Raw genomic sequence first — 57,671 nt, forward strand, 5'->3', positions numbered from 1 at the left:
AAAGTAGTGTTGTTTCTGTTCTTTTTAATGACAGGAACGAAAATTATATCGGGGAAAATGGCAGATGAATTCAAACGATTTGGTTTACCTTCGTTTTTTAATTTCTTAACTGGAGCTTTTGAGATTGTAGGAGCGATTGGAATGTTGATAGAAATTTGGATTCCAACAATAGCTTTATGGGCAGGATTGTTATTAGGCGGTACGATGCTTGCAGCCGCATTAACTCTAATTGTATTAGCGAGAGATCCCTTTAAGAAAGCAATACCTGCACTTGTTTTGTTTATCCTTAGTTTAGGGATAAGTTTGTATCACATTTTTTAAACATAACTGAAAACTATTAAACTTTCACTTTATGCGTTCAAGTTACTATCGTTTTGTGATTATGTTACAAATAGGGGGATTCTCCAATTAGTGCTTGAATAATAATAGCAATATGGATTTAGACATTACTATCATTCGAATCATGATCAGTAAAAGAATGGGAAGAATTTTATATTAAAAATAGGAGTGAGTGAAAATGGCATATTTATTACAAGTTGATTTTCCGTTTGAAGGTCCTTTTGGTGAAGAAATGGAAAAAGGATTTTGGGATTTAGCAAATAGTATTAACGAAGAAGAAGGATTCCACTGGAAAATATGGACTGAGAATGAAGAAACAAAAGAAGCTGGAGGCATTTATGTATTTGAAGAAAAACAAGATGCTGAAAAATACGCGGAAATGCACAAGAGCAGACTTGAAGCAGCTGGTGTTAAAGATATTAGAGTAAGAATTTTTAACATCAATGAAAATTTAACTAAATTGAATCGTGGTTATATTAAATAATTCCGACAGTCGGAGCAAGTGTAAAAAGGAGGGGGATAATCCCCTTCTTTTTTTAATTCTTAAATTGATGGTGAGGGGACTCGCATAAAAAATAATCAATTATAAAAGTAATTTTGAACGTAAGGAATTTGTAAGGAAGAGGTAAGAAAAAAGAGATTTTCCTTGTGTAAGATGAAAATGTAAAGAAGAGTGAGAGGAGAAAAATACTATATATTTCTATAAAAAACAAATCAATTAATAAGACTTGTTTGGAGGAAAAGAGACATTACAGATTCAATGTCGTCCTTTTGCAGTGGGGTAAGAAGAAAGCTGTGTGATTAGTTCCAAACAGCAAATAACCATTTATACAATATGAATAGGGGAGAGGAATATTTTGATGAAAAAGCATCGCCAAATTACATGTACAGGTTTAGCCCTTTTAATAACTGGAGGTTCCCTGTTTTATACAACTCCAACCTCAAGTGTAAAAGCGGAGTCCATTCAAAATGTATCTAGTTCGTTACAAACAAGCACCCAAAGAGATCATAATTCCGTCAAAGAGGCAATGCGGGATACATTGAAACTAGGATATCCAGGGATACTTGCTAAAACTTCTGAGAGTGGAAAAACATGGAGTTATGCGGCTGGTGTAGCTGATCTGAGTACTAAGAAACCAATGAAAACAGATTTTCGTTTTCGAATTGGCAGCGTGACAAAGACGTTCACTGCAACAGTTATACTTCAATTAGCAGGAGAAAACCGCTTAAATCTAGACGATTCTATTGAAAAATGGATACCTGGTGTCATTCAAGGAAATGGATATGATGATAAACAGATTACTATCCGGCAATTATTGAATCACACAAGTGGTATCGCTAATTACACAAGGTCAAAGGATTTTAATATGATGGATACAAAAAAATCTTATACTGCTGAAGGATTAGTAAAGATGGGAATATCCATGCCTCCAGATTTTGCTCCAGGAAAGAGCTGGTCGTATTCAAATACAGGATATGTATTACTAGGAATTCTTATTGAAAAAGTAACTGGGAACAGCTATGCGGAAGAGATTGAAAATCGAATTATTGAACCACTTGAATTAGCGAATACATTCTTACCTGGAAATTCAAGCGTCATTCCAGGAACCAAGCATGCCCGTGGATATATCCAATTAGACGGAGCAAGTGAGCCAAAAGATGTTACTTATTATAACCCAAGTATGGGGAGCTCGGCCGGAGATATGATTTCTACAGCTGATGATTTAAACAAATTCTTTTCTTATTTACTTGGGGGCAAGTTATTGAAAGAACAGCAACTAAAGCAAATGCTTACAACAGTCCCTACAGGAGTAGATGAGCTTGGTGATTCCGGGCTTGGAATTTTCAAAATGAAGCTTTCAAACAGTGAATCGATATGGGGGCATGGAGGAACCATTCCTGGCTTTTTAACTTTTGCTGGAGGCACACTTGGAGGCAAGCATACATTGGCAGTCAATTTGAACAGCCTTAAAGCTGATACTCCTGATCCTTTTAAAAATATTTTACTTGCTGAATTTAGCAAGTAGTCTAAAAGTAAAAACGGGTAAAATTTATCATAGTTTCATAGTTACACAAAGGAATGATGAAAACGATCAATTATTTAAGGAGGTAATTCCGTGATGAAAAATAAGCTAACTGGTGTGTTAGCCACTGCATTAGCGGTAACTATGATTCTACCAACAGGAGCGAAAGCATTTTCTGAAAGTAAGACTACTGTTGTAACTGGTGAAGAAGTAGCTAGTCAGGAACTGAAGAAGATTGCAGCAGAGAAAGCGGAGCTACTTACGAAGTCCCATGGGGCAGCTAGCGTGCAGTATGCACTAATTGATAATGGAAAACTTATTTTGTCTGGTCAGGCTGGCAAGAACGATATGGAAGGGGAAAAGCCGCTAACCAAAGATACTTTATACGGGATTGGTTCAGTTAGTAAAATGTATGCAACAGCGGCTGTAATGAAATTGGTCGATGAAGGAAAAGTCGATTTGGATGCTCCTGTTGTCCGCTATGTTCCTGATTTTAAGATGAAGGACGGTCGATACAAACGTATTACACCGCGTATGTTATTGAATCACTCCTCTGGATTGCAAGGTTCTACGTTAGGTAATGCATTTTTATTTAACGATAATGATACCTATGCCCATGATACCTTGTTACAGCAATTGTCAAATCAAAACTTGAAGGCGGACCCTGGTGCTTTCTCGGTATACTGTAACGATGGTTTTACGCTGGCCGAAATTTTGGTGGAAAGAGTTAGTGGTATGAGCTTTACTGAATTTCTACATCAAAACTTTACAGGGCCTTTAAAAATGAATCATACGAAAACGCCGCAGGACAAATGGAGGGATGAAAATCGGGCTGGACTATATTACCCGGCGTACCAAGGGCAACTTCCAATTGAATCGGTGAATGTTATTGGTACGGGAGGTATATCTTCCACGGCAGAAGATATGGTGCGATTCTCACAACTATTTATGGGACAGGGAAAAGGAATCCTCTCTGATAAGGTAGTTAAGGCAATGGAGCAAGAGGAATATAAAAAAGGAATGTGGCCGGGGGCTGGCGAGAATATTTTTAACTATGGTCTTGGCTGGGATAGTGTGAAACTATACCCATTCAGTGAATATGGGATCAAAGCTTTGGCTAAGGGCGGCGATACGGCATTGCAACATGCTATATTAGTCGTGCTTCCGGAACAGAAAATAGCAGCGGCTGTATTGACATCTGGTGGACGGAGCTCTACAAATCAGCTAATGGCAACTGAATTGCTGCTCGCTACGCTTAAAGAAAAAGGTACTATTAAGGAAATCAAGCCGAACAAATCCTTTGGTAAGCCGGTCAAAGTCAAAATGCCTCAAGGCGTAGCAAAGAAAGCAGGATTTTATGGCAATAGCGAAACTCATTTCAAAATTGAAATTACGAAGAACGGTGAACTATTCTTACCATCTAATCCAGAAGTAAAATATGTATATACTACTGATGGAAGCTTTATTAATGAGGGGGGTACTTCCAAGCTCAACTTCGTAACCGAGAAGAATGGAAGAACTTATTTGAAGGAGAGCGCATATAAATCGCATCCAGGTTTAGGGCAAAGTGTGATGACCCACTATTTAGCTGAGAAACTAGAAGACAACGTGCTATCGAAGAAAACCGCTGCTGCATGGGCAAAGAGGGAAGGTGTCAAGTTCTATCTTGTAAACGAGAAATTTAGTTCTATTCAATATCTCGTTCAACCGAAACTTCTTAGTACACAAATTACTCGCAAGGAAGGCCCAGCAGGTTATTGGGGGGGCAGAAAAATTACAGGTCCGAATACCGCAACGCATCAGCTCCAAATTCCCGTAATGAATGGCCGTGATACAACGGAAACACACTTCTATACAGAAGGTGGAAATGAATATATGAAGATGGCTGGGTTGTTATACGTAAGTGAATCAAATGTAAAACCAATTGATATAGGCCAATCATCCCAAGTTACGCTGGGAGCAAATGGACATGCGAAATGGTTTACAATTCCGCAAGCGGCAGCAGAGAAAAGAATGACCGTGACGTTGCCACCAAAGGGTTCGTTTGCGGTGTATGATGAGAAGGGAGTTTGTGTCAACTTTAGCATCGTGAGTGGCAATAACAAGGCGAAACTGCCGAAGAACGGAACAATCGTATTCGCTGGGGCACCGAAATCGGAATTTGCAATCTCGGTGAACTAGCTACAATTTAAGATGATCTCAAACAAAACCAGTACGGCACAGAAAAGATGTATTACTGGTTTTGTTTGTATTTATGCATTCTCAATGAAAAAACTTGAATAATATCACGCTCAAGCACTATAAAAACATCAAAACTAGAAAATTAGTATCTCTAGAAGATGTACAGTTTTTTGGGAGTTGAATAATTTTAACAGGGTAGAGAGATTAAATTTCTACTCTTTTTCTTCAATTAATAGAAATGTATGTACATACACATTGTATTTTTATTCCATAACTTTCAAAATTTCGTTCACGATAGTTTGATATTGTAAAAAAAGAAAATATGTGGCACGAAATCACTTTGTTTTTTATAAAGCTTTGTAATTAAACTATAATATTGTATTTTTTCTTCATTATTGAAATTAGTAATAATAAAATGTATTATTGAAAAGCACAATTTATAATTCAAGTAATCAAGCATATGTACCCATAATAATTCGAACATTCAGAAATTATAATATTGTCTAAAAACGAGGTGAGGTTCATAGAAACAGTACATATTAAGTGGTATGGCATGTATAGTATAAATGACTTTTATAATAGGGAAGAAGCTTCTAAGAAGGGGATATTTGCAATCTCTAGAGTATTTGCTAAGAATATAACATTGCTCTATATAGGACAAACCAAAAGAAGCTTTATACAAAAGATAAGAGAACTTAATAAAGAGTGGACTTTTGATGAGAGCGAATTAAAGATTACATTAGGAATAATAGAATTTCCTAGTGGTGAACTTTACTCTGAAAAGAAGGTAAAAGAGATAAAATCTCTTTTGATTTTACGACATACCCCATTAGAAAACGAAACATCTTTATTATACTATAGAGGGAAATTTAATTTTAAAATTATTAATAAGGGAAGAAGAGGTTTAATTGTTAAAAAGCTTTCTACAGGAGATCTAATGTGGACGTAATTGGAATCACCTTTGAATAAAATTGAAGGTTTCTTAAGTGCAGAAGCTTATCAATTTTTAATGTATTAAACTATTTTGAATAACATATGTCAGATACTTGAAAAAACACAAATTTTATTATGATATGAAATCCTGTATGGAAAGTGTAGTTTATTTCTATTGTTTAATAAAAATATTAAGAATTTTAGGGATAACACATAAAGAGTAGAGGAGAAAGTAAACACGGAGGTTTGAAGAATGGGACAAGTAAGCAGATTTCAAGAAAAACAACAGAATCGTCGTCAAAAGGCAATTTTTAATATTGCATTTACTTTGGTATTAGTGACAGTTGGTATAGTGACATACCAATTGTTTACCCCTTCTAATACATCAACGAAAGCAATTGCTCAAGAAAAGAAAGTAACAAAGATAGAAGAGAAGAAAACTGAAGATAAAGAAACAGCAAAGATAGAAGAGAAGAAAACTGAAGATAAAGAAACAGCAAAGATAGAAGAGAAGAAAACTGAAGATAAAGAAGCAACAAAGTTAGAAGAGAAGAAAACTAAAGATAAAGAAATAGCAAAGATAGAAGAAAAGAAAAGCGAAGATAAAGAAGCAGCACAGTTAGAAGGGAAACAAAAAGTAGAAAAATCGGTAAAAACGAACGGAACTGAAAATAAAGAGGAAGAAAAAACGGTATCTCAAGAAAAGGATCCTCAAACTAATCCTTCATGGAAGCCAATTGGTACAGAGCAAGGAGCAAAACCTGATATGAAATTTAAAGAAGGAACAGTAGATTGGAGTGAGATGAAAAAAGCAATCTCTTATGCTGTTGATGTTCCAGAGAGCCAATTGATTTTCGATTTTATTGGAAATAATGGTAATAATAAAGCCTACGGTAATGTACGAGATAAACAAAGTAATAAAAAATATAAGGTTAATATTGATTGGGTAGAGAATCAAGGGTGGAAACCAGCATCTGTACAAGTGGTAAAATAAATAATAGAAATGTAATTATATGTTTAAAAGGAAAGTAGTATTAGGCACTCATGGAGCTGTAATGACTTTGATGTTGTATGAGCTTAGCTTGATAGCGATGGGGTACCGCCAACAAGACTCGAATTTTGCACGCTAAGCAAAAAAAACAATAAGCTGTCCACATGGACAGCTTATTTACATAATTCTTGTTATTGGAAGTCGTTTTGAAATTCTATATGTTTACTCTTTTCTTGTTCTTACGAATAAACCACAACACCACAGTTAAAAATAATAAAAAACTCAGTAAAAAGAGCGGTATTTTTTGAATAAAGAAAAATCCTTTCCAAAAATCTAACCTAGTACTATCAGGAGAATCTGTTGCCATCCCACCTATAAAAAAAGACAACGGAATAGTAAGTATATTTATCCCTAAACCGATCATTACGAATGATAGATTTTTACTCCAGATTTTTGGTAATGCAGCCATAATAAATAAAACTAATGCAGTACCAATTATAAGAAACAGTACTCCAAAATAAAATGCAAAATATAAAATAATTCCCATAATCCCCCTCCAAGACTTTAATTGTACCATCAATAAGGGCAATTTTGGATGAATATGATATTCGTATATAGTTAACACAACGCCCCATTATCGGTAGCAAATAATTTCATAGAATCCTTGTATGTACAGGGGTTCTTGTTTTTGTCTATGTATCTCTTATATAGGATTTTATACATCATTGATATAGCGGGGATATGAGGGATCCTCGCTTTTCTTTTTTTTATAAAATTTTGTATGAGAACAGTTTAGTTATAATGCTTTATGCTGAAAAATAAAAACTTTTCTTTGAATTTGAAAAGAAGGTGTTACATTGTCAAGTGTTGAAGAAAATGAGATAGCAACTGTTGCTACAGATAGTGTAGCGGATACAGAACACGAACTTCATCACATGAGGGTCATCCGAAATCGGTACTTGAGTTAATCTTCAGCTGAGATCTTTGGAATTGAACCGACGGGTAACTTTAACAAAATAAGGAGTACAATTAAACAGCCTAAAATATGCAAGTTTTTATGCGAAACTGCTTGCGTATTTTGGCTATTTTTGCATTCGTAAAAGTGCTATAAGTAAACAGCATTTTTAAATTGCCAAATACCCCCATGAGATCAATGGGACTTATATTCCACTTCTTTATCAGAATTATATTAAGAAGTGGAAATAGTATAAGTACCCAAAAAACGATAATAAAAACTGTATTCATCAGTTTCTACTCCTTATGTGAATCATAAAGTTATTATCCCGTTTATTGTGGGCTGACTAAAGTTTCACTTTATCTCTCTGTCTCAAAAAACTCAATCCACTCTCCATCAGGGCCAGCGAAGAATATGTAACGTGTTCCATCTGGTAATGTTTCGATTTCTTCTCCTAGTAAAAAGGTTACGCCGTGTTTTTGTATTCTTTCAATTTCATCCTCTAATGAATCTACCTTAAAGCAAATGTGATGTACTTTTCCTTCTGCCGGAAGAGAAGAGTTATAACCTTCAATGAGTTCGAGTATCGTTTCCTTCGATTCTTCCACACCTAAAAAAGCGAGTTTTAAGTCTGGGTTCGGGTGCCCCATACGTTTAAGGAGCTGTAAGCCGACTACTTCTTCATAAAATGAGATAGATGCTTCTAAGTTTGCAACCATAAGTCCAACGTGTTCTATTCTTCTAACTGGCATGTAGATTCCTTCTTTCTGAAAATTATATACAATATATTATTGAAAATTAAGAAAATAAGCAAGATAAAAACCTTACAAATTTTAGCGTGTTATATGGTATAGTGAGAAAGTATGTTTGGGGAGAAGGAAGGAGATTATACGATGAATACAAATACTCAAACTCCTTCATTATCGGAAACGATGAAAGAGTGGCATTATGCATTAGCATATGAAATTAAACATTGGAAAACGATAGGTGGTAGTAAAATTTCTATCATGAATGGTCGTTTTTTATATACAGATTATGAAAGTACAGTATACGTATTTCAGCTTATTTCGGAAGTAAGCTTACCTGAAGGTTCACCGATTCGAATTGAGTTCGATGGTGAGGAAGCGACAGGAGAAGTATTATCTGTACATGGATTAGAAATAGAACTGAAATTAAATGATTATATACAAGGTGAAATAAGAGAAGCGGTTTTATACAGTGAACCGTGGCAACTTTTAGAGCAACTGCAAGAGCGATTGAAAGAAGCACGTAAAGATAAGCTGAAACGTAATCGTATAAAGCGTCTTGTTGATGGGACGAGCAGCCCGAAACATATTGAGAAGATGAAAAATCCAAAAAATGAACTGGCATATCGCGCGTTTTATAATCCGACAACGTACGTATGGGGACCGCCGGGAACAGGGAAGTCTTACAATTTATCACGTATTATTTCGGCCCATTATCAAAAAGGAAAATCGGTACTTGTGTTAGCTCATAGTAATGCGGCAGTAGACGTATTAATGAGTGAAGTAACGAAGCAAATTGAAAAGAAAAAGAAATGGACGCCTGGCGAAATTGTTCGTTACGGTTATAGTCAACACGAACATATACGAAATCATGAAACGTTACTTGCGTCGAAGTTAGTTGAAACGACGAACGGATCATGGGGAGAAGAAAGGCTCTATTTAGAAGAAACACGCCAAGAGCTTCGAGAAAAAATCTTATCGTATCAAGCAACGGCCTCTGATAAGAAGCGTATTCAAGAGATTGAAAGTGATCTTCGAAAGCAAAAAGCGAAAATTAAAGAAGTAGAAAAAGAATACATTGAAAATGCGAAAGTAATCGGCGCAACTTTATCGAAATGTGCCATTGATTCACTTATTTATGAGCGTACATTTGATTTAGTTGTCGTAGATGAAGTAAGTATGGCATATGTTCCGCAAATTGCATTAGCTGCTTCACTTGGAAAACGTATCGTCGTTTGTGGTGACTTTTTACAGTTACCTCCAATTGCGATGGCAAATCATGAACTCGTTCGCAAATGGCTTGGGGAAGATATGTTTTACCATGCTGGGATTGTTGAGTCTGTTAATAAATCAGAAGCACACCCAAACCTATTTATGTTGCAGGAACAAAGACGTATGCATGCGGATATATCGAAGTTTACGAATTCGTTTATTTATAAAAATAGAGTATACGATCATCCGTCTGTTTCAGAGCGTAAAGAACTTGCGCAATTGCAACCGTTCGCAAATGAAGCGAGTGTTTTATTTGATACGAGCCAAATGGGAGCTTTTTCGTTAAAAGATGCTGCTTCTGGTTCACGTTTTAACATTATGTCTGGTTTAGTAGCGATGCAAATGATGTTAATCGGATTGTTAGACGGTGTTCAGTCGATTGGTGTTGTGACACCTTACAGGGCGCAGTCACGCTTTTTATCGACGTGTATTAGAGAAATGTTGCAGAGAACGAAATATCAACACATACCAGTTTTAGCGGCGACAGTTCATAAGTTCCAAGGTTCTGAAAGAGATATGATGATCTTTGATACGGTTGACAGTTATCCGCAAGAACGACCTGGCGTATTATTCTTTGACCATAAAAACCATCGCCTCGTCAATGTAGCAGTGACAAGAGCGAGAGGGAAGTTCATTCAATTATCAGATTGCCATTATATGCGTAAAAATCTTTCAAGAAAACAAGCGTTGTCACAATTAACAGCTCATATAGAACGTCACGGAGATGTGTATGATCGCACGACATCAAGACAATTGTGGGAACGAAAAATATCGAAACGATTACGCTGGTTTATGGAAATGAATCTTGAAGAGCCGAAAGGGTTATTGAAAGATATTTTAGCCGCAAAACGAAAAATTATTATTTCACTTCCAAGTACAAAACAAGTGGATAAGCGAGTATGGCAAGCGTTAATGCGCACAAATGCACAGATAACAGTTTATAGTGACGGACCAGTTCCACTGAAAAATGTAAAGTTACAAAGACAAAATAAAGCTTTCCCGTTTATCGTAATTGATGATGAAATCTTCTGGGCAGGCGCACCGCTTACATCTCAAATGATGTTTGAAGGTAGTACGGAATTTCCGTACGTATGTGCAAGACTGCAAGCACCTGAGACAATTGGTGTATTAAAAGGATTTTTAGATATTCGGTAAATTCGGATAGGAATTCCTTGACTTTTACTTGGAATGAACTTAGAATAAAAAATAATTTAATATAATTTTATGAAAATTCTTATCACGAGAGGTGGAGGGACTGGCCCTATGATACCTCGGCAGCGGATTCGTTATGAATACTGTGCCAATTCCAGCAAGGTAACTTGAAAGATAAGAAAGAAGCTCATTTTGATTGTATATAAAAAAGCCTCTTTCTATCTTTTAGAAAGAGGCTTTTTTATGTGAAAATAAAAGGAGGAAGAACAATGGGAGCGACAGGAGTAACGTCACAAAGAAAAACAATTGAAGAGAGTATCGAAAGAAATAAGGAAAAGTACATAGAAACAAGTCATGATATTCATGCGAATCCAGAGATTGGTAACCAAGAGTTTTATGCATCTAGAACGTTAAGTTTATTGCTAGGCAGTGCAGGATTTCAGTTGCAGCACAATATAGCTGGACATGAAACGGGATTTATCGCGCGAAAAAGTTCTGGAAAACAAGGACCGGCAATTGCATTTTTAGCGGAGTACGACGCTTTACCAGGATTAGGCCATGCGTGTGGCCACAATTTAATTGGCACAATTAGCGTTGCAGCAGCAATCGCATTATCAGAAACGCTTGAAGAAATTGGCGGGGAAGTTGTTGTGTTTGGTACACCAGCAGAAGAAGGCGGGCCAAATGGTAGCGCGAAATCAAGTTATGTAAAGGCAGGTTTATTTAAAGACATTGATGCGGCGCTTATGATTCATCCGAGCGGAAAGACAGCGACAACGAGTCCTTCACTAGCAGTCGATCCACTTGATTTTCATTTTTACGGAAAAACAGCTCATGCTGCAGCTTCGCCGGAAGAAGGGATTAATGCATTAGATGCGGTTATTCAGCTCTATAACGGTATAAACGCACTTCGCCAACAACTTCCGTCAGACGTGAGAATTCATGGCGTCATTACAGAAGGCGGAAAAGCACCTAACATTATTCCTGACTATGCCGCAGCTAGGTTCTTCATCCGTGCAGCAACGCGAAAAAGATGCGCGGAAGTAACAGAAAAAGTAAGAAACATTGCTGAGGGAGCAGCGTTAGCAACAGGTGCAAAAGTAAAAATCCATCAATTCCAAAATGAAATCGATGAATTACTCGTAACAAAAACATATAACGATATTGTAGCGGAAGAACTAGAACTATTAGGTGAAGATGTAAATCGTAAAGAAAGAGTAGGGATCGGTTCAACCGACGCAGGAAACGTAAGTCAAGTTGTACCGACAATTCATCCGTACATTAAAATCGGACCAGATGATTTAATTGCACATACGAATGAATTTAGAGAAGCAGCACGTTCAGAACTTGGAGATAAAGCATTAATTACATCGGCAAAAGCATTAGCAAATACGGCGTATCGATTAATTACGGAAGAAGGGTTGTTAGAGAAGGTCAAGGAGGAGTTTAGAGAGGCGCAGAGGAATCAAGGGTAAGGGGATTAAGGTGCTTTTTTCGAATAGCAATCTAATTAATAAGTAGAGATATAAAAAAGAACATTGAAAATCAATGTTCTTTTTTTGGTTACTAATCATTGATTTTGTTGGTTTTTCTCAAGAAAGAGAAACTTTTACTGTTAGTGAGGATAATACGTATCCCTTTATCAAAACGACAATTTCTCCTCAAACTCACTCTTTAATACTATTAAAGGAGATGATAAGCCAAACTGCATTAAGGAGTCTAAAAATGCAGCGAGGGAATCCATCGAATCGCTCATGACCTTCATCATATAATTAAATTCCCCACTAATTCGAAATAAATCTGTTACTTCAGGAGCTGCATTACAATATTGGATAAAATCAGAGCATTGGCTCGTTTTAAACATGATGAATGCTTGAATGTTTTTATTAATTTTTGCAGGCTCAAATTTCGTTCGATAAGCCGCTATAACTCCTTGATCTTCAAGCTTGTTAATACGTTCTTTTACAGCAGGTTGCGTCATGGATATAATTCTTCCTATTTCTGAAACAGAAATTCTCGCATTTTCATACAACAAGTTCATAATTTTATGATCGATTTCATCCAGTTTTACGGCGTTTTGCATTGTGTAGCCTCCTTATTTTTGTTTTCTAAAGTAAATTACGAATTGTAACTATAATATCATAAGCGAACGAACTAAATTACCTATAAATCTATATTTAAAATGATTGGTGTTTACATGAAAATATAAGTATAGGTTTTTATCAAACGGAAATTTAGGAAGGATGGAAAAAATGAAGAATCTTGATGGAAAAGTAGCGTTAGTAACAGGAGCGAGTCGCGGAATTGGCCGTGCGATTGCGATGAGATTGGCGAAAGATGGAGCATTAGTTGCGATTCACTACGGCCGAAATAAAACAGCTGCAGATGAAACGATTAGTGAGATTGAATCTAATGGAGGAAAAGCGTTCTTAATTGAAGCTGAACTCAATTCAATTGATGGTGTCAAAAAGCTAGTAAAACAGTTAAAGAATGAATTACAAATAAAAGTTGGTACATCAGAGATTGATATTTTAGTAAACAATGCAGGGATAGGTACACAAGGAACGATTGAAAATACGACAGAAGAAGTTTTTGATGAAATTATGTCTGTGAATATTAAAGCACCATTCTTTTTAATTCAGCAAACATTACCATTAATACGAGCAGAGGGCCGTGTGATTAACATTTCATCAGCTGAAGTGCGACTTGGTTTTACAGGGTCCATTGCATACGGCTTAAGTAAAGGTGCATTAAATACGATGACACTGCCTCTAGCTAAACATCTTGGAGAAAGAGGTATAACAGTGAATACAATTATGCCTGGATATACGAAGACAGATATCAATGCAAAATTGCTAGATGATCCGGAAATACGAAATTTTGCTATGAATTCATCTGTGTTCGGACGAATAGGGCAAGTTGAAGATATTGCAGATGCAGTAGCATTCCTTGCTTCTTCTGATAGCCGCTGGGTAACTGGGCAGATTTTAGATGTTTCTGGAGGGTTTTGCTTATAAAGGCACTACTCCATACTCATCACGCTAATTTATAGAAAGATAGACATACTAAAGAAGTCTATTAAAACGTGATTTTTTCGCTAGGCAACTGGAATAAGGGGGCTATTTTTAATTATTCGTAATCTAAAATAATCAAATTTTATTTTACAGTAGCAATAAAACAAAATTATTGACTGAGTGGTACAAAAAGGGGTATTCTATTCATGTTATCTTTAAAATGAGAGGAGGATACGATTGAATAAACGCGGCAGACCCCGAGAGTTTGATTATTCCTCAATTGTAGATGTTGCAATGAAAACATTTTGGTTAAGAGGATATGAAGGATGTTCTACACAAGATTTATGCAGTGATACAGGACTTGGAAAAGGAAGTTTATACAATACTTTCGGTAGTAAACATGAACTGTATAAACAAGTATTAGAACGCTACCATGAAATTGGGATTAGGGAACAAAAGAAATTGTTACATACTCCAATTCCAGTTAAAGAACGATTAAGTAATTTTTTTGAATGGGCATTGAAAGAAGACTTTGAGAATATGGATCAAAAAGGATGTTTATTGATTAATGCCAGTATAGAACGTGCTAACAACGATTTAATGGTACAAGAAATTTTCTCGAAGCATGTTGAACTTCTTAAACAAGCTATTGAAACAGTGATGGAGGAAGGATTGCAAACAGGTGAAATTTCAAAGAAGCAATCAGCTGAGGAATTAGCTAGTCTGCTTTTAAGCAGTTATTACGGATTCCGTGTTCTTAATGTATCGATGCAAAATCGGATGTTGTCTGAACAAGTTATCAAAGGAACAATAGAGTCTATTTGTGGCGCTTAGTGCGCTCTTTTTTTGCACTATTTCTGTACCGATCATTACAATAATGAATAAGGAGTGTTTTTATGCCATCGATTATTTATTTATTAGCTTTAGCAATCTTTTGTATGACTACATCAGAATTTATGGTTGCAGGTATGATGAATGAACTTGCTCTTTCATTCCAGGTTTCTGTAGCATCTATTGGGTATTTAATTTCAGCTTATGCAGGAGCAATGGTAATAGGAGGCCCCATTTTAACTGCAATCCTCTTACGAATGCGCAGCAAACAAGCATTATTGTTTTTAATGTTCGTATTTTTAATTGGTCAATCGCTCGGAGCTATTGCTTGGAACTATGATATTATGATGATTTCACGTATTATAACTGGTATTGCTTCAGCTTCAGCTTTTGGAGTTGCGATTTCCTTTTCTGCAACATTGGTTCACTCTGATTCAAGGGGAAAAGCTGCATCAATTGTACTTGCAGGTTTAATGTTCGCAACTGTATTAGGCTTACCTATAACAACCGTTATTTCGCAATATTTTGGCTGGCGTATTAGTTTTGGGGCTGTTTCTATTCTTGTGTTAGTATCAGGGATTATGATTCAACGGTTGTTACCATCATCTTCAAATAAAGAGCAATTAAATTGGAAAGACGAACTTCTGCGATTTAAGAATATTCATCTTTGGGCAGCGTACGTAACAAGTATGTTCATTATTGGTGGTACGTTTGCAGCATTTAGTTATTTCACTCCTATCTTTACAAATGTTACAGGGTTTTCAAGTGCAAGTATTCCATATTTACTTGCTCTCTATGGTAGTGCGACGGTAATTGGGAATATAATAATTGGCAAGTTCGCTGATAAATTTACAATGAAAATACTTATGGGTGGACTAATTATATTAATCATAGGGTTGTCTTTATTTGCTTTAAGTGCAGAGAATAAATACATTGCAGTGATTTCTACGATTTTTATTGGTTTAACTGGTGTAGCATTGAATCCAGCTATGGTTGCGAGGGTGATGAAGACAGCTAGTAATGGCATAATGATAAATACCGTTCATAGTTCTTTTATTACGCTAGGTATTGTTATTGGTTCGTCACTAGGTGGTCTTGGGATCAGTAAAGGATATGGTTTTGTATCTCCGCTATGGATTGGAGCTTGTTTAGCTATCCTTGGGGTAATTTCGTTATTCCCATATTTACATAAAAGAAAGGCAGATTAAGATGTTTAAAATTTCTTTATATGGGGTACCGCCGCATCACCATCAAACTAATATTTTCATATCTCCCTAAATTAAAATTTTCTTTCTCTACAGATAGTTATTCTGAGAAGCTGCTCATTTTTTCATTTTGGGAGCATTTCTTTTTCTTAAGTTGATGGGCATGTATGGTGACCCCCTATTAGACGGTAGTAAATTAACGATTTCGGGGTTCAGTTCAACTTTATTTAAAATAAGATTTTTTTGCAGTAAAATCAATGTTAGTGGAACTTTTTTAATCAAACTTTTTTGAAAATTAACATAAATACTTGCAATATTTAAATTAGTACTATATAGTTCTAGTTATGACAAAGGTAAAATTAATGAATCAAAAACGTGTGATTGAAGTAGCTGCAACATTATTTTTAGAAAAAGGGTTTGCTTATACAAGTATGGATGAATTAGTACGTGTAAGCAAAGTTTCAAAGTCTAATGTGTATTATCACTTTTCTAATAAGGAAGTATTATTAGAAGGGGTCGTTGATTATTGGATTGAAATGTATCAATCTGCAATTGATGACATACTTTCTCAGAACCAATTTTTAGTTGAAGATCGTATCCAACTGTTTTTAAAGCAATTATCACAAGGAGTTCAGTCGAGGGAGTATAAGGGGAGCTGTCCATTTATTACTCTTTATATTCAAAGTCCTAAACAGGCCACGCAAATAAAAGAAAAAATAGGTCTTTTTTTTACAGGATTACAAAAGAAAGTTTCTCTATTACTTAAACAAGGGGTAGAGAATGGAGAATTCAGAAATACGATTAATATTGATGAGGTTGCATCACTTTTTATTACAAATCTTGAAGGAGCGTTATTTATTTCAGAAACATTGAAGGATGCAACTGTAATCACGAAAACAGCAGATCATTTTTTAAAATTGCTTCGATAAAAGAAGCATTTTTTTTACATCAAATTAGTACTAAATAGTACTAAAAGGGGGATTTTATATGAGAACAGTATTTTTAACTGGTGGAACAGGCTTTATTGGAAAGCAATTAGTAAAAGAATTAGCCAAAGAGGATGTTAAAATTCTTCTTTTAGTGAGGTCGAAAAATAAAGCAACACGCCTTTTTCAAGAAAGAGGCATCTTAAAAAAGGAAGTTATGCACTTTATTGAAGGTGATTTGACGAAAATAGATTTAGGTCTAAGTGCTGAAGATAAGGAGAGGGTATTGAAAACGGATGTGATTATTCACGCAGGAGGCCCCATGGATATTCAAGCGACAAGTAAAGAAGCAGCTTCCGTATTTTTAAATGGCGCCAAACATATTAGTGAATTAGCTAAAAGTATTCATCAATTGAAGGGTTTGCAACAATTTATTCATGTTGTAGGTTATATGAGTCCTTTTGATGATAAAAATAGCAAGATTGCAATTGATGTGTTTAAAGAAGGAAACAATTATTTGAAAATAAAAAATCCATATGAGAGAACAAAATTTTTAGCAGATCTTTATATCCGTCAGCAGGCATCAGCAGTAGGTTATCCGCTTTCTGTAATTAATCCGCCAACTGTAGTCGGTAGTAGTAAAACAGGGAGTACAGAGCAGATAGCAGGATTAGGTTTGCTTGTGATGAGTATGCGAAGAGGGCTCATGCCAGTGATTCCTGGAGGTAAGGGATATAGGTTACCACTTATTTCAAACGATGAGCTTGCGAAGTTTATTGTGCAGGTTTTCAGATTGGAGCAACCGACTATTCAAACATATACACTTGTTGAAGACAAACAGCACGATCAAAACATTGCTGAATTATTAAGTATTATGTCGGAAAGTATGAATATGAGGGCACCAAAAATCTCTGTTCCAATGCCATTTATGAAAGCAATTATGAATAGTGGAGGAAGTAAAATAACAAAAATTCCTTCTGATGGACTGAATTTTATTACAAAACAAAAATTTTCAAATGTTTCAGCGAAAAAAATTATGGGAGGAGATTGGTTTAAGAAGACGAGTGTAATGAAATTTTTCCCTGCTGTAGTAGCTGATCTGGATTATCGAATGATGTATCAAAATGGCCGGCATAATCATTTATTTAAACGAACATTATGCGATAACACTACCCTTTACCAATTACAAGGAAAGGGTAAACCGTTTATTTTATTACATGGTTTATTGAGTGATGGAGAGGATTTATTTCCTTTAGCGCAAGAGCTTCATGAAAAAACTGGTCAACCTGTATGGATCTTGGATCTTCCAGGTTTGGGACGTTCTCCTTTTAAACGAGAGAAAAATCTTCTAGCTATCTATTTGAATGTAGTGAAAAAGTTATTGGAGAAAGCTACGAATGGTGCACATCTAATTGGCCATTCATTCGGTGCGTTTATTCTTCTGGAAGCATTGGTACAAGAGTACATAGATGAGAAGTATGCAATCACTTTACTTCAGCCACCTGTTGCTAAAAAAAATGCTAAATCGCTAAATGTTCCTCAATTTATGAACAAATGGACATTAAAATTAGCAACTACTAATTTGATAGGGCGTTATTTATTAAGTAATGGTTTGTTTGAAAGTACGGAGAGCATCCCTGAACATTATATTGAAAAGATAAGTAAAAGTTTTACTTCTCCTAGAATTTTAAATACTACGGTTCAGCTTAACAGTGTACTACTGAAAAACGATCAAGGTGATTTCAATGAAGTAACAAAGTATAATCTTCACATTATTTGGGGGGAGTATGACAGAGCCTATTCTGCTCCATCGCATCTTGGTAAGGTTGATTTTGTTCCATATGGCCATCATTTTCCTCTTAGCCATCCGAGTGAAACGGCAACATTAGTAATAAAAAATAGTAATAGTAGCAGATGAGAGTGTGGGATAAATAAAAAGTGTGTAGTAAGATCGTTGTGTCTTTGAAATAAAATCGTACTGTTTTGGGTCCCCCTATCATCATCAGACTAAGAAACGCCAATACCTCAAAACGAAAAAATGAGCATTTTGTTACAAGATAGTACAAAATTTCGTTCTGGGGGTACTATAAAATGTTAGCTTGATGGGCATGGGATCCCGCTCACATTTTAACGAAAATATACGCTAAGCAAATTCCAACATAAAGCGAGCCGAATTTTCTACTCTTAAGAAAAATTTCGGTTCGTTTTATGGTTTCATGACAAGTTGTTTACTGAACAATAAAGTTCTTTATTGGAACAGGCTACTTTCTTCAACAATTGGGCTAGATTGTTGAAGAAGAAATATAATAAAAATGCTTTTGATTGTTTTATTAAACGAATTAAACCGCAAAAAACAAGAAGAATTCCCCCCCTTTACTAGTACACTAAATGCTATAAAAAGGAGGGAGATTATGAACAATAAAGCCATTGGATTATTTCAAGGAATTGCGTTATACATTTCAGCTATTCTAGGATCAGGTGTCCTTTTTTTATCGGGGGTAACGGCCTCAATAGCGGGCCCTGCATCTATTGTATCCTGGTTTATCGTTATTATAATTAGTTTTCCGCTTGCTTATTCCTTTGCTAGTTTGGCACGGATATATCCTGATTCCGGTGGAGCAGCAACCTTTGTTAGAAATTCTTTTGGATATCATCTTGGCAATATCGTTGGGTGGTTTTACTTTGTAACAGCAGCAGTTGGTCAAACGATTGTATCTTTAACTGGTGCTTTTTACGTCAGTCAGGCATTTGGATTTTCGCATTTTGAAACAATTATAATTGCCGTCTTTATTTTGGTAATTGCAGGTGTTTCCAATTATTACGGCGTAAATGTTAGTGGTAAAGTTGCAGTGTTTTTAAGTTCCTTATTACTGTTCCTTTTAGCGTCAGCTGTATTTGTGGCGTTTCCAAGAATACAATGGGGGAATTTTACTCCCTTTGTTCCAAATGGATGGTTTTCTGTCGGGAACGCTATAACGGTTATCTTTTGGGCATTTTTCGGTTGGGAGGCGATTTGTAATCTGGCTGAGCACTTTAAAAGGCCAGAAAAAGATATTGTCAAAGGAGCAGTTATTAGTGCAGTTGTCATTGGATTATTATTTTTAGCGCTAAGCCTTGTCACTATTGGAACGGCCACGTATGGCAGTCAAGAAAGCAACCTGTCTCCTATTGGTGTTATAATGGGAGATACAGTAGGTGGAGGTGCCAAAGTCGTTACAGCTGTTTTAGCTTTAATTATTTGTACAGGGACAGCGAATGCTTTTGTAGCCAGCCTAACGCAATTCGGTAGCAGGTGTGTTAGTGACAAAAGCTTTGTCACTAACGTTTGATGATATTTTGTTTATACCGACTTCTCTTGGGATTATAGTTTATGTTCTTTCAATGGCAGCAGGCGTTAAATTATTTAGGAAGAACACACTGGCATGGTGGGCATCAAGATTTTCGCCTACAAGGGAGGATTAAAATCTAATGAAGGATCAAAATAATCTTTCTAGAGATACCATGTGGAAAGCAACAGTATCATGTGATTTAGCGTATGACGGGATATTCTTTTACGCAGTAAAGACAACTGGAATTTTCTGCCGGCCTTCTTGCAAGTCTAAGGTTCCTAATTATGAAAATGTATCCTTTTTTTCAAATGTGCACGAAGCTCAAAGGGCAGGCTATCGCCCATGCAAAAGATGCCGATCAGATCTAAATATAAAAATATACGACCCGTTCGAATGCGTTTTGGAAGATACTATGCGATTGATAAAAAATAATTATGTTCAAACATGTCTTTAAATGAAATTGCATCAAGGGTAGGAGTTAGTCGTTTTCATTTAAATCGGATTTTCAAAGAAAGAACAGGGTATACTCCTCGAATATATCTAGAAAGGATCAGAGTTAAGAAAGCAAAGGAACTGCTCTTGACAACGGTCTTTAATAGTACAGAGATTGGTTATCAAACAGGCTATCAAAGTGTATCTAGCTTTTATAATGCATTTAAAAGAAATACAGGATTTTCACCGAGTCAATTCCGTGCTTTCCATAGTGGAAATACCGTAAACCAAGAACTTGACTGAATTCACGTTCTTTAACAAAAGATAGCATGAATTAACAAGAGTGCTTTGTACTCATCGTATTTTTCGATAAATCATTACTGATTGATTAAAAGTAAACAACTTTGTATTGAACAATAATAAGCCATTTTTTCTCTGTTATAGAATTGTAAGCTTTTTAATTCACTCCTCAACAAACGGGCAGGATTATTGAACAAGTTTTATGAACTTTAGTGGTAGCATCATTAGTGAAATGCTTTATAACAACTAATTAAGGAGGGATAGAATATGAGAAATAACTTTCAAATCATTGCGTTACAAGAGAAGGAGTTTAATAACCTATTTCTAATGAATGAAGAAGTATTAAAAAGTATCGGGGCAGTCAAAATAATAGCAAATAAAAATCCTGGATATCCTTGCAGGATAAGTTTGAAGGATGCAGAGGTAGGAGAAGAGGTAATTTTACTGAATTACCAATATCATAGTGTTAATTCGCCTTATAAAGCAAGTGGTCCTATATTTATACGAAAGGGAGCAACTACTGCTAAGCTAGATGTAAATGAAATTCCGCATATGTTACATCATAGGTATCTATCTGTACGCGGCTACAATGCTGACTCAATGATTGTAGAAGCAAGGGTTACAGAAGGTGTAAATTTAAGAGAAAATATAGATGAAATTTTTGATAATAAAGAAGTAGAATATATTCACATTCTTAACGCTAAACCAGGATGCTATAACTGCCTTGTTAATAGAGTATAAAAAAAGTAGTTAGACTAGTGTATTTTACTCCGGTTCATTTCAAAATATAATTGAAAATTCATCTTTAAATTAAAAAAAGAAGGTGTTACCTTTATATATTAATACCTTCGAAATATTGTATAACAGATAATTTTTATGCATTATTGATTAGCATTGATTATTGTGCTAACGAATCAGGATAGTGTGGCGACCGACCAACTAAATAGTTGCTTCTCCTCAATTATTAGAAGGGAAGTTCTATCATTTCGCGAATTTATTAGACATAGACGAGTGCTATAATTTTCTATATCTACATAAAGAGGTGACTACGCATGAATCAAAGACCGTCAGAAGAAGAATACGCCGGGAACTCCGGCGAATATATCCGTTTGGTACCGGACGGTGAAATCATCGATATTCTGCTCGCCCAGGAAAAGCAAATGACCGAGCTCCTGGCATCGTTGACCGAAAGCCAGTACGCGTATCGGTATGCGGAAGGAAAATGGACGCTGAAAGAAGTCGTGGGCCACATTGCAGACTCAGAACGCGTCATGACCTACCGCCTGCTCCGGTTCGCAAGAGGGGATCAGACGCCTCTGACTGGTTTCGATCAGGACTTGTTCATACCTCCTTTCGGAAGTTGGACAACCGCGCAATTGGCCGAAGACTACCGGGCCGTACGGCAATCAACGATCACATTGCTGCGCGGGCTATCGGCGGAGGCGTGGACCCGCAAGGGCACAGCCAACAACCTAAGCATTACGGCGCGCGCCCTCGCGTACGGCATAGCAGGACACGAACTTCATCACATGGGGGTCATCCGAAATCGGTACTTGAGTTAATCGTTGGCTGAGGCCTTTGGAATGGAACTAACACCTCTCATACAATCTTAGATACCGTTCTTATTGGGGTCCCGCCCCATCACTATCAAGCTAACAAAATAAAATACCCCTTAAAATGAAAAAATACGCTTTCTTTCTGTAGACTTATAGGAAAGGATGGCGTTTTTTTTACACTTGGGGGTAAAGCAAATTCTTAAGTTGATGGGCATGGGGTCCCGCCCCACAACCATCAACTTAAGGATTTAGACTATTTTTGAAATTAAAAGCACATTACTATTCTCTTATGTTAATGAGAAAGGGTGACGTGCTTTTTATGAATATGCACCAAAAACAAGAGTTATCTTTATTTGCCGAAGAGTTATATCAATTTTTTTCATTTGGGGGTATTTGTTTTTCTTAGCTTGATGGTGATGGGGCACTACTCTATAATGGTCAAATTAAAATTGAAAACAGTTATAGAGACTCCATTCCTCGGAAATATTGTAACTATTAAGTTGTAAAAAGAACCATAGTTTTTTATTTTTGAAAAGGCTATGGCCCTTTTTAGTTGTAGCAAAGATATGATGTGAGGAAGTTTTTATAAATCAAAAAAATTGATTAATTAGTTGCATAATAAATTAATCAGCGTATATACTATAAATATCAAAAAAAGTTGATGAAGGGAGAGGGAACTAAAATGGCACAAGATTTTCAGCTCTATGAGAAAAAATTCAAAGCATTAGCGGATCAAAAGCGTTTAGAGATTATGTATGAACTTTGCCAGCGAGGCCAGACTTGTGTATGTGATTTAACAGAGATTTTTGAAATGACGCAATCTAAGTTGTCCTATCATTTAAAGATTTTATTAGATGCAGGTTTAATTGTAAAAGAAACAAAAGGTACGTGGAGTTATTATGATTTAAATGATGCGGAAGTAAATAATTTATTATCAGAAGAATTATGTTGTATCTTTAGAAAAACAGGAAAAGGTAGCTGCTGTTAAAATTTTAATTTATTAATCAAAAAAAATTGATTAATGATATATAAAGAGGAGGAATAAGGTATGAGATATGTTCACGTTGGTATAAACGTTACGAATTTAGAGAAGTCTATTGAATTTTATGAAAAGGTATTTGGTGTTTCACCAGTTAAAGTGAAATCAGATTATGCAAAATTTTTATTAGAGACGCCAGGGCTTAATTTTACGCTGAACGTACGAGATGAGGTGAAGGGAAATCAAGTAAATCATTTTGGTTTCCAAGTGGATACAGCTGAAGAGATTACATTGCATAAAGAAAGATTAGAAAAAGAAGGATTCTTTGCACGTGATGAGATGGATACGACTTGTTGCTATGCAGTTCAAGATAAGTTTTGGGTAACGGATCCTGATGGGAACGAGTGGGAGTTCTTTTATACGAAAGCACATAGTGATGTTCACAAAATAGAAGAGTCATCTTGTTGCACGACTTCAAATGAGGTAGCTAAAAATTCTTGTTGTTAATAGGAGATGGAAAATAAAATGAAACGTTTATCTTTTCTAGACCGATATTTAACACTATGGATCTTTCTAGCGATGGCTGTTGGGATTGGTTTAGGGTTTGTGTTTCCTAGTGTAGTAGACGGACTGAATACATTACAGGTTGGAACGACGTCTATTCCGCTTGCTGTTGGTTTAATTATAATGATGTATCCACCGTTAGCGAAAGTTCGCTATGAGGAAATGGGCCGAGTATTTAAAGATGTAAAAGTGTTAGTTCTATCTTTAGTACAAAATTGGATTATTGGTCCGGTACTTATGTTTGTTTTAGCAATTATTTTTCTTCCTGATAAACCAGAATACATGGTTGGTCTCATTATGATTGGGTTAGCACGTTGTATTGCAATGGTCATTGTTTGGAACGATCTTGCTGATGGGGATAAAGAGTATGCGGCAGGTTTAGTTGCTTTTAATTCGGTATTTCAAATGCTCTTTTTTTCAGTTTATGCATACGTATTTGTAACTGTAATTCCAGAATGGTTAGGGATTGAAGGTGCTATTGTCGATATTACAATGATAGAAGTAGCAAAATCAGTATTTATCTATTTGGGAATTCCTTTTATAGCAGGTATGTTAACACGTTTTGTACTAGTTAAGCTAAAAGGAAGACAGTGGTATGAAAAGGTATTTATACCTAAGATTAGTCCACTTACATTACTTGCATTACTATTTACAATCATCGTTATGTTCTCTTTAAAAGGGGAAATGATTGTTAGCGTACCACTAGATGTAGTAAGAATAGCAATTCCGTTATTAATCTATTTTATTGTAATGTTTTTTGTTTCTTTCTTTATGGGAAGAAAAATTGGTGCAAACTATCCGGTAACGACAACATTAGCATTTACAGCAGGTAGTAATAACTTTGAGTTAGCAATTGCTGTAGCAGTTGGTGTGTTTGGTATTCATTCAGGCGCAGCATTTGCAGCTGTTATCGGTCCTTTAGTTGAAGTACCTGTCATGATTGCACTTGTAAACGTTGCTTTTTGGTTTAAACGTAAATATTTTAATGATCAATCAGTCTAAATTTAAAAATAAAGGTGGAAAACAACATGGAAAACAAAAAAACAATCTATTTTTTATGTACAGGAAATTCATGCCGAAGCCAAATGGCAGAAGCGTGGGGCAAACAATATTTAGGAGATAAGTGGAATGTATATTCTGCAGGCATTGAAGCACATGGAGTGAATCCCAATGCTATTAAAGCAATGAATGAAGTGAATATCGATATAACAAATCAAACATCAGATATAATTAATGCAAACATTTTAAATAGTGCTGATTTAGTCGTTACGCTTTGTAGTCATGCAGATGCTGTATGCCCATCTACTCCGCCGCATGTGAATCGTGTTCACTGGGGATTTGATGATCCAGCAGGAAAAGAATGGTCTGAATTTCAACGTGTTCGCGATGAAATTGGTAAACGTATAAAGCGATTTTCTGAAATTGGGGAATAAATAAAGAAAAGAGTCAATCTTCTATTGGATAGGGGATTGGCTCTTTTTTCTATATATAGTCACTATTGCATTGGCTTATAACAACTATCTCAACGAATACAGAATATTATGTGAGAATGATATAGTTAGAATAGTAGTATGCCTCTATTAAATATGTATAGAACAATATTGGTCATTAACAATGAATAAAATTTTGGTCTTTAGAGTAATCGAGATAGTAATCATAAAAGTAGTGTGTAATAAAAATTTTTCAGATGAAAGGAAAAAGGATGAAACAAATAATAAGAGACGTATTAATAAGTTATTTTAAAGAAATCCATACACTAATGGTAGAAGAAGAATTACATAAAAATAGCTGGCATACAGATTTACACTATAAAATTATGGTAAATGGAAAGCGATATTCCGCACGGTTTATGAATAGCAAGCGAATAATCAATCCAGCTTTTGGAGCGTTATCAAATGAAGAATTGAAAGAGCAAGTACGCTTTACGTATTATTTACGTGAGCATGGAATGCCTTTTATGCAAATTAACAAGAATAAGTCAGGGGAGTCATTTACATTAGTCACTTGGAATGATGAACAGTACCGATTTATATTGTCTAATTGGATTGAAGGAGAGCATCTTACACACTGCACAGAATCTATCGCAGAATTGTTTGGAAAGAAGGCAAGAAAGATACATGATATTTCTAGTACATTTCAAAGTTCAATTTTTCAAAAGAAATCTCATTTAGATGGGTATGTTGAGTTTATTAATATGTTAGAAAGTAAGGCTAGCGCATGTAAAGATGTACGGGAGTATATAAATCTAGCTAAATATCATATAGAGTGCGCATATACGAGTGAATTAGAGTTTATCGTACAAACAGACTTAAATCCTTTGAATGTTTTATGGGACTCAAATCAACAGGTAAAAGGAATTGTAGATTTTGAATCAATTGGATATGTAGACCGCATTGAAGGACTAGCCTTTTTAATAAAATGGTATTCTCAAACAGAAGGAATACAGTCTCATGAAGTATGTTCAAGTGTTGCTAGTGCATTTTTAGTAGGGTATAAGGCCCATAATATTTTAACACCAAATGATTATAAGAGACTTTCTTCCTTGTTATGGTTATCCGGTAGTTTGAATTGGAATTTTGTGAAGAAAACGCTAAGTGTAATAAGTGATGAGAGGGAATTAGAAGAACATTTAGAAGTTTATAGATTGAGGGGAGAAAGACTATCTTCATTATTAATTTGTACATAACATGTATTCTCCTAGTTTGGGATTCAAATAAGAAACCATAGGATGTGTTCTAAAAATGAAAATACAAATTGTATTGTTTGATGGCTTTGGAGAGCTTGTCTCCTTTGCACCTTTTGAAGTATTAAACAGAGCGATAGAAGGAGGGGCTCCATTTACGATTGAATTCGTTTCAAGTGAACAAAAACAAGAAGTCACTACTTCGTTTGGAGTTACGGTTAAATTACATGATTTTTTACGAATGGATAACCGTCCAGATTTGTTAATTGTACCTGGTGGTGGCTGGAATCATAAAGCAGAGCATGGGGCACGAAAGCAAGCAGAGCTTGGAACTTTGACTAAAATGATTAGCGAGATGCACAATGCAGGAACAATCGTTGCTGGTGTGTGTACAGGAGGTATGCTATTAGCTGCCTCTGGTATATTGAACGGTCGAAAGGCAACGATGCACTATTTGGCACAGGATGAAATGAGTGAATACGGGGCAGAGCTTCTTCATTACCGAATTGTAGATCAAGGCGATGTTATCACTGCAAGAGGGGTCACTTCAGGAGTTGATTTGGGACTTTGGATCACGGAAAGATTCGCAAGTCCTAAAATTGCAGCTGCTGTTGAATACAGAATGGAATATGAGAGGCGAGGTGTTGTTTGGAAGTAATTTAATTTCTTTTTTAGCCTATTTTAAATGGGAGGGTTGCCCATAAAAGCCCAATCCATATGTACTAATAATCAGTGGGGATGACAAAACTCCTACTGATTAAAGTTTCATTTTATAAATTTTACTTTATTAAAAGTTGATTTGTTAGAAAGGACAATCATTTATTGATATAATGAATGGATGCGTGGCAGGAAATAGATAGAAAGATACTGCTAGTAATTTATACTTAAATGTAGGGAGATTGAACTGAGTTATGGGGACAGAAAAAGAAATTAGTTCCGCTAAATTAATATGGAAGATGACGCGCCCGCATACGTTAACGGCGACGTTTTCTCCTGTAATTTTAGGAACAGTGGCATCACTTTATGTTGCCAAAATTGATTGGCTGTTATTTATTGCGATGATGCTTGCATGTTTAGCATTGCAAATAGCAACGAACTTATTTAATGAGTACTATGATTTTAAACGTGGATTAGACACTGCTGAATCCGTTGGCATCGGTGGCGGAATTGTCCGTCATGGATTGAAGCCAAAAAATGTGTTAACAGTTGCGCTTTTATTATATGTCGTAGCAGCAATTATTGGAGTTTATATTTGTATGAATAGCAGCTGGTGGTTAGTCGTCATCGGTTTAATTGGAATGGCGGTTGGCTATTTATATACAGGCGGTCCATTACCAATTGCGTACACCCCGTTTGGAGAATTAGTTTCTGGATTGTTAATGGGAACATGTTTTGTACTCATTGCTTTCTTTATTCAAACGAATACTGTAACGATTGAAAGTGTATTGATTTCCATTCCAATTGGAATTTTAGTAGGTGCAATCAATATGTCGAATAACATCCGAGATATCGAAGAAGATATTAAAGGTGGAAGAAAGACATTAGTAATCCTCCTTGGAAGAGAGAAAGCTGTGGTAACACTAGCGGTAGCCTTTTTCATTGCGTATTTCTGGATTGCCGTAATTGTATTAATGGGTTATATAAGCCCTTGGGCACTAGTTATGTTCCTAGGTTTGAGAAAGCCAATTTCTGCGATTCAAAGTTTCCAAAAAGGGGCAAAGGATCCTGGGTATATGCGCATCGCAATGAAATCAACAGCGATGACAAATACGATTTTCGGCTTCTTGTTGTCAGCAGGATTATTAATTAGTTACTTGTTTTAAATGAAAATATTGTTAAGTGAATTAACCCCAATTTCTCAATTTTACTATTGAGAGATTGGGGTTTTTATTTTGACTAAGTTTAACGTTAAGAGTCGAAATGCAAATACCAATAAATTGCAACTTCATCATTTTCAATATCCAAACCTTTATAAACAAGAAAATCAAATCCACCAATTACAAATCCGCATTTTTCATAGAACTTACATGCTGCGACATTATTATTTTGCGTTTCAAGCATGATACCTGGCATATTGCCTTTTTTTGCCCACTGCTTTGCTTGATCAACTAATCTTTTACCAACTCCGAGTTTACGATATTTTTTATCTACCGTTATATCTTCTATGTAAGCATAGTGGTTCCAATTCTTTTTTAATACCATTAATCCAATGATTTGGTTATGTAACAGTGCTATGTAAATGACTTGATTAGGTTTATTTATATATTCATTGTAAGGCAGTTGTTCATTATCATCTTGATTTTGTAAATAACTTTTTTCATAACTTGGAACGTCTTCTACTGTATATTTTATACGTCTATTTCCTTTGGAAAGAGAAAGAATTAACCGAGCATTCACTATAAAACTGTCATCAATCTCCGGGAGATTATCTAAATCATTTGTTTCTAACTCTCTAATTACAAGGTTCATCGGGGCACCTCCACATAATAATATTTCTTCTAGTTCTTCATTTGGTTTAAATAAATTCCAATTACAAAATTATAATAGAATTTCAATAGTACGGCTATCTTTGTATTTTATCTTTATATCAGTATGCTGTTATCTTGATATGAAAATATTGTTTAGAAAGAGTAGTATTTTTTATTTTGGATGTATATCCAGTTTTCAAATTTAACTGTAGTAGAGAAACAAATATTTTTTTAAAGAGTGGATGCAATACGCTATTCTTTAACTAATTTCGACATTATCTGCATTTTATCTTCACCTTCTTCTATTAATCTATTTATTGTAAATATCAGCTGAAGTTAATGTTTAGCTGCATAAATAATGAAGATGAAAATGAGTAGGGAAAGGATCGAAACATAATGAAAGAATCACAAAATAAGAAAAAAACAAGTGTAGTAACGAAGGCAATACTATCTCTAGTAGTTGTTTTAGCAACGACCTTTTTTACGTTTTTTTTAATAGGGAAATGGAACTCTATCCCAGCGAAAGGGGTAGCTAATGAAAGTATTCAGCTAGCTAATACGCAACAACAAGAAAAGAAAGAGGACATATCACTGGAAAAACAGAAAAGACCTGATGGAAAACCAGTAGGAAAGGTTGTTTATTTAACATTTGATGACGGCCCTAGCGAATTAACTGGAAAATTTTTAGATGTACTAAAAGAGCAACATGTTGCTTCGACATTTTTTATGCAAGGTAGCAATTTACAGAATACTGGTTTTCAGGAAAATGTAAAACGAGCAGTAAAAGAAGGACATTATATTGGTGCACATAGTATGACACATAATAGTGATAAGCTATACAAAAAAGGACAATTTGTAACGGAGATGAAAGAAACGTTAGCTCTTATTCATAATATTACAGGTACAACTCCTAAACTAGTCCGTCCCCCATATGGATCTGCACCAGGATTAAAGGGGCAGGACATTCGTAACAAAATTGTAGAAGCAGGAATAAAAGTTTGGGATTGGACGATAGATTCAAATGATTGGAAATTAAAAGGTAACCCACAGCAAATTATAGAAAATGTAAAGCGTACAACAACAGAAGATGTGGAAGTAGTTCTAATGCATGAAAAACTACAGACATTACAAGCGCTTCCGGAAATTATTAAATTTTATAAGGAAAAAGGATATGAATTCGGGGTATACAATGAAGCGGATCATTTTCAACTAAACTTCCAGAAAGATCAACGTCTATAGTATAAACATAATTATTTTAAAAAGGTGTTTTCCATTACTAAATCAATAACTAAGCCAAAAGTCGATTTCTTATTTTATAAAGAAATCGGCTCTTTCGTTTATGTATTACGTTACAAGAGTTTTCTTATGTTCTCCGGAATGTCCTTTTTTGAAATCTATGCAACAGAGTCTTTATAGTAAGAGTATTTTGTCGGGGATAATCAAAAAAACGTATATTACAATATAAAAATTCACCTTAATACTAAAGGATACATGACAACGATTCCTATAAATTCTTCTCAATAATTGAAAATAAAATCAATCCAGATTATTATATTGTTATTGTAATTATAAATGTAATTACATTTTATTGAAGGAGGATACATAGATGAAAAACTCAAAAGGCTCGATTGAATCAGAGATAAGCAAAGCAATTACTCACTGGGAAAAGGACTACCTAGGACGCGGATCTATATCCGTTAAGACAGATATATTGCGGGATATGATTATCGTAAATTTACAAGGTATTTTAACACCGGCTGAATATACGGTTTGCGAAACGAAAGACGGTATGCTAACGATAAAGAAAAATCGTTCGGAGCTAGTTGAATCTGGAATTGACGATTTGAAAGAGATTATACTAGAATTAACTGGAGAAAAAGTGAAAAGTTTTCATACGGATATAAGCTCCCGTACTGGTGAACGAGTAATGATTTTTAAATTGTTTCATAATCTTGAGGAAAAATTTTAAAAATTAAAACCATCGTAGGGTTAGTGGGAGATAATTAAGAAACCTAAAAGTTTTGCGCTTTATTTAAATTTATTAACATGATAATAATTAATAACTTGAAATTATTTACGTATACTGAATTTTAATTGGAATAACGCTCAAAAAAACTGATAAATAAATTGACAAACTGCTTAATATAGTTTATCTTATAATTGTTTTAAAAAATTAATAGATGCTTATTTTAACTGTTTGCTATAATTAAGGCTTTAGCATTTTTTTAATATGTAATATTGACTAAATGAAAAAGTTTCTTAATTGAAAGATAGCGCATAACATAAATTGATATATTGATTGCATAATCTAGGAGATCAGAGATATACTGTTATTTTTAATAGGAGTAATACATACATTACTATCCTCTATAAAATGGGAGCTCTTCAAAAAACTTTATTGAAGTTAGTTGAAGTGAAACCGACAATCTCCATAATTCAATGATGATATAAAATCATTGAATTATGGAAGTTGTCGGTTTTTTTTATGGGAAAAAACGATGTACTAAAAAGAGTGAATGAAAATTGAAATTAAAAAAACTATCGTAATGAAAAGGAATTTTTATAGGCTATTTTCGCTTAGAAGGGAGTATTTAACATGTTAATTTCGCTGAGTTCATCAACACTGTTAACTTTATTTTTTATGGCGCTTAGTGCTTCTTGGCTAAGTGGATTATTATTTTTACATGCAAGGGTACCTTTACGTTTTGTTCATATCCATATTGGTATCGCTGCTTTACCTTCATTGGTTTCTTTACTCGCACTTGTTAATAACAATGGAGATAGAGTTGTGGGGCCTTGGCATCTAGATACTTTAGCTTGGTTAATGGCTTTCTTTGTTCTTACAATTGGTTTAATCATTCAGCGTTTCTCTGTACGTTACTTAATGGGGGATCACTCATATCGAAAATACTTTGCACTTTTTACATTTACTACAGGTGTATCTTCGGTTGCATGGTTAAGTGATGATCTTCGCTTAATGCTCATTTGTTGGGGAGCAACGCTTATAGGATTGGTTCTACTTATAGGGCTAAATAAAGGGTGGAAAGTAGTTAGTGAAGCAACTAAAATCTCTGGCTACCTATTTACAATAAGTTGGATTGCCTTGCTATCAGCTATCATTTGGCTTTTTCAAGTAACAGGACAGTGGCAGTTAACATCAGTTTTAACGAATGAAAATGTAGCGCTACATGGAACATTGGAGAGAACAGGAATTAACTTATTAATTATATTAGCTGTGATGATTCCAGCAGCACAATGGCCTTTTCAAAGATGGTTAATTGAGTCTGCTGTTGCTCCAACTCCTGTTTCTGCTATTATGCATGCGGGTTTAGTAAATGCTGGCGGTATCATGTTAACTAGATTTTCACCTCTTTTTCATGATGATATTGCACAAATCATTTTACTAATTTTCTCTAGTATTTCTATCTTAATAGGTACAGGAATTAGTTTAGTCCAAGTTGATTATAAACGTCAGCTAGTAGGTTCAACTATTGCACAAATGGGATTTATGCTTATTCAATGTGCATTAGGCGCCTATTTAGCGGCTATTATTCATTTAATTTTACATGGTTTGTTTAAAGCTACACTATTTTTACAAGCTGGTTCTTCCGTGCAACGTTTTGGGGTAGCGAATCAGTCTAATGAAAAGATGTCCAATTTATGGATTATAGTTGGGCGTGTTTTAGGATTATTTATAGCAATTACTTTCTGGTTTATGACTTCTGGAGAGGGGTATCAACTAGTTAGTGCGTTAATCTTAGGCTGGTCACTATACTTTTCATGGAAACAGCTTGTTGTTTTTGGAGAGGGAAGAATGGGACGAATTGCTGGCGTAATTGTTTTGATTGGATTTTCTCTCATTTACTTTACCGTTCATAATTCTCTTTATAAATGGTTGCATACTGATATTTATCAAAGTGTTCAACCTTCAGCTCCAGCCGTTATCTTTGTTATATGTATTTTACTATTTAGTAGTGTTATTAGTACTTTCGTTACTCGTCATCAATCTTCTACTTTATTCGCTGTACTTTATCTTTGGTTAGTTCGAGTAGGTGAGGCGAGACGAAAGTCAGTAGAAAGTCACCCAAGCTATCTGAAACATTATGTATCAAAGGGAGGTAATTCGTGATGAGCATACCGTCAATATTAAAGAAAGATACAAACATTGATATGCAAGAAAATAATATAAATGATTTAGTTGCATCTGCTAGCCGAGTTATTGCGCCACTTTGGCCTATCTCTACGTTTGCAGCTCACCACCCTTGGATGGGACTTGAAAAGCAATCATTTGAACAAGTCGCAAATTGGTTAAAAGAAGCTCGTAATGTGGATATTTATCCTAGTGCCTCCATGATTCATTCGGCAAAAGCGAAAGGTGAGATTGAGGAATCATTTTTACAAATGAGTTTGTCTCGTTGGCTGGATTCACAATCTTTTCATATTCCGCGAGAGAAAGCAGAGCGATTTTGCCAAGCAGCTTTAAAGTTAGAAAAATTACCTTCTAGTCTATTATCATCGCCAGAAGTAAATAAATTGGCAGAAGAAATGAATTATATAAATACAGCAAGTATGCAAGCCTCTGTTATGCAGCCAATAAGTTCGCTTATAGAGAGTCAAAATAGTGAAAACCTATCTGATGTTCTTAATTATCATATCATTAAATGGTGTAAATTATATCTTGATGAATCCGGATCAAATTGGACGATGCCAAATCGAGAGAAAGGTTTTTATCGTGCATGGCAACACCTTATTACATTTGATCCAGCGCTCAGTAAAAATGAGCGTAAGGTTTTAAAAGATTGGCCACAAGATGCCGAAGTAGCTTTAGCGAGAGCATTATCTGAACTAGGAATTTCTGAATCTAACATACAATCTTACCTTGAAGGGCACTTACTTTCTTTGCCTGGGTGGGCAGGAATGATACGATGGCGCTCACAACAATCAATTCAGGAACAGGAACTTCTCATAGAATATTTAGCAGTTCGAATTTCTATGGAGCTGGCTATTGTAAAACCTTATTTACCTTTAAAAAATCAAAAGGTTGAGAAAAAAGTTTCGATCGTCCCACTTATAGCTTCTTGGATCTATTGGGGGAATATTTCAACACGGGAATGGTTACAAATGCCTGCTACTGAACAAAGTGAATTATTAGTATTCGCTTATCGTTTTGATGAAAATATTCGCAAGAAACTTTGGCTGGAAGCTTGGGAACAAACGCATGCAGAGCAATTAAGGGAGAAGATTGCTTCTACACAACGTGCAACCAATGATAAAAAGCGTGTAGTAGCTCAATTAGCATTCTGTATTGATGTACGTTCAGAACCGTTTCGTCGCCATCTTGAAAAATTAGGTCCGTTTGAAACATTTGGAATAGCTGGTTTCTTTGGGTTACCAATTGCAACTAGTGAACTAGGTAGTAATAACAACCATCCTTCTTTGCCAGTTATACTCAAACCGAAACATCAAATAAAAGAGCTCACAAATGAAAATGAACTTAAATCTTATGAGCAACGTAAGAGGGTAGGCAGTTCGGTACGTTATACTTTTAAAACGATGAAACAGAACGTACTGACAAGTATGGCGCTACCTGAGTTAAGTGGTCCTTTACTTGGTCTACAGATGGTGACAAGAAGCTTTGTCCCAAGAGGAGTTGGTGGTTTCATTCGTAACCTTCGTAAAACTATGTTACAAAAACCTGATACAACATTCTCGCTTAATCATGTTCATGACACAAAGGGCGAGATACCTATCGGTTTTACGAAAGAAGAAAAAGTGAACTATGTGCGTCAAGCTTTAAAAATGGTGGGACTGACAGAAAAATTTGCTCCTTTAGTTGTAATGTGCGGACATAGTAGTCAAAGTACGAACAATCCTTATGCTGCAGCACTTGAGTGTGGTGCTTGTGGCGGAGCAGCAGGAGGATTCAATGCAAGAGTTTTTGCTACTTTATGTAATCTCCCAGAAGTGAGAGAGGCGTTGTTTGCGGAAGGTATTAAAATTCCTGAGGATACCATTTTTGCAGCAGCTGAACATAAAACAACAGTGGACGAATTGGAATGGATTTACGTCCCAGAACTTTCGGAAACTGCGCAAGAAGCATTTGATTGTATCGAATCGATTATGCCAAATGTGAGCCAACATGCAAATAGAGAGCGTTTAACGCAATTACCAAATTTTAAAACGAAAATAAAAAATGCGAGTAAAGAGGCACATCGATTTGCAGAAGATTGGAGTGAAATACGTCCAGAATGGGGATTAGCTCGTAATGCATCTTTTATTATCGGGCAACGAGAATTAACTCAGGATTGTGACTTAGAAGGTAGGGCTTTCCTTCATAATTATGATTGGAAACAGGATGAAAGTGGCGATATATTAGCTAACATTATTGCAGGACCAGGAACAGTAGCTCAGTGGATAAATCTACAATATTACGCTTCAACTGTAGCTCCTCATTATTATGGTAGTGGAAACAAAACAACCCAAACTGTAACCGCGGGTCTAGGTGTTATGCAGGGAAATGCAAGTGATTTGTTGCCAGGCTTACCTTGGCAATCCGTTATGCAGTCAGATAGTGAGACGTATCATTCACCACTTCGTTTACTAATTGTAATTCAAGCGCCTAGTCAATATATAGAACGTTTGCTAAAAAATGATTTCACATTTCGAGAAAAAGTTCAAAATGGATGGGTTAGACTTGCAAGTGTTGATCCAGAGGGACACTGGAAAAACTGGTAACAATCATGTAATGAATTATCAACTATTGTTACTAACTTAAAAGTTGCATAAATACAATAATGAAGAAGGAGTGCTCCATATGAATTCAAAGAATAAAAAAGTTTTATTGTTAACAGACATTAAACATGAAATAGAGCCTATTATCCAACAAGTAACTAACATTCAACAAGAAAACATATTGACTATACACAGCTACGATTCTGTAATTGTACATCCTTATGGAGATATAATGAGATCTATTATTATTGCTATTTATCAAGAAAATGTTGAAGAAATTTTTGTTGTAGGAATAGAGGATAAAGAAACTGAGGTAGTTAATCTACAAATTCAACGTGATTCCATAAAAAATAACAGGGAACTAGACTATCTCTTTGAAAATTGCATGCCTGAATTTTCAAGCGGTAGCCTTGATGAATGGCTAAGTGGAAAAGAAAATGTTAGTGAAAATATTGAGAAGAGTATAGATATGATTTGTCATCATCCACTAGTACCGTCTGATGTTAAAGTTTATGGTTTCAAGATTGATAGAACAGGGGAAAAAGAAACGGTTGTTAAAGTTTCTGTTAATAAAGTAGTGAAACAAATGCATTCTTATGTGTAAGTTATCGATAGATAAGCAACTTTTATTTGGTAGATACTATAATATGTTAAATATTTGGAGTTGTTTCCTTTAAAAAGAGTAAAAGAAATCTTCTATAAATGGAGATCTTTTGCTCTTTTTATAATAAAAATAAAAAATTATTTGACGTTTTTTCGAAAGAAATTTTTAAGACAAGGCTTTTAGGTTTATGAAAACCTTTATTCATGATAGCAAGATAATTTTGATAAGAAGTATATAGTAAGAATGATTTGGAGATACCGATGGGGATATAACTATTTTATTTAGGACGGTGCAATTAAAATGGATTTACAGAAAGGGAAATTATATTGGAACACGACTTTTTCTAATACACCTTCTTATCCTCGTTTGGACGAAGATATAAAATGTGACGTACTAATAATAGGAGCAGGAAGTTCGGGTGCTCAATCAGCATACTATTTGAGTGAATCAGATTTAAATATTGTTATCGTTGATAAAAGAAAGGTAGGACATGGAAGTAACCTTACAAATACAGCACTTATTCAATATTTAGGTGATAAGATGTTTTTTGAACTTGTAAATACATTTGGGGAAGAGTATGCAGTTAAGCATATGAAATTATGTGAACAAGCTATTACTGATATTGAATATGCTGATCAAAACTTGCCTTATTGCTCTGACTTTAAACGACGTGACAGCTTATATTATGCAAGTTATGAAGAGGATATAAAGAAATTAGAAAAGGAACTGTATTATTTACATAAGCATGATTTTAAAGCGGCTTGGTTATCAGAAAAACAAATTGGACAGAGATATCCATTTAAAAAACGTGCAGCTATTTATACGTATAATGATGGTGAAATAAATCCTTATAAATTTACACATAGTTTATTAGAACAAGCCTCTAATAAAGGAGTTCACATTTATGAAGATACAGAGATTGTTGGCAAAAAGTTAGAGAAAGAATGTGCTATCTTTTATACAAAGGAGGGCAATTCTATTACTGCCAATAAAGTAATTGTGGCTGCAGGATATGAAGGATTGGAATTTAAAAAGGAAAAGAACGCTACACTGATTAGCTCATATGCAATTGTTACTAATCCTGTGGAAGATTTATCTTCTTGGTATAAACGCACTCTCATTTGGGAAACTGCGAGACCATATATTTATATGAGAACTACTGCAGATAATAGGATTATTATAGGTGGATTAGATGAAGATACAAACATTGCTCAAGAAAGAGATTCAAAATTAATCCATAAAAAAGAGAAATTAGTGAATGAATTTAATAAACTCTTTCCCAATATAACAGTTGAACCTGAATTTTATTTAAGTGCTTTTTATGGTGGTACTCATGATGGTTTACCTATAATTGGAATGTATGAAGAGTTTCCAAATTGTCACTTTATCTATGCGTATGGAGATAATGGATTAGTTTATAGCATGGTACTTTCTAAAATTGTTCGAGATATAGTTATTAACGGTTCAAGTCCAGATTTGAATTTATATTTACAAACTAGACCAAAACTAAATGAGTAAACTGCATGTATACAAAATCATAGTAGTAAGGAGCTTATTTAGGGTTCCATTATAAAAAAACGCTATTTTAAATGTATTAGTTTCATGTGACTATTTGTTATGTTTATGAATGCTTAAATAAAGCATTCATAAACAATATTATTTGTTAAATCCATTCATTTTACTAAGTTCAGTTATTTGTTAAATCCATTCTTTTTTTAGGTAGGGTAGAGTTGCTTGGATATGATGATATTCCCATTCTTCCTCAATGGTAGGGTAAAGATTAAATAAGTATTTTTCTTCATCATTTGTTACACTTGCTTTAGGATTGCCAGTAAGTTTAAAATAAATGTCGCACCATCCGCTATAGTTTGTTAACATGAATAAAAAATTAGGACATGTGAATTCGATGAGGTATATTTCTTTCTCTAATTGAATATCTGATAGTAATTCTCTTGCAGTCTCATAAGTAGGCTTCTTTTGGTAACCATTGCATGAATGCCATGCCCAAATGGGTAAATCTATAATAAAGTCAATACCTGTCTGTTTCATGTGTCTTACAATGTATTTATATGCTGTGCAATCTTCTTTACTAACAAAAATAGGATCGGCTATAAGCTTACCTTCATTCAAAAGTGTATTTATGGCATTTTGGTTTTGAAAAGTCCATAGGATTGTTGAATCTATAGATGTATTTAAGTTTGATTGTTTATAAAATTGTTTTTTCATCTTTCTCTCCATTTTCTTTTTTATTTTATAAGAGTTTAAGATAAGTACAAAGTGCATTATATTTTTATCTTTATTAAGAGTTGGAAAAATCCATTAAAGAATAGAAGAGTTTGTTTGCAATTACAAAAAATGATTCTTATAATCATTTAAAAATAACAGAAGTATTTGTTCTAATAAAGAATGAATTTTGCTTTAAGAATGGGAAAGGATAGCCATGCAAAATAAAATTATTGTTATGTTTCAAAAAGATTTTCGTTTATATGATAACCCAGCTCTATTTGAGGCTGTTCAGTCTGGTGAGGTTCTTCCTGTATATATACAAGATGAAACTTTTTCAATAGGAAGTGCGTCAAAGTGGTGGTTGCACCATGCTGTAATAGATGTAAAGAAGCAACTTGAGGCATTGGGCTCTACTTTAATAATTCGTAAAGGACGTACGGAGGAAGAAATACTTTCTCTCATAGAGCAATTAGATATAACGGCTGTATATTGGAATATTTGTTATGATCCGGACAGATTACAATCTAATCAAAAAATGAAAATGATGTTAGAGGATAAAGGTATTATCTGTAAAGAATTTAATTCGCATTTATTATTAGAACCGTGGATTATTAAAAAGAAAGATAACACTGAATATAAGGTGTTTACGCCTTTTTACAATGCATTTCAAAAGCAGGTAATACCTAAACCTTTTAGCAGAGTGCAGAGTATAAAGTGGGGAAACTCTTTACCAGCAAGCTTATCTGTTTCAGAATTACAATTGTTGCCGATTATACCGTGGACATCTCATATGGAAGTAATATGGGATCCGACAGAAGAAGGGGCATATAAAACATTCAAGAAATTTTTCTCTCGTAAATTAGTCTCTTATAGTGAAGGAAGAGATTTTCCAGGTCAAAATGTCCATTCGATGTTGGCACCGTATCTTTCATTTGGTCAAATATCAGTAAAGCTAATGTTTCATTACTTAATAAATAAAAGTACCGAAAGACAATGTAGTCTTTTTGAAAAACAAGTTAATAGCTTTATACGTCAATTAATTTGGCGAGAGTTTTCTTATTATTTACTATACCATTATCCATTTACAGTATATAAACCTCTTAATAAGAGCTTTGAACATTTTCCGTGGAATAAGGAAGAGGAGTTATTAAGAGTATGGCAAAAGGGGAAAACGGGTTATCCGTTTATTGATGCGGGAATGCGAGAACTATGGCAAACAGGTTTTATGCATAACCGGGCAAGAATGGCTGTAGCCTCTTTTCTTGTAAAGCATTTGTTAATTCCGTGGCAAGAAGGAGCAAAATGGTTTATGGATACACTACTAGATGCTGATATTGCAAATAATACAATGGGATGGCAATGGGTTGCTGGAAGCGGAGCAGATGCATCACCGTACTTTCGTATTTTTAACCCAATCACACAAGGAGAAAAGTTTGATAAAAATGGAGAATATATAAGAAGATGGGTACCAGAATTAAGAGATATCCCAAACAAATATATACATAAGCCTTGGGAAGCACCTGAGCATATTTTACAAAAATCCAATATAAAACTTGGGGATACATATCCTTTTCCGATTGTTGATCATAAGGCAGCACGGGAGAGAGCCCTTTGTGCATATAAAAGTATGAAAGAATTTGTATGAAATAGGTTAAACAATATGTATTTTGAATTTTAATATTAGAATTTTATCCATTACAAGGACATACTAATCATATAAAGTTTCTATAATCTTCTAGTAAAAAGGAGAATGTTTATGAAAAAATCTAGTATTATAGTATTTTTACTAACATATGGTTTGTTTTATGTTTCTAGTGTTTTATTCCCTATTGATCGTACTTGGTATGATGCGTTAGAAAAGCCGTCTTGGACACCATCTGGTATGACAATCGGAATAATATGGGCTGTATTATTTGGACTTATTGCATTATCAGTTGCAATTATTTACAACAACTATGGATTCAAGTCAAAAACATTTTGGTTTTTATTCCTTTTAAATTATATATGTAATCAAGCGTTCAGCTACTTTCAATTTAGTGAAAAAAATGTATTTTTAGCAACAGTAGATTGTTTACTAGTCGCTATTACTACGTTACTTCTCATTATGTTTTCTTCCAATTTATCTAAAGTATCGGCATGGTTGCTAATCCCATATTTTTTATGGTCTGCATTTGCTACATATTTATCTTGGACAATTTATAGTATAAATTAAAGACGTAAATGAAAACTTGAGCACAATGAAAATGCTCGAGTTTTTATGTTTATTAATGATAATCTAAAGTATAGAATATACACATCTTAGGGAGGTCATATGTGTGAAGAAATGGATAAAAATTGTTCTGTACTCTGTATTAGGTATTTTAATGATCGGAAGTATTACTTTTTTAACTTGGTCTCAGTTTACTTATAAACCAACGAAAGAGGCTTTGTCTTTAGTAGATGATAAAAAAGATGAAGATTATATAGTTTTTGGAGAGAAAGATGCAAAAATAGGAGTTATTTTTTATCAAGGAGCTAAAGTAGAAGCCGAGGCTTATAGTTACTTAGGAGAAGCTCTTGCAAAAGATGGGCATTTTGTAGTAATGCCTAAGTTACCATTAAATTTAGCGATATTTGGAATAAATGAGGTAGACAGTGTAATTGAACAGTATCCGGAAGTTCAAAAATGGTATGTTGCAGGGCATTCAATGGGAGGAGCTATGATTTCTAGGTATGCCTTTCAACATGAAGAAAAGGTAGACGGGATTATTTTCTTAGGTTCGTATCCTGCAGATGACTTCTCTACTAAGTCGATTCCGATGTTATCAATTTACGGGGAAGTAGATGCTTTAGCAACTGTAGAAAAAATAGAGAACAATAAAAAGTTCATGTCAAAGAATACAACTATGCACATGATAAAAGGGGGCAATCATGCTCATTTTGGCATGTATGGTGAGCAAAAAGGTGATAATGCGAGTTTAATTACGGCAAAAGCACAACGAGATGAAACAGTGAAAGTAATTGAAGAATGGTTATTGAAACAATGATAACGAATTTAATAAATCTACCGAAAGAATTATCCAAACGGTAGATGGGAGAGAGAATAAAGAGCCAAATCGTATGAATTGGCTCTTTTATTTATTTGCTATCTCCAATTGTCCCCTTATTTTCTCCGGAATATCCTCTTTAGAAATAATATCGTAAGAATACACATACTTTCCTTTCACATGAATTTTTAAGTAAGTTTTTCTTATAAAATCATTAGGCGTGTTCGTTCCAACATTATATTCTTTTTCATTGCTTAATTCATCAACAGCTTTTAGTGAGTACATAGCTTTTCCTTTTTGATGATAATCCGGAACACCATATCCTTTCGCAACGGCATATACATTTTTTTCTTCAGCAATCGGATTAAATCTGTCTAAATCCCCGCGTAATATGAAAGGTAGTAAGTATATAGGAAGGCCTATTCCTAATATGCAAATTACAAATTTTCTCATTATCGTTTCTCCTCTTGTTCATTTACATGCTTCAGTATAGAAAAAAATTCTTATAAATATAGAGGGAAATTCCTTAAAGTTTTCTTAATAAAGTTTCACCATGTGAAAAAAACTAACTTGAGCATTAAGCTTGCGGAATGAATAACCAAATAACTTTTTTCTTTATTTTTTGATATTTCTTAAGAACCTATCAAGAAATAAGTGAGTTTTAGGATTTAGAATAAATGTATCTTACAGTAATAAGAGAATTATCTAAAAAAATTAGAGTGAGAACAATTAAAGAAAGCATCTAGTGGATTGCTTTTTTCTTTTAGAATAGAGAATCACATGGGTCAGTTACATGTAATGCAGCGCTGCGCTTCTATGTCACTGAAAAATCCAATGATAAAAAAAGAGGGGGAAGGCATTTTTTATTGAAGTTTGTTAATGATAGATTTTTAACTAGTTAGGGGGGATCGTAAAATAGATTATTAATCTCTTTAATAATTTTTATTTTCCTTATAGTTGGCATGTTCTATTAGAAATTTTAAATTTTGGAAGGAGAATCAATAATTATGGGTAAGAAAAGAAGAATAAGTAATAAGTTATTACTTGTCAGTGCAATTTTTACAATAGCAATTCCTTCAGTCTCATATGCGGAGGAAGTAATTTCACCTGAAAATTTTACGAGTTCTTCAAGTTTGTATGAGGGACGGAATACGGAAATATTGAAAACAAGCTTATATCCTGATACATATAATTATCCGTTTAACTACCAATTTAGTTCGAAATTAAAGGAAGCAAACACAACTATAAAAAAAGTAGACAATAGTGATGATGAAAATCCTATTATATCTACTACTCTTTCATTTATTCGCCATATGAATAGTGAAGATTATAAATCTGCATTTGATTTAACCTCAAGGTCATTACAGAAAATAATATCCGAAGAATGGCTGAAAAGCTATTGGGAGGGACTCCCAGTGCAATTACAAGCAGGTTCTTTTATAGAAATTGGAGAGGTTACACAAAAAGAGACAAATCCTGTTCATACAAATGTGGAGATTCAATTAGTTTTTGAAAAAATGACTGTACCTTTACTAATTAAACTAGATCCATCTGGAAAAATAGACGATTTTCAACTAAGCATGTCGTTTAGTCCTGTTGCAGAGCGTCCATCATATAGTAAGCCTGAGTCATTTGTTGATAAAGAAGTAGTAGTTGGAAGTGGTGCATTTCCATTACCAGGAACATTGTCGGTTCCGAAAGGAAAGGGGCCTTTTCCAGCGGTTATTCTTGTTCAAGGATCAGGAGCAACTGATCAGGATGAAACAGCGTTTGCTTTAAAACCATTTCGCGATTTAGCTGAAGGTCTTGCATCGAAGGGAATTGCTGTCCTTCGCTATAATAAAAGAACGTATGAACATGGGTTGAAAACACAATTCAGTCCCTTTTATACAGTTGATAAAGAGACAACAGATGATGCTCTTCTTGTAACTCAATTTCTTAAAAATGAGCCTCTAATAAATAAGAATCAAATATATATTCTTGGTCATAGTCAAGGTGGAATGATGCTTCCGAAAATGATTGAAAAAGACCAAAATAAAAATATTGCTGGAGCAATTGTAATGGGAGGGCCAGCTCGTACGATCCAAGACGTTGTTTTAGATCAATTTGAGTACCTTTTCTCTATTGGAGCAATGAACCTGGATCAATATAAATTCTACAAATCGCAATTTGAATTATTAAATGATCCCAATTTCTCTGGTCAGAATCCCCCAAAAGATTTTTACTTAGGGTCAGCAGTATTTTGGGATTCTATACGGAAAATTAAAGCGGCAGAAATGTCAAAAGAACAAAAGACACCGCTTCTTATTATTCAAGGAGAAAGAGACTATCAAGTTCAATCAAAAATTGAAATTCCTCTTTGGAAAGAACAATTAAAAGAACGAGATAACGTAGATTATCGACTATATCCAAAGTTAAATCATTTCTTTACAGAGGGTGATGGGGAAATAAGTAAGCCAGATGAATATTATAGTCCTGCTAATATCCCTGAGTATGTTATAAATGATATTGCTGCTTGGGTGCAAGGCAGATCGCAATTAAATTAGCAACCATATGTTTTAATAAGGACTTTCTTTCCGTAATCAAAATAGAAATATTTTGATTAGGTTGTATGTTTTTTTTAAGCACTCTTTGAAAAGGAGTGCTTTTTTATTTTGCTATGATTTCTATAAAACAATGGGCTTACCTTCCAAACAAATCGTTATTTGGAGCGCTTTTATCAAAGCAAAGTGCTTGTGACATTTCTTTGATATTAAAAACATGAATAACCTATTTTGTAAAATTTTTTGAAAATTTAGGTTTAACATCTTTAAAATAGGTGTATTACATATTACATAACAACTAAATAAAAAAATAAAAAATCTAAAGGAGGAAAGATACGATGCATATGAATGAAAGAAAAACGGTAGTTTATGAATATCAAAATGAACAGGAAGTAGTTATGAAAGTAAAAGAGCTAGAATTGCAAGGGGTTCGCCACGATGACATTTATGTTTTAGCACACGAAAAACATATAACAAAAAGGATTGCGGATGATACAAACACAAATACGATTGGAGTAAAAGAACAAGGATTGGGAACAAGTATTATCAACTTTTTCTCCAAAAAAGGGGACGAACTTCGAAATCAAATGGAAGAAATGGGGTTGTCGAAGGAGGAAGCTAACTTATATGAAGAAAAACTAGATCAAGGGAAGATTTTACTCCTAGTAACAGCTGAAGTACCAATGGCGAATGCTAGGCAGCCGCAAAACTATCATTCTCTGTAATAGATTGCAACATCTGATAAATAGGTAAGGGAATTATTTTAGTTTGTAGCATGGAAGAAAATAAAAATAGAAAAGGATGAGAAAAATGAAACATACAATATTTAAATATGCTGTGATTGGAATTACGACCGGAGTCATAGTCTCCCTATTAAAAAAAGAAAATCGGAAAGCTATACAAACAAAAGGAAAAAGCGTAAAAGAAAAACTACAAGAAGGAAACATAAAGGAAACATTGGAGAAGGTAACTGAGACAAGTAAACAATTTTCTGTAACTGCAGCTAATGTTGCAAAACAAACATTACCACAACTGCTTACAGCCACACCAGTTGTCATTTCTACCATTAAAGACTTAACAGAAAACGAAAATAATAAAAAGAAAACAGGTGAAAAGGATTACGAAATAAATGAAAATAGTAAGAACTTAGACGGGGAAAAAACGAAAAATGAAAAGAAATATGTGAAAGAAGGGAAAGAAGAGAGTGCCTAGATTTAATTCTAAAAATAGAAAGTGAGGAAAAAAGTATGAAATCTCTGTATGCAATTGATGTAGGAATTGGCTTTACCAAAAGGGCATATCGACAGGATGTAGATTCTGAGATGACAATCAAGAGTGAAGCTTCCACACTAGCCCCTGTACCTAATCATGCTGAAAGTGAAGATTTAACAAAGGTAAGTTTTATAGACTTAGATTTTGCATACTACATGGGAAATGAAGCACATCAATCTGACGCTTCGTTTCTTCCTCCATTTGACGAAGAAATAGAAAATTATTATGAAAGCGAACGATTTAAACAACAAATATTTGGTTGCATTGCAAAGGATTATAAAGAAAATGTCGTGTTACCTCTAGTTGTTACCGGCCTCCCCGTTACTTGTTTTGGTAGTCAGCATGAGCAATTAAGACGTGCGCTAAAAAAAGAAACTTCCGTACAAATTGATGGGAAATTTATTCATATTACGGTGGAAAATGCTTTGATTCTTCAGCAACCGGTCGCTTTACATGCCTATTTCTTAAAAGAGGGAATCATTCAGGAACGAGATCGCATCTTAATTATTGATGGCGGATTTCGTACCGTAGAAATGACAGATATGAAACAGAATGTCATTTTAAATCATTATGAGGCGGAACTAGGGTGTAGCAAGCCTTTGAGAAATATTAAGAATATCGTGCAGAATCATGAGGGTGAAAGTAATCAATTGCATATTAACGACATGCCAAACATATTAGAAAAAGGATATGAATGTCGAGAAGAAAATCATGAGGCAAGTCAGGTTCATACTTTGATTCAAAAAGAGTTGGATGCACACTTCCAAGACGTCATGCGTGTATTACAAGAACAATTTAAGTTAGAACAGTATAACACTATTATTTGGACAGGAGGAATAGTAGATCTCCACAAAAAACGAATTGAAAAAATGCAAAGTGAAATTTCTTCTTTCCGTATGGTAGACGCTTCGAAAGAGGCTGCACTCCATGGATACTACATTATTGGGAGTCAAGTATTTGAGGACATCACCAATAAATCTGCATATGAATCCAAATTATAATAACGAATGAAATGGAGTTCGTTGAATAGACGTGCCAAATTATGTAGCTTCTTTTCCACATATAATAAATTCTTTATAAGAAAAGATAAAAAGTGCTTGTATAGAGGAAATGTTTAAAATTGAAAATAAAAATAACTAATATATAGGGGGTCTTCCTTTTAAAAGAATAAGACCTCCTATGTTATTTATTTTGTAATTTAGATGATCTAAAAACTCTTCCTCCAAGACATGAATACCTACATACAAATTTCGTATTACGGATATGATTCGATCAAACATAAAACTATTTAGAAAGGAAGAATAATATGGAATGCATAAAAATGACGAAATGGAGTTGGTATCATGTGAAAACTAGTGAGCTTGAAAAACTTTCTTCTATAATCCCTCGTGATGTAACATCTTATTTCGCTCAATTTGTAAAGAAAATAAGTTCTCCTTGTGAAAATGGATTATATGTTTATACGTTATCACCAAGTCAAACTTGTGTATATGGTTCGTTTTTATATGATCAAGATAAAAAGGACGCCAAAATTCAAAAATTTCTTCATTATTTCGTAGCTGATGGAATACTGATAACAGTTCAGGAAAAAGAGGAAGAGGATTTCCAAAAATTAATACATAATTTCCCTATGGGTACAAAAAATTGTAATAGTTCCGCTGAAGGATTATGTGCTATCTTATCAATGTTTATATCTCATTATTTGCGAAAGGTTGACTACTTTGAAAACAATTTCAGAAATGTATTATGGGATTTTTATCATCATAATAACATAGCAGTTTTAGAAAGGATTTATCATATTCGTCATGAATTATTTATGAACACACATGTGTTTCGCTTAATACAAGAAGTGTTACAAGGCCTAAAAGAAGCTTGGTTAGAAAAACTAACAAACACCCTTTGTTATAAACAAACATACGTAAAATTAGAGCGTGGATTACAACTTGTTAAAGAGTACCAAGAAGAATTAGACACGATGATTCATTTACAAGAAGTTGTTTCTTCTCATCGTGGGAATGAAATTATGAAAGCTCTTACTGTATTAACTGCTGTGAGTACGCCTTTGACAGCCTTAGGAGCATTATGGGGTATGAATTTTAAATACATGCCTGAACTAGAATGGAAATATAGCTATTTAATCGCTCTCTTATTTATTATTTTCACAACAGCGGGTATGTATATGCGATTCAAAGGATGGACAGGTGACTTATTACGAGTAAAGAAAAAGAAATCTTTTTTTAAATCTAATTAATCCTGTTTATAAAAAATATGATAGATATATGGTTTGTAATATTTATTAATTGAGATAGCACCATATCCCCATCAAGTTAAAGTTTTGATGTCCTCGCAATGATAAAAATGGTGAATATTTATATGAAAGATTAGAGCTCTCCTTCCTGTAGGAGAGCTCTAATCTTTATTTAAAAACTATATCATATACTCTGAAATTTGTCCGGATTCAATTTAGAATATGGCAAAAGAGAACTTGCGATTAAAAACAAGCTCTCTTTAAAAGAAATAACGTAATTGAGATACTTATATAGTAACAATTGTTTTCTTCTAATTCCATATGTCATATGTTGAGAAATAAATTATAAATGGATTGATAAAGCTAAAATGAATGATTGACATAATATTTTGACGATAATATAATGAATCTCGAATTCAAGATAACTTGTAAAGGATTGGTAATTATGAGCGTGATTAACGATGAGAGCTTATCTTTAAAGTTATTTGTTATATTATCAAGGGCAATACAGTCAATTACTAAGCGTATTGAAGAGGATATAAAAAGTTATGGACTTAATCCAACTGAATTTGCAGTGCTTGAGCTACTGTATAGTAAAGGCGATCAGCCTATACAAAAAATTGGAGACAAAATATTACTTGCAAGTAGTAGTATCACGTATGTAGTGGATAAGTTGGAAAAGAAGAGGTTCTTAATACGAAAACCATGTCCTAAAGACCGCCGTGTCACGTATGCGTCAATTACTTCAGAAGGTATTGAACTAATGGATATTATTTTTCCACAGCATAAAGAGGCGATTCAGCAAATATTTGGTGGTTTGGACTATACTGAGAAAAAAATGATAATCGAAAAGTTGAAAAAATTAGGGTATTATGCACTCGAACTATAAATCTTTAGAAATATATCTCGAATTAGTAATGTCCTAATTAAATATAATTTAAATAAATAGGAGGAAAAATTAATAAATGGTAGTAAATTTATTATAATACAAAATGAATAAAGCGTGTAATTTCAATCGGTATAATATGAAATAAAGTTGTTATGTTAATGTATACATATCGTCCTTTAAATTATAAATCTTTCATAAAGCGGAGAGTGGGTATCAAGAATGGAATTACGTCATTTAGAGTATTTTATTCAAGTTTGTAATAATAATAGTTTTACTAAAGCTGCGGAAGTTCTAGGTATTTCACAGCCGACTTTAAGTCAACAAATACGAGTTTTAGAAGGTGAACTTGATACACCCTTGTTTCATCGAGTTGGAAGAGGTATCAAAATGACAGAAGCGGGTAAGCTGCTATTTGATAAAGGAAAATTTATCATGCAACAATTTGATGACGTTTATAATGAAATTTTTGAATTAAAGGGTGTAAAAAGAGGTGTGATTACTATAGGAGGTTTATTAGAGGATCTCACTTATTTAACACCTTATATTATGAAGTTTCAACAACATTATCCCAACATTGTAGTAAAGATTATAGAATCCGAAGTTGCTGTAAATCAAATCGTTGACAAAAATATTGATTTCGGGATTACACGTAGTGCTCAAATTCCAGACACATTAACAAACACCCTTTTGTATAGTGAAGAGCTCGTCCTTGTAATTCCAAAAAATCATCCTTTGAATGAAAAATCATTTGTTTCTTTTCGAGAATTAGTAGGGCTCAGTAGAGTAATGGTTTCATGTAGTTGTCGTGAATCTATTAAGATATATTGTGAGAGTTTAGGGTTATCTTTATCTGAAGCAAATATAGAAACAAAATCTTCTATTTCTCTATTGAGCCTTGTATACAATGGACATGGTGTTGCCATAATACCTCTTTCACTGGTTAACTTTGTTAATAATGATACTTTGAGCATAGTTCGTATTACTGATCCAACACCAAGTCAAGATATTAATCTTATACACTTTGATGATAAATTTTTAAGTTTTGCAGCACGCATCTTTATGCAGAAGTTAAATGATTCTCAAAAAGTATCAGTGTAATAGAAATAATAATGATCCTAGTGTAACAATTGAAAAAATTAAAATCTATATTAAAGTCGAAGGACAGTGGATTTATATGTGTGGTGTAGTCTATCAAAAAGGGGGATACCATTGACTTTTAATTAAGGAAAAAAGGACAGACTTTGCAAGGAGAGAAGGCTATCAAAAACAAGTTAAGTTAATCAATCAATTCTTCGGTCTTATCGCATAGTAACAGATTCCATGTAGGGATATACACTGCTATTTTGAATTTATATATCCTTATTGTAGAAAGAAAACCACCGGCATTATACCGGTGGTTTTGATTTAGAAAGCAAAGCAAGTACAACCAATACCCCATTTAGTTCCATCTTTTCCTATTACGGTATGAGTGTGTTGATGGAGAGGGTTACTACAACTATGTAACTTGTTATCATGGGAATCGTGAGAAAGTATAGTGTTGGCTAGGTTAGCACCACCATAACCATAAACGCCCGTCGGTGACCAATCAGGTGATGCTGGCGGCAATTCAGGTGATAAGTTTTTAAATTCATTATTTCCATAAACAACCTGCCCACCCATAATGGTGAGCAATGATTCAAGGTCTTTGATTTCTTCTTCCGGCACAGTAAAGTAGTCAGCAGACAATACAGCAATATCAGCAAACTGACCTACTGCCAGGGTTCCTTTTTTACCTTCATCGCCAGAGAACCACGCACTTCCTTTTGAATATAATTCCAGGGCTACTTTTCTATCAAGTTTATTTTTTTCATCGTATATGGAAAGCCCACCAATGGTTTTTCCAGCAACCATCCAGTAAAGAGCAACCCAAGGGTTATAGCTGGAAACCCTGGTTGCATCACTACCGGCGCCAACAGGTATACCAAGGTCTAACATACGATAAATCGGAGGAGTATGCTTTGCAGCTTCCTTTCCGTATAAGTCAACAAAGTATTCACCTTGAAAAGCCATGCGGTCTTGGATGGCAATACCGCCATTTAAAGCCTTAACACGTTCCATACTACGATCTGAGATTGTTTCTGCATGATCAAACCACCAGCGTAGCCCATTAAAAGGAATTTCTCTGTTAACTTCCTCAAATACATTTAAGAAACGTGTGATTGACTCGTCATAAGTTGCATGTAAACGGAATGGCCAACGGTTTTCCACCAATAGAGAAATTACTTTCTTTAAGTCGGCTTCCATTACTGTAGCTAGTTCGGGCCGTGGCATTTGAAATTTTTCAAAATCGGCTGCCGAGAATACTAACATTTCTCCGGCACCATTCATTTTATACTTATCATTTCCTTGACCGGGAGAAACAATTTTTGCCCATGAAGCAAAGTCTTCATATTCATGATTAGGATTTTGCGTAAATAGATTATAAGCAATACGCAAAGTTAATTGTTCCTTCTCGGCTAAATGTTCAACAACTTTGTAGTCATCAGGGTAATTTTGGAAACCACCACCTGCGTCGATGGCACTTGTAATACCTAATCTATTTAATTCACGCATAAAATGGCGAGTTGAGTTAATCTGGTCGTCAAGATTAAGTACTGGAGCTTTACCCAAACTTGAATAAAGAATAGAAGCGTTAGGGTTAGCAATTAAAAGGCCCGTTGGATTACCTCTTTTATCCCGCTGAATTAAACAGCCTGGAGGGTCTGGGGTATCTTTCGTGTATCCCAGTGCACGTAGCCCTGCACGATTTACAAGTGCTCTATCGTAAAGATGTAGCACAAAGACAGGCGTGTCTTCAGAAACAGCATTAATCTCTTCTAATGTTGGCATCCGTCTCTCTTTAAATTGAAATTCAGACCAACCTCCAACTACTCTTACCCACTGAGGAGCAGGTGTACGCCTTGCCTGTTCTTTGAGCATTTCTAGAGCAATAAAAAGTGATGGCACGCCTTCCCAACGTAATTCCATATTATAATGCAGACCACCACGAATCACGTGTATATGGGAGTCATTCAGGCCTGGAATAGCTCTCTTTCTTTTAAGGTCTATTTTTTTTGTTTTTTCCGTGGCACTATTAAGAAGCTCATCTCCACCTACTGCAGTGACTAAACCATCAGTTATGGCGATAGCAGATACCTCAGGCTGAGAAGGGTCAAGGGTAGTAATTTTTCCGTTATATAAAATCATATCCGGTAAATTCATGTTCACACCTCGTCTACTTTCTATTATTTTGTAACCATGGATGAAATAATTTACCGAAAATCGGCATGACTACCCATGATAGCAAGGACACTATACATACAGAAACAAAAAAAGCTGATATAATAGGATTCATATGTTTTATAATAGGTCCTATCACTTTAGGAACTAACATGCTAAGAGGCCATACACCCAGAAGGGTAACGATAGACATTTTCCATTTTGGCGGTGGAACTGGCGTTTTCGGAGTAACAAACCAATAAGCCAAACTGCTTTCAGTTTTGTAAGTTGGATTAGTGGCTTGAAATTGCTCCGCCGTTTTTAACAAATCCCGGCGAACATCTGATTCTTGCCAAGTACGTAGATGCTCATACGTATCAAAGCGAAAAATAACAGTATACTCTCTGGATTCGTTACTTGGGACTATTAGATTTACACCTAAATGTCCTGGGAATTTAGTAGCCGCAGCCTCAATTTCATGTCTCCATGTTTCAAACTGTTTTTCTCTACCTTCTTGAATTTCCCATGTAACAATCGTTGTTACTGGATTGCCGGCATCCATCGTGTTCCCTGTATAAGTCTCTTCGACAGCTACTCCTTCTTGTTTCATATTTTCCTGCTTGGAAGCGCGCCATGCACCATAGTATATGCGTATTCTACACCTTGACCATAAGCACCAGTGTGTTCCTTTACAATCTCCATTACAGCATCATAAGTGTCTTTGTGTGCCCAGTCACGTTGGTATTCAAGTAAAACTTGAATTGCTGTCACTGGAATTGCACCAGCTTGTTCTACACGACGCATAGCAGCGTTATGTGCTGTCAAACTAGTACCACCTGAAGCATCATCAACTGCATATACCTCATAGCCAGCTTTAATTGCTTCAAGCACAGGGAATGCAAGGCAAACTTCAGTCCAAAGTGCTGCAAATATTAATTTCTTTCTACCGGTTGCTTTAACTGCCTCAACAAATTTCGGATCTTCCCAAGAGTTCATTGAACTACGTTCTATAATTTCATGGTTTGGGAATATATCAAGAATTTGTGGCCAAAAATAACCAGAAAAGCTGCGTGTTTCAACTGTAGTAAGAATAGTAGGTACGTTAAAAGTTTTTGCTGATTTAGCAAGTAGCATAACGTTATTAATCAATGTTTGTCTATCAATACTTGCAACTCCAAAAGTCATTTGAGGTTGAAAATCAATTAAAATTAAGGCACTGTTCTCCGGATTTAACAATTCTAAATTACTCATAATAAAACGCTCCTTTTTCAATTGTTTATTGAAAGTAATGTATCTTCTGTCAATTGAAACTCTACTATACTTTTTAATTTAAATTTAGTGCTGATTTAATCAGCACTAAATTTATACTATCTACTTTAAAAAAGGTGATTTAAAGCTATTTCCTTGAGATACATTTATGCATTTTGTTTACTAAGATCTCGCTGAGCTCCTCTATAGCTTCCAATTATATTTTGATAGCCTGGAAGATTGCTAGCAAGCAAATTGCCAAAACCTTCGACATCGTTGCGCCAATCGCGTTGTAATTCGCAAGCTACGCTAAACCAGTTCATAAGTTGCACGCCACTATGTGCCATACGTGTATTGGCAGCATCTGCAACTTGTTTATTGAAAGTTCCTGAAGCATCAGTAACAGCAAATACTTCATATCCAGCTTTTATAGCGGAAAGTGCCGGGAAAGCAACACAAACGTCCGTAACTACGCCTGCGATGATAAGTTGTTTTTTTCCAGTTTCTTCGATTGCTTTTACAAAATCATCATTATCCCATGCGTTAATTTGTCCAGGTCGAGCTATTTTTGGTGCATGAGGAAAGAGATCAACCAATTCTTGCATTAAAGGTCCATTAGGCCCGTTTTCAAAACTTGTTGTTAAAATAACTGGTAAATTAAAAAACTTAGCAGTATGAGCAAGAGCTAAAACATTGTTCTTGAATTCATCAACACCATAGTCACGTACTAGTCCGGACATAAGACCAGTTTGATGATCTACTAAAAGCACAACAGCATCATCTTTGTTAATACGAGAATAGAGATCAGTCATTATGTATTCCTCCTAAAAATTAAGTAATCGAAGAAAGTTTAAATAGTCGGATACTATCATAAGTTTCTTCGTTTATAACTAAGCTGACCAATAATATTGGTTATAGCAGCATTCACAGAACATGAAGTGCTATACAAATTTATAGTATTTGAAAACTGATTCGTTAATCAATTCTAAATTATCTATAATTCGTATAGGTCGTAACTATAGTTGTTTTCACTATAAAATAGATTGGTTTTACCTATACATCCTATAGATAGAACGATATTGATAGTCACCTATTTTTGTTATTACAATTGAATAGGAGTAATGTTCAGTAATTATTTTATGATGCAAAAGGTATTAGAGAGGGGATTGTTCCAAAAGGAGAAAATGAATGCATTGGAACAATAGAGTTTCATACCTAGAATTCACAACATAAACGTGCATGAATAGGTTATGACATTCATCCAGATTATTGAAGAAAAGGATATGTATTGGAATATTTTTGGGAGGTAGAAGCATGGCTAAAATTACTGTAGGAACCGAAAAGCAAGAACCAATTGAGATATATTATGAGGATCATGGCACAGGAAAACCAGTTGTACTCATTCATGGTTGGCCGTTAAGTGGTCGATCTTGGGAATACCAAGTTCCCGCTCTTGTTGAGGCTGGATACAGAGTTATAACATATGATCGTCGAGGATTTGGACAATCATCTCAGCCGTGGGAAGGGTATGAATATGATACCTTTACTTCTGATTTACATCAACTATTAGAACATTTAGAGCTTCAAAATGTCACACTTGTTGGTTTTTCTATGGGTGGAGGCGAAGTAGCCCGGTATATTAGTACGTATGGAACAGATCGTATTGAAAAGGCTGTTTTTGCTGGGGCAGTTCCTCCGTATCTATACAAATCAGAGGATCATCCTGAAGGGGCCTTAGATGATGCAACAATTGAAGCATTCAAAAGTGGTGTGATAAATGACCGCCTTGCATTTCTTGATGAATTTACTAAGGGATTTTTCGCGGCTGGTAATCGAACAGATTTAGTTAGTGAGCCATTCCGTTTATATAATTGGGATATTGCAGCCAGTGCATCACCTAAAGGAACACTTGATTGTATTACCGCCTTTAGTAAGACAGATTTTAGAAAAGACTTGGAGAAGTTTAATATACCTACTCTTATTATTCACGGTGATTCTGATGCAACTGTACCATATGAATATAGTGGGAAATTAACACATGAAGCAATTCCTAATTCTAAAGTAGCCTTAATAAAGGGTGGTCCACATGGGCTAAATGCAACGCATGCTAAAGAATTTAATGAAGCACTCCTATTATTTTTAAAGGACTGATTACAACTATATAATTGTTAGTTGATAAATTATAAATAAGTAAAAAATAAAGCTTTATAAAAGATGCTCTTGGATAAATCCAGGAGCATCTTTTTAAATGGTGGTATTGATATGTTAGGTTGATAAATCTTCATTAGTTTCGAATTGAATATTCTTCTTAACAGCAAAAATTTATTGTTTAGAGTTTTTTAGGTCTTTTAGATGTATTGCTATATTACTATCAAGATAATATTTTGAATAATCCTCAAAACAAAGAAATGTACATTTTTTGAGGAAGAAATATCTTGTCAGAAAACAATAAAATCTTATTAATTTTTATAATTGGTAGAATTTTTATGGAAATAATTCTCTTAATATATTAAAATAACATCGTATTATGTCAGATTTTAATTAGGGGAGAGAAATTTTATGTTGAAAAAAATTATTCCAGTTGCTTTAGCATTAAGTACAGTTACTTTTACTAGTGTATTTGCTGCGCCTTCAATCCAAGCAAGTACAGAACAAAATCGCTACATAGATGTACAAATGCTCGGTATTAACGATTTTCATGGGCAAATAGACACTGTAAAAAAAATTAACAATAAAGATGCAGGGGGAATTGAGTACTTAGGGGCTTATTTACGTGATCGTGAAAAACAAAATCCAAATACATTAAAGGTACATGCTGGAGATGTTGTTGGAGCAAGTACTCCTGTTTCAGCATTATTACAAGACGAACCTACAATTGAATTTCTAAATGATTTGAAATTCGATGTTGGAACGATAGGAAATCATGAATTTGATGAAGGTGTTGAAGAAATGAACCGCCTTATTTATGGTGGATACCATGAGAAAACAGGAAATTTTAAAGGAGCAAAATTCCCATATGTTGCTGCAAATTTCTATAATAAATCCACCGGTCGTTTATTTTTACCACCATTCACTATAAAAAAGGTACAAGGAGTTCCTGTTGGCTTTATCGGAGTCGTAACAACGGATGTTCCTAACCTTGTTATGCCTACTATGCTAAAGAATGTAGAAATTACAGATGAAGTTGAAGCTATTAACAAATCCGTAAAGCAATTAAAAAAACTAGGCGTTAAATCTATCGTTGTTCTTGCACATAACGGAGGTATAACAGATGGGAACGGCGTAACAAATGGTGATATCGTCCGATTAGCAAATGAGACTGATCCAGAAGTCGATGTTATTTTTGGTGGCCATAGCCACACCTATGTAAATGGAACTGTTAATAATAAACTTGTCGTACAAGCAAATTCTTATGGTATGGCTTTTGCTGATGTTGATGTAAAGATTGATCGTAAGACACAAGATATTGTTGAGAAAAAAGCAGAAATTGTTACAACTTATCATGAAGGCATAGAGCCTGATAAAAAAATAAAGAAGAAGATGGAGAAATATCAAGCAAAAATCGCACCTCTTGTTAATGAAGTTGTAGGTAAGTCTATCGCTCCACTAGATCGCAAACAAAATATGGCTGGTGAATCTACTCTTGGAAATTTAGTTGCTGATGCTCAGCGTACAACAATGCAATCCCAAATTGCACTTATGAATCCTGGTGGTATTCGTAATGACTTAGATGCTGGTGATATTACATGGGGAGAGATATATGGTATTCAACCATTCGGAAATCAATTAATAAAAGTAAATTTAACAGGTCAAGACATTCGTGATATTTTAAATCAACAATGGCAAAAAGACATAACAAGAATGCTTCAAATTTCAGGTATCCAATACACTTGGGATGCGAACAAGCCTAATGGAGAAAAAGTAACAAGTATTCGCTTAACAAATGGAGAAGAAATTATTCCTTCTAAAACTTACAGCGTCGTTGCGAACGCATTTCTAGCTTCAGGTGGAGATGGATTTGTATCCTTTAAAAACGGTAAAGATGCTGAAACAGGACCAACTGATTTTGAAGCATTAGTAGATTATATAAAAAAATCAAAAGAACCAATTCAGTCTATTATTGATGGAAGAATTCAAAAGATAAATTAGTTTTTTATTAATCTCAAAAACAACTAGATTACCTGTGCGCTATACTCTTTAGTGTGCAGGTAATCTATTTTTTTGATTTGAAATAGTCTAACTGTGGCCAATGGGTATACCGTCTAGATGCAGAGTGCCGAAAAAAATGAAGTGAACAAAAAATAACCCCTAAATTAACTCTATGATAAAGAGACTACAAACAATCAAAATTTGGAACTTCATATTAACCATATATTAACTACGTTAATAATACATACTGAAATTGAATACTTTAGATAACATCATTTATAATGAATATCTGTACATTATAATGTTATGCAATGAGGAATTTACAATGCAATGAATTGAAGCTTATTTAGTTTTATATTCGTATAAGTGAATTAAGAATTTCTTAAGAACCTATTAAGAAATAAGTGAGTTTTAGGAACTAGAATAAATGTATCTTAACAGTAATAAGAAAATGAATGTTTTAAACGGAAGTTGGCAGAGTATGTCAAAAAGCTATAAGTAAATATTTCAGGAGGTTTTTTATGAAAAAGAAAATGATTATTGCAATTGTTGTTTCTGCTATAACAATGACTCATTTTGTAGGAAATACTTATGCAGATTCGAAAACAGAGGTTTCT

At 34.5% G+C, this 57,671-nt stretch carries 51 protein-coding genes, 2 pseudogenes and 1 riboswitch (2 of these 54 cut by a window edge); of the genes and pseudogenes, 43 read left to right on the top strand and 10 right to left on the bottom strand.

Features of this window, described 5'->3' with window-relative positions:
- From ACTFN4_RS13475 to ACTFN4_RS13500, 6 genes are all read left to right on the top strand, one after another.
- Positions 1 to 321: the 3' portion of a DoxX family protein gene (locus tag ACTFN4_RS13475; protein WP_439962489.1), read on the top strand. The gene continues 30 nt to the left of window position 1, outside the view; only the last 321 of its 351 coding nucleotides appear in the window; the start codon falls outside the window, past its left edge; the stop codon is at positions 319 to 321.
- Positions 322 to 517: 196 nt separating this feature from the next.
- Positions 518 to 823, top strand: a complete 306-nt coding sequence (locus ACTFN4_RS13480; protein WP_000323769.1) for a monooxygenase — start codon at positions 518 to 520, stop codon at positions 821 to 823.
- Positions 824 to 1,199: 376 nt separating this feature from the next.
- The gene (locus ACTFN4_RS13485; protein WP_439962418.1) at positions 1,200 to 2,366 is read left to right on the top strand and encodes a serine hydrolase domain-containing protein; all 1,167 of its coding nucleotides are present in this window, start codon (positions 1,200 to 1,202) and stop codon (positions 2,364 to 2,366) included.
- Positions 2,367 to 2,459: 93 nt separating this feature from the next.
- Positions 2,460 to 4,544, top strand: a complete 2,085-nt coding sequence (locus ACTFN4_RS13490; protein WP_439962490.1) for a serine hydrolase domain-containing protein — start codon at positions 2,460 to 2,462, stop codon at positions 4,542 to 4,544.
- Positions 4,545 to 5,058: 514 nt separating this feature from the next.
- The gene (locus ACTFN4_RS13495) at positions 5,059 to 5,493 is read left to right on the top strand and encodes a sodium:proton symporter (RefSeq protein WP_322357040.1); all 435 of its coding nucleotides are present in this window, start codon (positions 5,059 to 5,061) and stop codon (positions 5,491 to 5,493) included.
- 237 nt (positions 5,494 to 5,730) lie between these two features.
- Positions 5,731 to 6,471: a YrrS family protein gene (locus ACTFN4_RS13500; RefSeq protein ID WP_000532032.1), complete on the top strand. Its 741-nt coding sequence runs from the start codon at positions 5,731 to 5,733 to the stop codon at positions 6,469 to 6,471.
- A gap of 211 nt (positions 6,472 to 6,682) precedes the next feature.
- Here the strand turns inward: ACTFN4_RS13500 and ACTFN4_RS13505 are convergent, their stop codons facing one another.
- Positions 6,683 to 7,015 carry a hypothetical protein gene (locus ACTFN4_RS13505; RefSeq protein WP_439962420.1) on the bottom strand — a complete coding sequence of 111 codons (333 nt, stop codon included), beginning with the start codon at positions 7,013 to 7,015 and terminating at the stop codon, positions 6,683 to 6,685.
- 767 nt (positions 7,016 to 7,782) lie between these two features.
- Positions 7,783 to 8,175 carry a VOC family protein gene (locus tag ACTFN4_RS13510; protein ID WP_001145268.1) on the bottom strand — a complete coding sequence of 131 codons (393 nt, stop codon included), beginning with the start codon at positions 8,173 to 8,175 and terminating at the stop codon, positions 7,783 to 7,785.
- Positions 8,176 to 8,286: 111 nt separating this feature from the next.
- Here ACTFN4_RS13510 and ACTFN4_RS13515 point away from each other — a divergent pair, with 111 nt between their 5' ends.
- Entirely contained in the window at positions 8,287 to 10,596 is a 2,310-nt protein-coding gene (locus ACTFN4_RS13515; protein WP_439962421.1) for an AAA domain-containing protein, read from the top strand.
- A gap of 76 nt (positions 10,597 to 10,672) precedes the next feature.
- Positions 10,673 to 10,774, top strand: a riboswitch (SAM riboswitch).
- A gap of 88 nt (positions 10,775 to 10,862) precedes the next feature.
- On the top strand, positions 10,863 to 12,068 hold the full coding sequence (locus ACTFN4_RS13520) for a M20 family metallopeptidase (protein WP_000501367.1): 1,206 nt from the start codon (positions 10,863 to 10,865) through the stop codon (positions 12,066 to 12,068).
- A 167-nt stretch (positions 12,069 to 12,235) separates the two neighbouring features.
- Here ACTFN4_RS13520 and ACTFN4_RS13525 read toward each other — a convergent pair whose 3' ends face one another.
- Positions 12,236 to 12,676 carry an Lrp/AsnC family transcriptional regulator gene (locus tag ACTFN4_RS13525; RefSeq protein ID WP_001178563.1) on the bottom strand — a complete coding sequence of 147 codons (441 nt, stop codon included), beginning with the start codon at positions 12,674 to 12,676 and terminating at the stop codon, positions 12,236 to 12,238.
- A 169-nt stretch (positions 12,677 to 12,845) separates the two neighbouring features.
- On the opposite strand from ACTFN4_RS13525, the gene ACTFN4_RS13530 reads away from it, so the two are divergent.
- From ACTFN4_RS13530 to menA, 16 genes and pseudogenes are all read left to right on the top strand, one after another.
- Complete coding sequence (locus ACTFN4_RS13530) at positions 12,846 to 13,610, top strand: SDR family oxidoreductase (RefSeq protein ID WP_439962423.1); 765 nt, start codon at positions 12,846 to 12,848, stop codon at positions 13,608 to 13,610.
- A gap of 234 nt (positions 13,611 to 13,844) precedes the next feature.
- Positions 13,845 to 14,441 (top strand): TetR/AcrR family transcriptional regulator, encoded by a 597-nt coding sequence (locus tag ACTFN4_RS13535; RefSeq protein WP_063547868.1) that lies wholly within the window; start codon positions 13,845 to 13,847, stop codon positions 14,439 to 14,441.
- A gap of 62 nt (positions 14,442 to 14,503) precedes the next feature.
- On the top strand, positions 14,504 to 15,646 hold the full coding sequence (locus ACTFN4_RS13540; RefSeq protein ID WP_439962425.1) for an MFS transporter: 1,143 nt from the start codon (positions 14,504 to 14,506) through the stop codon (positions 15,644 to 15,646).
- A gap of 359 nt (positions 15,647 to 16,005) precedes the next feature.
- Positions 16,006 to 16,572 carry a TetR/AcrR family transcriptional regulator gene (locus tag ACTFN4_RS13545; RefSeq protein ID WP_001072312.1) on the top strand — a complete coding sequence of 189 codons (567 nt, stop codon included), beginning with the start codon at positions 16,006 to 16,008 and terminating at the stop codon, positions 16,570 to 16,572.
- Between the two features lie 58 nt (positions 16,573 to 16,630).
- Positions 16,631 to 18,487 (top strand): alpha/beta fold hydrolase, encoded by a 1,857-nt coding sequence (locus ACTFN4_RS13550; protein ID WP_439962427.1) that lies wholly within the window; start codon positions 16,631 to 16,633, stop codon positions 18,485 to 18,487.
- Between the two features lie 493 nt (positions 18,488 to 18,980).
- Positions 18,981 to 20,013, top strand: a pseudogene (locus ACTFN4_RS13555) (APC family permease); the annotation flags it as partial.
- 24 nt (positions 20,014 to 20,037) lie between these two features.
- A pseudogene (locus ACTFN4_RS13560) lies at positions 20,038 to 20,633 on the top strand (bifunctional transcriptional activator/DNA repair enzyme AdaA).
- A gap of 264 nt (positions 20,634 to 20,897) precedes the next feature.
- Positions 20,898 to 21,371, top strand: a complete 474-nt coding sequence (locus tag ACTFN4_RS13565) for a DUF1203 domain-containing protein (protein WP_063547862.1) — start codon at positions 20,898 to 20,900, stop codon at positions 21,369 to 21,371.
- A 311-nt stretch (positions 21,372 to 21,682) separates the two neighbouring features.
- Positions 21,683 to 22,192 carry a DinB family protein gene (locus ACTFN4_RS13570; RefSeq protein WP_439962428.1) on the top strand — a complete coding sequence of 170 codons (510 nt, stop codon included), beginning with the start codon at positions 21,683 to 21,685 and terminating at the stop codon, positions 22,190 to 22,192.
- Positions 22,193 to 22,868: 676 nt separating this feature from the next.
- A complete protein-coding gene (arsR, locus tag ACTFN4_RS13575) occupies positions 22,869 to 23,174 on the top strand; it encodes an arsenical resistance operon transcriptional regulator ArsR (protein WP_000046014.1) in 306 nt (101 codons plus the stop codon).
- 60 nt (positions 23,175 to 23,234) lie between these two features.
- On the top strand, positions 23,235 to 23,672 hold the full coding sequence (locus ACTFN4_RS13580) for an ArsI/CadI family heavy metal resistance metalloenzyme (RefSeq protein ID WP_098852390.1): 438 nt from the start codon (positions 23,235 to 23,237) through the stop codon (positions 23,670 to 23,672).
- Positions 23,673 to 23,690: 18 nt separating this feature from the next.
- Positions 23,691 to 24,731 carry an ACR3 family arsenite efflux transporter gene (gene arsB / locus ACTFN4_RS13585; RefSeq protein WP_053564038.1) on the top strand — a complete coding sequence of 347 codons (1,041 nt, stop codon included), beginning with the start codon at positions 23,691 to 23,693 and terminating at the stop codon, positions 24,729 to 24,731.
- 26 nt (positions 24,732 to 24,757) lie between these two features.
- Positions 24,758 to 25,162 (top strand): arsenate reductase (thioredoxin), encoded by a 405-nt coding sequence (arsC, locus tag ACTFN4_RS13590; protein WP_098834212.1) that lies wholly within the window; start codon positions 24,758 to 24,760, stop codon positions 25,160 to 25,162.
- Positions 25,163 to 25,431: 269 nt separating this feature from the next.
- Entirely contained in the window at positions 25,432 to 26,415 is a 984-nt protein-coding gene (locus ACTFN4_RS13595) for a phosphotransferase (RefSeq protein WP_439962430.1), read from the top strand.
- Between the two features lie 55 nt (positions 26,416 to 26,470).
- Positions 26,471 to 27,070 (top strand): DJ-1/PfpI family protein, encoded by a 600-nt coding sequence (locus ACTFN4_RS13600; RefSeq protein ID WP_063547858.1) that lies wholly within the window; start codon positions 26,471 to 26,473, stop codon positions 27,068 to 27,070.
- Between the two features lie 253 nt (positions 27,071 to 27,323).
- Positions 27,324 to 28,235: a 1,4-dihydroxy-2-naphthoate polyprenyltransferase gene (menA, locus tag ACTFN4_RS13605; RefSeq protein ID WP_439962432.1), complete on the top strand. Its 912-nt coding sequence runs from the start codon at positions 27,324 to 27,326 to the stop codon at positions 28,233 to 28,235.
- An 85-nt stretch (positions 28,236 to 28,320) separates the two neighbouring features.
- Here menA and satA read toward each other — a convergent pair whose 3' ends face one another.
- Complete coding sequence (satA, locus tag ACTFN4_RS13610) at positions 28,321 to 28,881, bottom strand: streptothricin N-acetyltransferase SatA (RefSeq protein ID WP_439962434.1); 561 nt, start codon at positions 28,879 to 28,881, stop codon at positions 28,321 to 28,323.
- 395 nt (positions 28,882 to 29,276) lie between these two features.
- Here satA and ACTFN4_RS13615 point away from each other — a divergent pair, with 395 nt between their 5' ends.
- The 6 genes from ACTFN4_RS13615 (at position 29,277) to ACTFN4_RS13640 (ending at position 37,734) form a co-directional block, all read left to right on the top strand.
- Complete coding sequence (locus ACTFN4_RS13615) at positions 29,277 to 30,119, top strand: polysaccharide deacetylase family protein (RefSeq protein WP_439962436.1); 843 nt, start codon at positions 29,277 to 29,279, stop codon at positions 30,117 to 30,119.
- A 367-nt stretch (positions 30,120 to 30,486) separates the two neighbouring features.
- Positions 30,487 to 30,849, top strand: coding sequence for a DUF2294 domain-containing protein (locus ACTFN4_RS13620; protein ID WP_000798158.1), 363 nt, complete (start codon positions 30,487 to 30,489; stop codon positions 30,847 to 30,849).
- Positions 30,850 to 31,476: 627 nt separating this feature from the next.
- The gene (locus ACTFN4_RS13625; RefSeq protein ID WP_439962438.1) at positions 31,477 to 33,009 is read left to right on the top strand and encodes an NADH dehydrogenase subunit 5; all 1,533 of its coding nucleotides are present in this window, start codon (positions 31,477 to 31,479) and stop codon (positions 33,007 to 33,009) included.
- A complete protein-coding gene (locus ACTFN4_RS13630) occupies positions 33,009 to 35,615 on the top strand; it encodes a DUF2309 domain-containing protein (protein WP_439962440.1) in 2,607 nt (868 codons plus the stop codon). Before ACTFN4_RS13625 ends, ACTFN4_RS13630 begins: the two co-directional genes overlap by 1 nt.
- 79 nt (positions 35,616 to 35,694) lie before the next feature.
- Entirely contained in the window at positions 35,695 to 36,216 is a 522-nt protein-coding gene (locus ACTFN4_RS13635) for a carbonic anhydrase (protein WP_439962441.1), read from the top strand.
- A gap of 300 nt (positions 36,217 to 36,516) precedes the next feature.
- A complete protein-coding gene (locus tag ACTFN4_RS13640; protein WP_439962442.1) occupies positions 36,517 to 37,734 on the top strand; it encodes an NAD(P)/FAD-dependent oxidoreductase in 1,218 nt (405 codons plus the stop codon).
- A 180-nt stretch (positions 37,735 to 37,914) separates the two neighbouring features.
- Here ACTFN4_RS13640 and ACTFN4_RS13645 read toward each other — a convergent pair whose 3' ends face one another.
- Positions 37,915 to 38,442, bottom strand: coding sequence for a DUF3841 domain-containing protein (locus ACTFN4_RS13645; RefSeq protein WP_439962443.1), 528 nt, complete (start codon positions 38,440 to 38,442; stop codon positions 37,915 to 37,917).
- Between the two features lie 214 nt (positions 38,443 to 38,656).
- On the opposite strand from ACTFN4_RS13645, the gene ACTFN4_RS13650 reads away from it, so the two are divergent.
- The 3 genes from ACTFN4_RS13650 (at position 38,657) to ACTFN4_RS13660 (ending at position 41,468) form a co-directional block, all read left to right on the top strand.
- The gene (locus tag ACTFN4_RS13650) at positions 38,657 to 40,087 is read left to right on the top strand and encodes a cryptochrome/photolyase family protein (protein ID WP_439962444.1); all 1,431 of its coding nucleotides are present in this window, start codon (positions 38,657 to 38,659) and stop codon (positions 40,085 to 40,087) included.
- A gap of 111 nt (positions 40,088 to 40,198) precedes the next feature.
- Entirely contained in the window at positions 40,199 to 40,654 is a 456-nt protein-coding gene (locus ACTFN4_RS13655; protein WP_439962445.1) for a TspO/MBR family protein, read from the top strand.
- Between the two features lie 103 nt (positions 40,655 to 40,757).
- Entirely contained in the window at positions 40,758 to 41,468 is a 711-nt protein-coding gene (locus ACTFN4_RS13660) for an alpha/beta hydrolase (protein WP_061457421.1), read from the top strand.
- 87 nt (positions 41,469 to 41,555) lie between these two features.
- Here ACTFN4_RS13660 and ACTFN4_RS13665 read toward each other — a convergent pair whose 3' ends face one another.
- Entirely contained in the window at positions 41,556 to 41,921 is a 366-nt protein-coding gene (locus tag ACTFN4_RS13665; protein ID WP_001225224.1) for a YxeA family protein, read from the bottom strand.
- 554 nt (positions 41,922 to 42,475) lie between these two features.
- Between ACTFN4_RS13665 and ACTFN4_RS13670 the strand changes: the two genes are divergently transcribed.
- The 7 genes from ACTFN4_RS13670 (at position 42,476) to ACTFN4_RS13700 (ending at position 49,518) form a co-directional block, all read left to right on the top strand.
- Positions 42,476 to 44,014 carry an alpha/beta hydrolase gene (locus ACTFN4_RS13670; RefSeq protein WP_144653483.1) on the top strand — a complete coding sequence of 513 codons (1,539 nt, stop codon included), beginning with the start codon at positions 42,476 to 42,478 and terminating at the stop codon, positions 44,012 to 44,014.
- 335 nt (positions 44,015 to 44,349) lie between these two features.
- A complete protein-coding gene (locus ACTFN4_RS13675) occupies positions 44,350 to 44,736 on the top strand; it encodes a general stress protein (RefSeq protein WP_439962446.1) in 387 nt (128 codons plus the stop codon).
- Positions 44,737 to 44,821: 85 nt separating this feature from the next.
- Positions 44,822 to 45,223: a hypothetical protein gene (locus ACTFN4_RS13680; RefSeq protein ID WP_000683216.1), complete on the top strand. Its 402-nt coding sequence runs from the start codon at positions 44,822 to 44,824 to the stop codon at positions 45,221 to 45,223.
- Between the two features lie 35 nt (positions 45,224 to 45,258).
- Entirely contained in the window at positions 45,259 to 46,284 is a 1,026-nt protein-coding gene (locus tag ACTFN4_RS13685) for a ParM/StbA family protein (RefSeq protein ID WP_439962448.1), read from the top strand.
- A 305-nt stretch (positions 46,285 to 46,589) separates the two neighbouring features.
- On the top strand, positions 46,590 to 47,534 hold the full coding sequence (locus tag ACTFN4_RS13690; protein WP_439962449.1) for a magnesium transporter CorA family protein: 945 nt from the start codon (positions 46,590 to 46,592) through the stop codon (positions 47,532 to 47,534).
- Between the two features lie 442 nt (positions 47,535 to 47,976).
- Positions 47,977 to 48,420, top strand: coding sequence for a MarR family winged helix-turn-helix transcriptional regulator (locus ACTFN4_RS13695; RefSeq protein ID WP_000111421.1), 444 nt, complete (start codon positions 47,977 to 47,979; stop codon positions 48,418 to 48,420).
- Between the two features lie 219 nt (positions 48,421 to 48,639).
- Positions 48,640 to 49,518 carry a LysR family transcriptional regulator gene (locus tag ACTFN4_RS13700; protein ID WP_000423188.1) on the top strand — a complete coding sequence of 293 codons (879 nt, stop codon included), beginning with the start codon at positions 48,640 to 48,642 and terminating at the stop codon, positions 49,516 to 49,518.
- A 306-nt stretch (positions 49,519 to 49,824) separates the two neighbouring features.
- On the opposite strand, the gene ACTFN4_RS13705 is transcribed toward ACTFN4_RS13700, so the two are convergent.
- The 4 genes from ACTFN4_RS13705 to ycaC form a co-directional block, all read right to left on the bottom strand.
- Positions 49,825 to 51,660 carry an amidohydrolase gene (locus tag ACTFN4_RS13705; RefSeq protein WP_001052854.1) on the bottom strand — a complete coding sequence of 612 codons (1,836 nt, stop codon included), beginning with the start codon at positions 51,658 to 51,660 and terminating at the stop codon, positions 49,825 to 49,827.
- Positions 51,661 to 51,673: 13 nt separating this feature from the next.
- Positions 51,674 to 52,267 (bottom strand): antibiotic biosynthesis monooxygenase, encoded by a 594-nt coding sequence (locus ACTFN4_RS13710; RefSeq protein ID WP_000806859.1) that lies wholly within the window; start codon positions 52,265 to 52,267, stop codon positions 51,674 to 51,676.
- On the bottom strand, positions 52,264 to 52,908 hold the full coding sequence (locus tag ACTFN4_RS13715) for a hydrolase (protein ID WP_000067162.1): 645 nt from the start codon (positions 52,906 to 52,908) through the stop codon (positions 52,264 to 52,266). The genes ACTFN4_RS13710 and ACTFN4_RS13715 overlap by 4 nt, the downstream gene beginning before the upstream one ends.
- Before the next feature lie 164 nt (positions 52,909 to 53,072).
- Positions 53,073 to 53,717 carry an isochorismate family cysteine hydrolase YcaC gene (ycaC, locus tag ACTFN4_RS13720; RefSeq protein WP_082188870.1) on the bottom strand — a complete coding sequence of 215 codons (645 nt, stop codon included), beginning with the start codon at positions 53,715 to 53,717 and terminating at the stop codon, positions 53,073 to 53,075.
- Between the two features lie 502 nt (positions 53,718 to 54,219).
- Here ycaC and ACTFN4_RS13725 point away from each other — a divergent pair.
- From ACTFN4_RS13725 to ACTFN4_RS13735, 3 genes are all read left to right on the top strand, one after another.
- Positions 54,220 to 55,056 carry a bromoperoxidase gene (locus tag ACTFN4_RS13725; protein ID WP_001074300.1) on the top strand — a complete coding sequence of 279 codons (837 nt, stop codon included), beginning with the start codon at positions 54,220 to 54,222 and terminating at the stop codon, positions 55,054 to 55,056.
- 408 nt (positions 55,057 to 55,464) lie between these two features.
- The gene (locus ACTFN4_RS13730; RefSeq protein WP_439962450.1) at positions 55,465 to 57,054 is read left to right on the top strand and encodes a bifunctional metallophosphatase/5'-nucleotidase; all 1,590 of its coding nucleotides are present in this window, start codon (positions 55,465 to 55,467) and stop codon (positions 57,052 to 57,054) included.
- A gap of 521 nt (positions 57,055 to 57,575) precedes the next feature.
- Positions 57,576 to 57,671 carry the 5' end (the start) of an erythromycin esterase family protein gene (locus ACTFN4_RS13735; protein ID WP_410989409.1) on the top strand. It continues 1,236 nt past the right edge of the window, so the window shows 96 of its 1,332 coding nt (coding positions 1-96); it begins with the start codon at positions 57,576 to 57,578; its stop codon lies beyond the right edge, outside the window.

The organism is Bacillus cereus group sp. MYBK95-2 (assembly GCF_051915225.1).
GTDB lineage: Bacteria > Bacillota > Bacilli > Bacillales > Bacillaceae_G > Bacillus_A > Bacillus_A cereus.

Bases quoted from the DNA above. Each gene is read 5' to 3' on its own strand.
- ACTFN4_RS13570 (WP_439962428.1), top strand. From the start codon at position 21,683: ATGAATCAAAGACCGTCAGAAGAAGAATACGCCGGGAACTCCGGCGAA.
- ACTFN4_RS13725 (WP_001074300.1), top strand. From the start codon at position 54,220: ATGGCTAAAATTACTGTAGGAACCGAAAAGCAAGAACCAATTGAGATA.
- ACTFN4_RS13490 (WP_439962490.1), top strand. From the start codon at position 2,460: ATGAAAAATAAGCTAACTGGTGTGTTAGCCACTGCATTAGCGGTAACT.
- ACTFN4_RS13715 (WP_000067162.1), bottom strand. From the start codon at position 52,908: ATGAGTAATTTAGAATTGTTAAATCCGGAGAACAGTGCCTTAATTTTA.
- ACTFN4_RS13680 (WP_000683216.1), top strand. From the start codon at position 44,822: ATGAAACATACAATATTTAAATATGCTGTGATTGGAATTACGACCGGA.
- ACTFN4_RS13635 (WP_439962441.1), top strand. From the start codon at position 35,695: ATGAATTCAAAGAATAAAAAAGTTTTATTGTTAACAGACATTAAACAT.
- ACTFN4_RS13505 (WP_439962420.1), bottom strand. From the start codon at position 7,015: ATGGGAATTATTTTATATTTTGCATTTTATTTTGGAGTACTGTTTCTT.
- ACTFN4_RS13650 (WP_439962444.1), top strand. From the start codon at position 38,657: ATGCAAAATAAAATTATTGTTATGTTTCAAAAAGATTTTCGTTTATAT.
- ACTFN4_RS13700 (WP_000423188.1), top strand. From the start codon at position 48,640: ATGGAATTACGTCATTTAGAGTATTTTATTCAAGTTTGTAATAATAAT.
- ACTFN4_RS13645 (WP_439962443.1), bottom strand. From the start codon at position 38,442: ATGAAAAAACAATTTTATAAACAATCAAACTTAAATACATCTATAGAT.
- ACTFN4_RS13530 (WP_439962423.1), top strand. From the start codon at position 12,846: ATGAAGAATCTTGATGGAAAAGTAGCGTTAGTAACAGGAGCGAGTCGC.
- ACTFN4_RS13515 (WP_439962421.1), top strand. From the start codon at position 8,287: ATGTTTGGGGAGAAGGAAGGAGATTATACGATGAATACAAATACTCAA.
- ACTFN4_RS13625 (WP_439962438.1), top strand. From the start codon at position 31,477: ATGTTAATTTCGCTGAGTTCATCAACACTGTTAACTTTATTTTTTATG.
- ACTFN4_RS13595 (WP_439962430.1), top strand. From the start codon at position 25,432: ATGAAACAAATAATAAGAGACGTATTAATAAGTTATTTTAAAGAAATC.
- ACTFN4_RS13675 (WP_439962446.1), top strand. From the start codon at position 44,350: ATGCATATGAATGAAAGAAAAACGGTAGTTTATGAATATCAAAATGAA.
- ACTFN4_RS13615 (WP_439962436.1), top strand. From the start codon at position 29,277: ATGAAAGAATCACAAAATAAGAAAAAAACAAGTGTAGTAACGAAGGCA.
- ACTFN4_RS13480 (WP_000323769.1), top strand. From the start codon at position 518: ATGGCATATTTATTACAAGTTGATTTTCCGTTTGAAGGTCCTTTTGGT.
- ACTFN4_RS13580 (WP_098852390.1), top strand. From the start codon at position 23,235: ATGAGATATGTTCACGTTGGTATAAACGTTACGAATTTAGAGAAGTCT.
- ACTFN4_RS13695 (WP_000111421.1), top strand. From the start codon at position 47,977: ATGAGCGTGATTAACGATGAGAGCTTATCTTTAAAGTTATTTGTTATA.
- ACTFN4_RS13485 (WP_439962418.1), top strand. From the start codon at position 1,200: ATGAAAAAGCATCGCCAAATTACATGTACAGGTTTAGCCCTTTTAATA.
- satA (WP_439962434.1), bottom strand. From the start codon at position 28,881: ATGAACCTTGTAATTAGAGAGTTAGAAACAAATGATTTAGATAATCTC.
- arsC (WP_098834212.1), top strand. From the start codon at position 24,758: ATGGAAAACAAAAAAACAATCTATTTTTTATGTACAGGAAATTCATGC.
- ACTFN4_RS13600 (WP_063547858.1), top strand. From the start codon at position 26,471: ATGAAAATACAAATTGTATTGTTTGATGGCTTTGGAGAGCTTGTCTCC.
- ACTFN4_RS13550 (WP_439962427.1), top strand. From the start codon at position 16,631: ATGAGAACAGTATTTTTAACTGGTGGAACAGGCTTTATTGGAAAGCAA.
- ACTFN4_RS13640 (WP_439962442.1), top strand. From the start codon at position 36,517: ATGGATTTACAGAAAGGGAAATTATATTGGAACACGACTTTTTCTAAT.
- ycaC (WP_082188870.1), bottom strand. From the start codon at position 53,717: ATGACTGATCTCTATTCTCGTATTAACAAAGATGATGCTGTTGTGCTT.
- ACTFN4_RS13520 (WP_000501367.1), top strand. From the start codon at position 10,863: ATGGGAGCGACAGGAGTAACGTCACAAAGAAAAACAATTGAAGAGAGT.
- ACTFN4_RS13730 (WP_439962450.1), top strand. From the start codon at position 55,465: ATGTTGAAAAAAATTATTCCAGTTGCTTTAGCATTAAGTACAGTTACT.
- ACTFN4_RS13540 (WP_439962425.1), top strand. From the start codon at position 14,504: ATGCCATCGATTATTTATTTATTAGCTTTAGCAATCTTTTGTATGACT.
- ACTFN4_RS13500 (WP_000532032.1), top strand. From the start codon at position 5,731: ATGGGACAAGTAAGCAGATTTCAAGAAAAACAACAGAATCGTCGTCAA.
- arsR (WP_000046014.1), top strand. From the start codon at position 22,869: ATGGCACAAGATTTTCAGCTCTATGAGAAAAAATTCAAAGCATTAGCG.
- ACTFN4_RS13710 (WP_000806859.1), bottom strand. From the start codon at position 52,267: ATGAAACAAGAAGGAGTAGCTGTCGAAGAGACTTATACAGGGAACACG.
- ACTFN4_RS13655 (WP_439962445.1), top strand. From the start codon at position 40,199: ATGAAAAAATCTAGTATTATAGTATTTTTACTAACATATGGTTTGTTT.
- ACTFN4_RS13620 (WP_000798158.1), top strand. From the start codon at position 30,487: ATGAAAAACTCAAAAGGCTCGATTGAATCAGAGATAAGCAAAGCAATT.
- ACTFN4_RS13690 (WP_439962449.1), top strand. From the start codon at position 46,590: ATGGAATGCATAAAAATGACGAAATGGAGTTGGTATCATGTGAAAACT.
- arsB (WP_053564038.1), top strand. From the start codon at position 23,691: ATGAAACGTTTATCTTTTCTAGACCGATATTTAACACTATGGATCTTT.
- ACTFN4_RS13665 (WP_001225224.1), bottom strand. From the start codon at position 41,921: ATGAGAAAATTTGTAATTTGCATATTAGGAATAGGCCTTCCTATATAC.
- ACTFN4_RS13685 (WP_439962448.1), top strand. From the start codon at position 45,259: ATGAAATCTCTGTATGCAATTGATGTAGGAATTGGCTTTACCAAAAGG.
- menA (WP_439962432.1), top strand. From the start codon at position 27,324: ATGGGGACAGAAAAAGAAATTAGTTCCGCTAAATTAATATGGAAGATG.
- ACTFN4_RS13545 (WP_001072312.1), top strand. From the start codon at position 16,006: ATGAATCAAAAACGTGTGATTGAAGTAGCTGCAACATTATTTTTAGAA.
- ACTFN4_RS13705 (WP_001052854.1), bottom strand. From the start codon at position 51,660: ATGAATTTACCGGATATGATTTTATATAACGGAAAAATTACTACCCTT.
- ACTFN4_RS13630 (WP_439962440.1), top strand. From the start codon at position 33,009: ATGAGCATACCGTCAATATTAAAGAAAGATACAAACATTGATATGCAA.
- ACTFN4_RS13525 (WP_001178563.1), bottom strand. From the start codon at position 12,676: ATGCAAAACGCCGTAAAACTGGATGAAATCGATCATAAAATTATGAAC.
- ACTFN4_RS13565 (WP_063547862.1), top strand. From the start codon at position 20,898: ATGAGAAATAACTTTCAAATCATTGCGTTACAAGAGAAGGAGTTTAAT.
- ACTFN4_RS13510 (WP_001145268.1), bottom strand. From the start codon at position 8,175: ATGCCAGTTAGAAGAATAGAACACGTTGGACTTATGGTTGCAAACTTA.
- ACTFN4_RS13670 (WP_144653483.1), top strand. From the start codon at position 42,476: ATGGGTAAGAAAAGAAGAATAAGTAATAAGTTATTACTTGTCAGTGCA.